The 57,671-nt window shown below is 61.4% G+C and carries 52 protein-coding genes (2 of these 52 running past the window's edge); 22 read left to right on the top strand and 30 right to left on the bottom strand.

Going from position 1 to position 57,671, the window contains the following annotated elements:
• The 3 genes in view from pilO to J5M57_RS21795 are tightly spaced (each overlapping or abutting the next) and all read right to left on the bottom strand, a layout consistent with a single transcriptional unit that may run on beyond the window.
• A protein-coding gene (gene pilO / locus J5M57_RS21785; protein ID WP_169842600.1) for a type 4a pilus biogenesis protein PilO crosses the window boundary here: on the bottom strand, positions 1-166 show its beginning. It extends 458 nt beyond the left edge of the window; 166 of the gene's 624 nt are visible here — the first part of the coding sequence; its start codon is at positions 164-166; its stop codon lies off the left edge, out of view.
• Positions 163-729 carry a PilN domain-containing protein gene (locus tag J5M57_RS21790; protein ID WP_064585597.1) on the bottom strand — a complete coding sequence of 189 codons (567 nt, stop codon included), beginning with the start codon at positions 727-729 and terminating at the stop codon, positions 163-165. The genes pilO and J5M57_RS21790 overlap by 4 nt, the downstream gene beginning before the upstream one ends.
• Complete coding sequence (locus J5M57_RS21795; RefSeq protein ID WP_064585596.1) at positions 729-1,793, bottom strand: pilus assembly protein PilM; 1,065 nt, start codon at positions 1,791-1,793, stop codon at positions 729-731. The genes J5M57_RS21790 and J5M57_RS21795 overlap by 1 nt, the downstream gene beginning before the upstream one ends.
• 216 nt (positions 1,794-2,009) lie before the next feature.
• On the opposite strand from J5M57_RS21795, the gene J5M57_RS21800 reads away from it, so the two are divergent.
• Entirely contained in the window at positions 2,010-4,457 is a 2,448-nt protein-coding gene (locus J5M57_RS21800; protein ID WP_064585595.1) for a penicillin-binding protein 1A, read from the top strand.
• A gap of 210 nt (positions 4,458-4,667) precedes the next feature.
• Here the strand turns inward: J5M57_RS21800 and J5M57_RS21805 are convergent, their stop codons facing one another.
• The 3 genes from J5M57_RS21805 to rpmE form a co-directional block, all read right to left on the bottom strand.
• Positions 4,668-5,936, bottom strand: coding sequence for a malic enzyme-like NAD(P)-binding protein (locus J5M57_RS21805; protein ID WP_003220889.1), 1,269 nt, complete (start codon positions 5,934-5,936; stop codon positions 4,668-4,670).
• 183 nt (positions 5,937-6,119) lie between these two features.
• On the bottom strand, positions 6,120-6,902 hold the full coding sequence (locus J5M57_RS21810) for a thermonuclease family protein (protein WP_207849205.1): 783 nt from the start codon (positions 6,900-6,902) through the stop codon (positions 6,120-6,122).
• A gap of 41 nt (positions 6,903-6,943) precedes the next feature.
• On the bottom strand, positions 6,944-7,165 hold the full coding sequence (rpmE, locus tag J5M57_RS21815; protein WP_064585593.1) for a 50S ribosomal protein L31: 222 nt from the start codon (positions 7,163-7,165) through the stop codon (positions 6,944-6,946).
• A gap of 291 nt (positions 7,166-7,456) precedes the next feature.
• On the opposite strand from rpmE, the gene J5M57_RS21820 reads away from it, so the two are divergent.
• From J5M57_RS21820 to J5M57_RS21865, 10 genes are all read left to right on the top strand, one after another.
• Positions 7,457-9,676: a primosomal protein N' gene (locus J5M57_RS21820; RefSeq protein ID WP_207849179.1), complete on the top strand. Its 2,220-nt coding sequence runs from the start codon at positions 7,457-7,459 to the stop codon at positions 9,674-9,676.
• Positions 9,677-9,938: 262 nt separating this feature from the next.
• On the top strand, positions 9,939-11,675 hold the full coding sequence (gene argS / locus J5M57_RS21825) for an arginine--tRNA ligase (protein ID WP_207849180.1): 1,737 nt from the start codon (positions 9,939-9,941) through the stop codon (positions 11,673-11,675).
• 1 nt (position 11,676) lies between these two features.
• Entirely contained in the window at positions 11,677-12,384 is a 708-nt protein-coding gene (locus J5M57_RS21830) for an SPOR domain-containing protein (protein ID WP_007968349.1), read from the top strand.
• Positions 12,385-12,688: 304 nt separating this feature from the next.
• On the top strand, positions 12,689-13,219 hold the full coding sequence (hslV, locus tag J5M57_RS21835) for an ATP-dependent protease subunit HslV (protein WP_007968352.1): 531 nt from the start codon (positions 12,689-12,691) through the stop codon (positions 13,217-13,219).
• Positions 13,220-13,274: 55 nt separating this feature from the next.
• The gene (gene hslU, locus J5M57_RS21840; protein WP_064585590.1) at positions 13,275-14,612 is read left to right on the top strand and encodes an ATP-dependent protease ATPase subunit HslU; all 1,338 of its coding nucleotides are present in this window, start codon (positions 13,275-13,277) and stop codon (positions 14,610-14,612) included.
• A gap of 114 nt (positions 14,613-14,726) precedes the next feature.
• Positions 14,727-15,104, top strand: a complete 378-nt coding sequence (locus J5M57_RS21845; RefSeq protein ID WP_083367251.1) for a DUF971 domain-containing protein — start codon at positions 14,727-14,729, stop codon at positions 15,102-15,104.
• A gap of 258 nt (positions 15,105-15,362) precedes the next feature.
• Positions 15,363-17,042: a class II poly(R)-hydroxyalkanoic acid synthase gene (gene phaC / locus J5M57_RS21850; RefSeq protein ID WP_169842604.1), complete on the top strand. Its 1,680-nt coding sequence runs from the start codon at positions 15,363-15,365 to the stop codon at positions 17,040-17,042.
• Between the two features lie 220 nt (positions 17,043-17,262).
• Positions 17,263-18,117, top strand: coding sequence for a poly(3-hydroxyalkanoate) depolymerase (phaZ, locus tag J5M57_RS21855; protein ID WP_207849181.1), 855 nt, complete (start codon positions 17,263-17,265; stop codon positions 18,115-18,117).
• A gap of 139 nt (positions 18,118-18,256) precedes the next feature.
• On the top strand, positions 18,257-19,939 hold the full coding sequence (phaC, locus tag J5M57_RS21860) for a class II poly(R)-hydroxyalkanoic acid synthase (protein ID WP_207849182.1): 1,683 nt from the start codon (positions 18,257-18,259) through the stop codon (positions 19,937-19,939).
• 30 nt (positions 19,940-19,969) lie between these two features.
• Entirely contained in the window at positions 19,970-20,587 is a 618-nt protein-coding gene (locus J5M57_RS21865) for a TetR/AcrR family transcriptional regulator (protein ID WP_083367254.1), read from the top strand.
• A 166-nt stretch (positions 20,588-20,753) separates the two neighbouring features.
• Here the strand turns inward: J5M57_RS21865 and J5M57_RS21870 are convergent, their stop codons facing one another.
• From J5M57_RS21870 to J5M57_RS21880, 3 genes are all read right to left on the bottom strand, one after another.
• Positions 20,754-21,665 (bottom strand): phasin family protein, encoded by a 912-nt coding sequence (locus tag J5M57_RS21870; RefSeq protein ID WP_207849183.1) that lies wholly within the window; start codon positions 21,663-21,665, stop codon positions 20,754-20,756.
• 10 nt (positions 21,666-21,675) lie between these two features.
• A complete protein-coding gene (locus J5M57_RS21875) occupies positions 21,676-22,098 on the bottom strand; it encodes a phasin family protein (RefSeq protein WP_064585583.1) in 423 nt (140 codons plus the stop codon).
• Between the two features lie 232 nt (positions 22,099-22,330).
• The gene (locus J5M57_RS21880) at positions 22,331-22,606 is read right to left on the bottom strand and encodes a polyhydroxyalkanoic acid system family protein (RefSeq protein ID WP_127648617.1); all 276 of its coding nucleotides are present in this window, start codon (positions 22,604-22,606) and stop codon (positions 22,331-22,333) included.
• Positions 22,607-22,760: 154 nt separating this feature from the next.
• On the opposite strand from J5M57_RS21880, the gene ubiE reads away from it, so the two are divergent.
• From ubiE to J5M57_RS21930, 10 genes are all read left to right on the top strand, one after another.
• Positions 22,761-23,531, top strand: a complete 771-nt coding sequence (gene ubiE, locus J5M57_RS21885; RefSeq protein WP_003220857.1) for a bifunctional demethylmenaquinone methyltransferase/2-methoxy-6-polyprenyl-1,4-benzoquinol methylase UbiE — start codon at positions 22,761-22,763, stop codon at positions 23,529-23,531.
• Positions 23,531-24,154 (top strand): SCP2 domain-containing protein, encoded by a 624-nt coding sequence (locus tag J5M57_RS21890; RefSeq protein WP_207849184.1) that lies wholly within the window; start codon positions 23,531-23,533, stop codon positions 24,152-24,154. The genes ubiE and J5M57_RS21890 overlap by 1 nt, the downstream gene beginning before the upstream one ends.
• Positions 24,151-25,755 carry a ubiquinone biosynthesis regulatory protein kinase UbiB gene (ubiB, locus tag J5M57_RS21895; protein WP_064585580.1) on the top strand — a complete coding sequence of 535 codons (1,605 nt, stop codon included), beginning with the start codon at positions 24,151-24,153 and terminating at the stop codon, positions 25,753-25,755. Before J5M57_RS21890 ends, ubiB begins: the two co-directional genes overlap by 4 nt.
• An 81-nt stretch (positions 25,756-25,836) precedes the next feature.
• Positions 25,837-26,238, top strand: coding sequence for a phosphoribosyl-AMP cyclohydrolase (hisI, locus tag J5M57_RS21900; protein ID WP_007909357.1), 402 nt, complete (start codon positions 25,837-25,839; stop codon positions 26,236-26,238).
• Entirely contained in the window at positions 26,231-26,563 is a 333-nt protein-coding gene (locus J5M57_RS21905; RefSeq protein WP_003220849.1) for a phosphoribosyl-ATP diphosphatase, read from the top strand. Before hisI ends, J5M57_RS21905 begins: the two co-directional genes overlap by 8 nt.
• 25 nt (positions 26,564-26,588) lie before the next feature.
• Entirely contained in the window at positions 26,589-26,870 is a 282-nt protein-coding gene (locus J5M57_RS21910; RefSeq protein WP_003220847.1) for a twin-arginine translocase TatA/TatE family subunit, read from the top strand.
• Between the two features lie 9 nt (positions 26,871-26,879).
• A complete protein-coding gene (tatB, locus tag J5M57_RS21915) occupies positions 26,880-27,332 on the top strand; it encodes a Sec-independent protein translocase protein TatB (protein WP_169842609.1) in 453 nt (150 codons plus the stop codon).
• Complete coding sequence (gene tatC, locus J5M57_RS21920; protein ID WP_083367258.1) at positions 27,329-28,120, top strand: twin-arginine translocase subunit TatC; 792 nt, start codon at positions 27,329-27,331, stop codon at positions 28,118-28,120. Before tatB ends, tatC begins: the two co-directional genes overlap by 4 nt.
• Positions 28,117-28,824, top strand: a complete 708-nt coding sequence (locus tag J5M57_RS21925; protein ID WP_207849185.1) for a 16S rRNA (uracil(1498)-N(3))-methyltransferase — start codon at positions 28,117-28,119, stop codon at positions 28,822-28,824. Before tatC ends, J5M57_RS21925 begins: the two co-directional genes overlap by 4 nt.
• Positions 28,825-29,063: 239 nt before the next feature.
• Entirely contained in the window at positions 29,064-30,980 is a 1,917-nt protein-coding gene (locus J5M57_RS21930; RefSeq protein ID WP_207849186.1) for a methyl-accepting chemotaxis protein, read from the top strand.
• 158 nt (positions 30,981-31,138) lie between these two features.
• Here the strand turns inward: J5M57_RS21930 and J5M57_RS21935 are convergent, their stop codons facing one another.
• The 21 genes from J5M57_RS21935 to hutC all read right to left on the bottom strand — a co-directional run bounded on the left by J5M57_RS21935 (position 31,139) and on the right by hutC (position 56,127).
• The gene (locus tag J5M57_RS21935; RefSeq protein ID WP_207849187.1) at positions 31,139-31,873 is read right to left on the bottom strand and encodes an amino acid ABC transporter ATP-binding protein; all 735 of its coding nucleotides are present in this window, start codon (positions 31,871-31,873) and stop codon (positions 31,139-31,141) included.
• A complete protein-coding gene (locus tag J5M57_RS21940; protein WP_064585575.1) occupies positions 31,866-32,825 on the bottom strand; it encodes an amino acid ABC transporter permease in 960 nt (319 codons plus the stop codon). Before J5M57_RS21940 ends, J5M57_RS21935 begins: the two co-directional genes overlap by 8 nt.
• Before the next feature lie 182 nt (positions 32,826-33,007).
• Positions 33,008-33,805 carry a transporter substrate-binding domain-containing protein gene (locus J5M57_RS21945; RefSeq protein ID WP_207849188.1) on the bottom strand — a complete coding sequence of 266 codons (798 nt, stop codon included), beginning with the start codon at positions 33,803-33,805 and terminating at the stop codon, positions 33,008-33,010.
• A gap of 236 nt (positions 33,806-34,041) precedes the next feature.
• Positions 34,042-36,612, bottom strand: a complete 2,571-nt coding sequence (gene mdoH / locus J5M57_RS21950) for a glucans biosynthesis glucosyltransferase MdoH (protein WP_169842612.1) — start codon at positions 36,610-36,612, stop codon at positions 34,042-34,044.
• The gene (locus tag J5M57_RS21955) at positions 36,605-38,389 is read right to left on the bottom strand and encodes a glucan biosynthesis protein G (RefSeq protein ID WP_243435219.1); all 1,785 of its coding nucleotides are present in this window, start codon (positions 38,387-38,389) and stop codon (positions 36,605-36,607) included. The genes mdoH and J5M57_RS21955 overlap by 8 nt, the downstream gene beginning before the upstream one ends.
• Positions 38,390-38,695: 306 nt before the next feature.
• Positions 38,696-39,133, bottom strand: a complete 438-nt coding sequence (gene dtd, locus J5M57_RS21960; protein WP_064585572.1) for a D-aminoacyl-tRNA deacylase — start codon at positions 39,131-39,133, stop codon at positions 38,696-38,698.
• Entirely contained in the window at positions 39,130-40,101 is a 972-nt protein-coding gene (gene pip / locus J5M57_RS21965) for a prolyl aminopeptidase (RefSeq protein WP_083367262.1), read from the bottom strand. The genes dtd and pip overlap by 4 nt, the downstream gene beginning before the upstream one ends.
• 104 nt (positions 40,102-40,205) lie before the next feature.
• Positions 40,206-41,111: an alpha/beta hydrolase gene (locus tag J5M57_RS21970; RefSeq protein ID WP_207849190.1), complete on the bottom strand. Its 906-nt coding sequence runs from the start codon at positions 41,109-41,111 to the stop codon at positions 40,206-40,208.
• Positions 41,111-42,058, bottom strand: a complete 948-nt coding sequence (locus J5M57_RS21975; RefSeq protein WP_207849191.1) for a choline ABC transporter substrate-binding protein — start codon at positions 42,056-42,058, stop codon at positions 41,111-41,113. The genes J5M57_RS21970 and J5M57_RS21975 overlap by 1 nt, the downstream gene beginning before the upstream one ends.
• A gap of 165 nt (positions 42,059-42,223) precedes the next feature.
• On the bottom strand, positions 42,224-42,691 hold the full coding sequence (locus tag J5M57_RS21980) for a DUF3757 domain-containing protein (protein WP_207849192.1): 468 nt from the start codon (positions 42,689-42,691) through the stop codon (positions 42,224-42,226).
• 169 nt (positions 42,692-42,860) lie between these two features.
• Positions 42,861-43,658: an N-formylglutamate deformylase gene (hutG, locus tag J5M57_RS21985; RefSeq protein WP_207849193.1), complete on the bottom strand. Its 798-nt coding sequence runs from the start codon at positions 43,656-43,658 to the stop codon at positions 42,861-42,863.
• Positions 43,659-43,668: 10 nt separating this feature from the next.
• A complete protein-coding gene (hutI, locus tag J5M57_RS21990) occupies positions 43,669-44,874 on the bottom strand; it encodes an imidazolonepropionase (RefSeq protein ID WP_207849194.1) in 1,206 nt (401 codons plus the stop codon).
• Between the two features lie 99 nt (positions 44,875-44,973).
• A complete protein-coding gene (gene hutH, locus J5M57_RS21995; protein ID WP_207849195.1) occupies positions 44,974-46,506 on the bottom strand; it encodes a histidine ammonia-lyase in 1,533 nt (510 codons plus the stop codon).
• Between the two features lie 128 nt (positions 46,507-46,634).
• Positions 46,635-48,158: a histidine ammonia-lyase gene (hutH, locus tag J5M57_RS22000; protein WP_207849196.1), complete on the bottom strand. Its 1,524-nt coding sequence runs from the start codon at positions 48,156-48,158 to the stop codon at positions 46,635-46,637.
• A gap of 152 nt (positions 48,159-48,310) precedes the next feature.
• A complete protein-coding gene (locus tag J5M57_RS22005; RefSeq protein WP_052178219.1) occupies positions 48,311-49,141 on the bottom strand; it encodes a glycine betaine/L-proline ABC transporter ATP-binding protein in 831 nt (276 codons plus the stop codon).
• A complete protein-coding gene (locus J5M57_RS22010) occupies positions 49,138-49,989 on the bottom strand; it encodes a proline/glycine betaine ABC transporter permease (RefSeq protein ID WP_007949591.1) in 852 nt (283 codons plus the stop codon). The genes J5M57_RS22005 and J5M57_RS22010 overlap by 4 nt, the downstream gene beginning before the upstream one ends.
• Before the next feature lie 83 nt (positions 49,990-50,072).
• Positions 50,073-51,041: an ABC transporter substrate-binding protein gene (locus J5M57_RS22015; RefSeq protein WP_064585562.1), complete on the bottom strand. Its 969-nt coding sequence runs from the start codon at positions 51,039-51,041 to the stop codon at positions 50,073-50,075.
• A gap of 69 nt (positions 51,042-51,110) precedes the next feature.
• Positions 51,111-52,583, bottom strand: a complete 1,473-nt coding sequence (locus J5M57_RS22020; protein ID WP_207849197.1) for a cytosine permease — start codon at positions 52,581-52,583, stop codon at positions 51,111-51,113.
• A 143-nt stretch (positions 52,584-52,726) separates the two neighbouring features.
• On the bottom strand, positions 52,727-54,394 hold the full coding sequence (gene hutU, locus J5M57_RS22025; RefSeq protein ID WP_099093345.1) for a urocanate hydratase: 1,668 nt from the start codon (positions 54,392-54,394) through the stop codon (positions 52,727-52,729).
• 495 nt (positions 54,395-54,889) lie between these two features.
• Complete coding sequence (locus tag J5M57_RS22030; protein ID WP_207849198.1) at positions 54,890-55,462, bottom strand: HutD family protein; 573 nt, start codon at positions 55,460-55,462, stop codon at positions 54,890-54,892.
• Positions 55,459-56,127 carry a histidine utilization repressor gene (gene hutC, locus J5M57_RS22035; protein WP_232519483.1) on the bottom strand — a complete coding sequence of 223 codons (669 nt, stop codon included), beginning with the start codon at positions 56,125-56,127 and terminating at the stop codon, positions 55,459-55,461. Before hutC ends, J5M57_RS22030 begins: the two co-directional genes overlap by 4 nt.
• Positions 56,128-56,314: 187 nt before the next feature.
• On the opposite strand from hutC, the gene J5M57_RS22040 reads away from it, so the two are divergent.
• Positions 56,315-57,671, top strand: the 5' portion of a protein-coding gene (locus J5M57_RS22040; protein WP_207849199.1) for a formimidoylglutamate deiminase. Its footprint extends 8 nt past the window's final position; the window shows 1,357 of its 1,365 coding nt (coding positions 1-1,357); it begins with the start codon at positions 56,315-56,317; its stop codon lies beyond the right edge, outside the window.

A 57,671-nucleotide genomic window follows, 5' to 3' on the forward strand; every position in this document is an offset into this window, starting at 1 on the left:
TTTCCATGTCGCTAATGAAGAAGTTGTAGCCGAGCGCCAACACCAGGACCGCCAGCAACGCCGCCGCGATGGTTTTCACTGCGGCCGGCCAGGAACCGATGTTGCTGGTGTCCAGATCGTTGAAGTCGATGTTGCGCAAACCCTGCAGCCATTCGGACGGTTTCATTTGTCGCCCTCCACGGCTGCTGGCTGTGTCTGACGGACGGTCAACTGGAAGACATTGGCCTGATCCACCTGACCGGCGGTCGTCGCCTTCACTTCGTTGAGGCTCGGCGCATCAAACCAGTCGGAGGCATCCAGGTTGCGCATCAGCTCCGAAACCCGGTTATTGGATTCGGCCGCACCACTGATGGACAGCGTCTTGCCGACCAGCTTCACGCTGGTGAAATACACACCGTCCGGCAGTGTGCGCGCCAGTTGGTCGAAGATCCGCCCGCTGATCTGCCGGTTGCCCTGCAAGTCCTGAATGATGCGCATGCGTTCGACCAGTTGCTGGCGCCGGGCCTTGAGTTCGCTGATCTGCTTGATCCGCTCGTCGACCACGGCAATCTGCTTGCCGATATAGGCGTTGCGCGCGGCCTGCTGCTCAATGGCGGTGCTGATGATCTGATCGGCAATAAACACCGCGCCCACCGAGCCGACGAAAACCCCGATCAGGATCAGCAGGAAGCGTTTGCGCCGTTCTTCGCGGCGCTCCTCACGCCAGGGGAGAAGGTTGATCCGCGCCATCAGTCGAAACTCCTGAGCGCGAGCCCGCAGGCAATCATCAGGGCCGGCGCGTCACTGGCCAGGGCCCCGGCGTTGACCTTGCTGCTTAAAGCCATGTCGGAAAACGGGTTGGCAACCTGGGTCGGAGTGCCCAGACGCTGCTCGATCAGGCGATCCAGCCCCGGCACCGACGCCGTGCCACCGGCGAGCAGAATATGATCGACCGCGTTGTACTGCCCGGAGGCAAAGAAGAACTGCAATGAGCGCGACACCTGCTGCACCAGCGCCTCCCGGAATGGCTGCAGCACCTCGCTGACGTAGTCGTCGGGCAGACCACCCTGCTTTTTCGCCAGCCCGGCCTGCTCGACGGTCAGGCCGTAGCGACGCTGGATTTCCTCGGTCAGTTGCCGCCCGCCGAACAGTTGCTCGCGGGTATAGATGATGCGGCCGTTGTGCAGGACGCTGAGGGTGGTCATGGTCGCGCCGATGTCCACCACCGCTACGGTCAGGCGCTCCTGCGAGGCCGCCAGCTGAGTGGCGAGCAGGCCGAACGAACGCTCCAGTGCGTAGGCCTCGACATCGACCACCCGCGCGGTAAGCCCGGCCAGCGCCAGCGCCGCCTCGCGGACTTCGACGTTTTCCTTGCGGCAGGCGGCCAGCAGCACATTGACCCGTTCGGGGTTACGCGGCGAAACGCCCTGGACTTCAAAATCGATGGCGACTTCGTCCAGCGGATAGGGAATGTACTGATCGGCTTCAATCTTCAGCTGGTTTTCCAGCTCGTCGTCGGTCAGCCCGGCGTCCATCTCGATGACCTTGGTGATCACCGCCGAACCGGCCACCGCCACCGCCACGCTCTTGAGCCCGGTACGCGCCTTGACCAACACTCGGGACAAGGCATGGCCCACGCCTTCGAGCTCGGCGATGTTCTTTTCGACCACGGCGTTGGGCGGCAGCGGTTCCACCGCGTAGGCCTCGACCCGGTAGCGGTCGCCCTGCCGGCTCAGCTCCAGCAGCTTCACCGAAGTGGAGCTGATGTCGATCCCCAGTAACGTATTGGTCTTTTTATTGAAGAGTCCCAGCACTACCAATTCCCTATGACTTTCCGTGAGTTACGGACTCTGTAATACGCATTGCGTTCCTTCACCCCGTCTTGACAGAAGCGCAAATGACGCCCCCAGCAGAAAAGTGCTTATAATGCCCAGCGTTTTTTTCCGCTTTTTACTGCCGGCCCAGGCTGTTCTGTGTGTTACCGGGACCCTGTCGCCACATTCATTCTTTGCCCTGGATGTCCAAAAGCCTTGATTCGTCTGCTGAAATTCTTCGGTTGGTCCATCGTCGCCGTTTTCTGCGGACTGCTTTTAGGTCTCAGCGGCGCGTTTCTTTACCTTAGTCCGGGTTTGCCGTCTGTGGAGGCGCTGAGAAGCATTCAGTTGCAGATTCCGCTGCGGGTCTACAGCAGCGATAACAAGTTGATCGCAGAATTTGGCGAAATGCGCCGTACTCCGATCCGTTTCGCCGACATTCCCCCCAATTTCATTAATGCGTTACTAAGTGCTGAAGACGACAACTTCGCCAACCACTATGGCGTCGATCCGAGCAGCCTGATGCGTGCCGCGACCCAACTGGTCAAAAGCGGCCACATCCAGTCCGGCGGCAGCACCATCACCATGCAGGTGGCGAAGAACTTCTTCCTGACCAGCGAACGCAGCTTCTCGCGCAAAACCACGGAAATCCTTCTGGCCCTGCAGATCGAGCGGCAGCTGACCAAGGACGAGATCCTCGAGCTGTACGTGAACAAGATCTATCTGGGCAACCGCGCCTACGGCATCGAGGCGGCGGCCCAGGTGTATTACGGCAAGTCGATCCGTGATATCAGCCTGGCGCAGATGGCGATGATCGCCGGCCTGCCGAAAGCCCCGTCACGCTTCAACCCGCTGGCCAACCCGGCGCGCAGTAAAGAACGTCGCGACTGGATCCTCGGGCGCATGTACAAGCTCGGCAAGATTTCCGAGGCCGACTACACCGCCGCGATCAACGAACCGCTGAACGCCAGCTATCACGTGCCGACCCCGGAAGTGAACGCGCCGTACATTGCTGAAATGGCCCGTGCCGAAATGGTCGGCCGCTACGGCAGCGACGCTTATACGGAAGGTTTCCGCGTCACCACCACGGTGCCGAGCAACCTGCAGGAAATGGCCAACACCGCCCTGCACGAAGGCTTGATGACTTACGACCAGCGCCATGGCTACCGTGGCCCCGAGTCACGCCTGCCGGGCAAGACCCATGAGGCCTGGGCCACCGAGCTGACCAAGCAGCGCACCATCAGCAGCCTTGAACCGGCCATCGTCACCCAGGTCGACAAGAACGGCTTGCAGGTGTTGACCCGTACCGGCGAAGAACACGTCGCCTGGGACACCATGAAGTGGGCGCGGCCGTTCCTCAATACCAACAGCATGGGCGCCGCACCGCGGCAGCCGTCGGACGTGGCGCAGGTCGGCGACCTGATTCGCGTGCAGCGCCAGCCGAACAACTCGCTGAAGTTCAGCCAGATCCCGCAGGCGCAAGGCGCGCTGGTGTCGCTGGATCCGCAGAACGGCGCGATCCGCTCGCTGGTCGGTGGTTTCGCTTTCGAGCAGAGCAACTACAACCGCGCCCTGCAGGCCAAGCGTCAGCCGGGTTCGAGCTTCAAGCCGTTCGTCTACAGCGCCGCGCTGGACAGCGGTTACACCGCCGCGACGCTGGTCAACGACGCCCCGATCGTGTTCGTCGACGAGTATCTGGACAAAGTCTGGCGGCCGAAGAACGACACCAACACCTTCCTCGGCCCGATCCGTCTGCGCGAGGCGCTGTACAAGTCGCGTAACCTGGTGTCGATCCGCCTGCTGCAGGCGATGGGTGTGGGCAAGACCATCGACTACATCACCCGCTTCGGCTTCAACAAACAGGATCTGCCGCCGAACCTGTCGCTGGCGCTGGGTACCGCGACGCTGACGCCGATGGAAATCGCCACCGGCTGGAGCACCTTCGCCAACGGCGGCTACAAGATCACCCCGTACATCATCGACAAGATCGAAAGTCGCAACGGTGACACGCTGTTCGTCGCCAACCCGCCGACCGTGCCTCAGGGCGGCTCGGCCACCGATGGCTTTGCCGCGCCGGCGTCTCAGCCGATCACCGTCAACGCCGCACCAGTACCGGGTGAAGCCCCGGGCGCTGCCGCCGCGCCACAAGCGCCGGCCGTGGCCGAGCGGATTGTCGATGGCCGTACCACCTACATCCTCAACAGCATGCTGCAGGACGTGATCAAGCTCGGCACCGGTCGCCGTGCCCTGGCCATGGGCCGCAGCGACATCGCAGGCAAGACCGGTACCACCAACGAATCGAAGGATGCGTGGTTCTCCGGTTATAACGCCGATTACGTGACCACGGTGTGGACTGGCTTCGACCAGCCGGAAAGCCTCGGTCGCCGCGAGTTCGGTGGCACCGTGGCGCTGCCGATCTGGATGAACTACATGTCAGCCGCACTGAAGGACAAGCCGCCTCACGTGCAGCCTGAGCCTGAAGGCATCCTCAGCCTGCGGGTGGATCCGGTCAGCGGCCGTGCGGCAACGCCAAGTACGCCTGGCGCCTACTTCGAACTGTTCAAGTCCGAAGACACGCCGCCATCGGTGAACGAACTGGGTAACGGTGCCGTACCGGGCAGCCCGCTGCCAGCGGACGAGCAGGCGCCAATCGATCTGTTCTGATCCAACCCAAGCAAAAAGCCCCGCCTTCGTGAGAAGTGCGGGGCTTTTTTGTGCTTCAAAGCAAGATCAAAAGATCGCAGCCTGCGGCAGCTCCTACAGAATCGGCCGTATTTCCCTGTAGGAGCCGCCGCAGGCTGCATCTTTTGATCCGCCAAACAAAAAGCCCCGACTCTCTCGAATCGGGGCTTCCAGTTGAAGCGCTATAACGGCTTAGCCGTTGAACACGTCATCCACGCTTTTCAGCGGGTAGTTCTTCGGATACGGCAGGGTTGCCACACCGGTCTCGATCGCGGCCTTGGCCACAGCGTCGGAGATCAGGGTGATCAGGCGCTTGTCCATTGGCTTCGGAATGATGTACTCACGACCGAATTCCAGCGGCGCACCACCGTAGGCATCGCACACGTCCTGTGGTACTGGCAGCTTGGCCAGTTCACGCAGGGCGTTGGCAGCGGCCACTTTCATTTCTTCGTTGATGCGCTTGGCGCGAACGTCCAGGGCACCACGGAAGATGAACGGGAAGCCCAGTACGTTGTTGACCTGGTTCGGGTAGTCGGAACGACCGGTGGCCATGATCACGTCGCTGCGGGTCGCATGCGCCAGTTCCGGGGAGATTTCCGGATCCGGGTTCGAGCAGGCGAAGACGATCGGGTTGGCCGCCATCGACAGCAGGCCTTCCGCGCTCAGAAGGTTAGGGCCGGATAGACCAACAAACACGTCAGCGCCTTTCAGAGCGTCAGCCAGGCTGCGCTTGTCGGTCGCGTGGGCGAATACGGCTTTGTACTGGTTCAGGTCGTCACGGCCGGAGTGGATCACGCCGGTACGGTCAACCATGAAGATGTTTTCGATCTTCGCGCCCATGCTCACCAGCAACTTCATGCAGGAGATGGCCGCAGCGCCGGCGCCGAGGCAGACGATCTTGGCTTCCGGCAGGGTTTTGCCGGCGATTTCCAGGGCGTTGATCATGCCCGCAGCGGTCACGATCGCAGTGCCGTGCTGGTCGTCGTGGAATACCGGAATGTCGCACTGCTCGATCAGAGCGCGCTCGATCTCAAAGCACTCAGGTGCCTTGATGTCTTCCAGGTTGATGCCGCCGAAAGTGATGGAGATGCGTTTTACGGTGTCGATGAAGGCTTGCGGGCTTTCGGAGTCGACTTCGATGTCGAATACGTCGATGCCGGCGAAGCGCTTGAACAGAACGCCTTTACCTTCCATCACTGGCTTGGAAGCCAGTGGGCCGAGGTTACCCAGGCCCAGAATCGCGGTGCCATCGGAAATGACTGCAACCAGGTTGCCCTTGCCGGTGTATTTGTAGGCCAGTTCAGGATCGCGGGCGATCTCACGCACTGGTTCAGCTACGCCGGGGCTGTAGGCCAGCGACAGGTCGCGGGCGGTAGCAGTGGCCTTGGTGAGCTCGACACTCAGCTTCCCTGGACGAGGATTGGCATGATATTCGAGAGCGGCAGTTTTCAGATCAGACATTTTGGCATTCCGCTTTTTACTGTTGGACAGACTGGTCAGCGAGGATACGCGCCTCGCAAAGTCCCCACAAGACTGAGCGGTCACCGCTGTCAAGCGCCCTGCCCTACGACTTTGGGCCAAGAGCCACGGCGCACAAGGGCTGGACTGTTCACAATCAGCAGAAAAAATGTCTACAATTTTTCTTCAGGGCAGCGCTTGCAACATTGAAGGATCCGTCAGCGGCAGCAGCCAACGCGACTGGCCGGATTGCAGCCCACCGCGCCGCGAACGATAGACGATCCAGCCGCGAGCCTCGATTCGCTTGCCTTTCAGCGCTGCTAAACCGGCATTGTCGAATTGTCCAACCAGATTGGGTGCAACGCGCAATACAAGCGCATCCTGCAACTCGATCCAGATTCCGCCACGATTGCGTTGAACCTTGCTCACACGCCCACTGATCACGGCGAAACCCGAACGCTGGATCTGCTCCGCTTTCAGTACAGGTGACTGCCGCCAGAGGCCCCGCCCGGCCTTGCGCGCACTGCGTTCGGCGGCTTGCTGGCAGGCGACAAGATCGACATTCGGCGCGACCGCGACCTGGAAACCGAGGCCATCGGCGAGCATTTGCGCCTCGAGATTGGCGCCGCTGGCGCTGTAAAGATGCGCGAGCGTACGCCCGAAATGGTCTTTGGCTTGCTTGCCGGGCAGCAACCCGACGCGCCCGCCGCTGGCATCGACCAACGCTTGCAGGCGTTTGCGTGCCGCCAACGCAAAAGGTTCGTCGCTGCGGCCGTGCTTACCCAGTTCAGGCGTGTTGAGGCCGATCATTCGTACGCTGCGACCATCGCTCAGGCGCAGCGTGTCGCCATCGACCACGCGCTGCACGGCGACACTGGTCAGTCCCGCAGGCGCCGGGCAAAAGGCTTGCGCGCCGGACAGCCAAATCGCGGACACAAAAAAGGCGCCCGCAAGGGACGCCTTTTTCATCAGTCTGGAGAAGTCGAAACGACCTTCCAAAATGATCAGCCTCAGGCTTTTTTGCCAACGCCGAAAGTAGCGAAACGGTCTGCGAACTTCTGCACACGGCCGCCGGTGTCCAGAGTCTTCTGCTTACCGGTGTAGAACGGGTGGCATTCGTTGCAAACGTCGATCGCCAGGGCTTTGCCGAAGGTCGAACGAGTTTCGAACTTGTTACCGCACGAGCAGGTAACAGCGATTTCTGGGTAATTCGGGTGGATATCGGCTTTCATGGTGTATTCCTCAGGCTAGCGTGCCGCCACCCAACACTATTGTTGAATACCGCACGTAATTAGGCCGCGGATTCTACCAGACCTTTTCAATCACGCAAGCTGTCACCGAGACCGACCGTCTGCTAGGCTCCCGGCCCAATACGCGATCCCCTGTAGGAGTGAGCCTGTTCGCGATAGCGGTGTATCAGACAATAAAAATGTCGAATCACAGACCGCTATCGCGAGCAGGCTCACGCCTACAGGGTTATGTGCCTAGTCCCTTTTATCGTCCGCTGATCGAGATCCCCCCGCGTGCCCGACGCCATTCTGCGCCTCGCCCTGCCTTCGCCCCTGCGCCGCCTGTTCGACTATCGGGCGCCGGCCGGTGTGCTGCGTGAGCAATTGCAGCCGGGCATGCGCCTGCGGGTGCCGTTCGGTCGGCGGGAGATGATCGGGATTCTGGTCGAGATCACCGACACTAGCGAAGTCCCGCTGGAAAAGCTCAAACCGGCGCTGGCCCTGCTCGATGCCGAGCCGCCGCTGCCGCCAGCGCTGTTCAAGCTGTGCCTGTGGACATCACAGTATTACCAGCACAGCCTCGGCGACACCTTGAGTTGGGCGCTGCCAGTGTTGCTGCGCCAGGGCGAACTGGCCGAGGCGCGGCAGGAACGCTTCTGGTCGGTTGTGCCCGGCGCCAGCCTTGATGACCCGCGCATCGCCCGCGCCCCGCGCCAGCGTGAAGCACTGACAACGCTCGCCCAACATCCGCACGGCGTCGCCCATCAGTTGCTGAGCAAACTGATGTTGAGCAAGGACAGCCTCGACCTGCTATTGGCCAAGCATCTGGTACAGGTGGAAATCCGCCGCCATGCCCCCGGGGTGCGCCATGAACACTGGTTGGCGCAACCGGAACTGCCGCTGAATGGTGAACAACGCGCCGCTTACGAGGCGATCCGCGCCGGGTTCGACAGTTATCACGCGTTTCTCCTGGCGGGCGTCACCGGCAGCGGCAAGACCGAAGTCTATTTGCAACTGATCCGCGAAACCCTCGAAGCCGGCAAACAGGCCTTGGTGCTGATCCCGGAGATCAACCTCGGCCCGCAGACCCTGGCGCGTTTCGAGCAGCGCTTCAATGCGCGCATCGCCCTGCTGCATTCGGCGGTCAACGACCGCGAGCGCCTCGACGCCTGGCTCGCTGCCCGCGATGGCGAGGCCGACATTATTATCGGCACCCGCTCGGCGCTGTTCACGCCGATGAAGAACCCGGGGCTGATCATCATCGACGAAGAGCACGACGGCTCTTATAAACAGCAGGAAGGCCTGCGCTACCACGCCCGCGATCTGGCGCTGGTGCGTGCGCGCCAGGAAAACATCCCGATTGTCCTCGGCTCCGCCACGCCTTCGCTGGAAAGCCTGCACAACGCTTACACCGGCCGCTATGGCCTGCTGCGTCTCAACGAGCGGGCCGGCGGCGCCAAACAACCCCGCTTCCTGCGCCTGGATGTGAAAAGCCGTCCGCTGGACAGCGGCATTTCCGGGCCGATGCAACAAGCCATCGGCCAGACCCTCGCGGCCGGCCAGCAGGTGCTGGTGTTCCTCAACCGGCGCGGCTTTGCGCCGACCTTGCTGTGCCACGATTGCGGCTGGATGTCCGAGTGCTCGCGCTGCGATGCGCGGATGACCGTGCACCAGCGCTACGGCGAACTACGCTGCCACCACTGCGGCAACGTCGAACGCACGCCGCGTCAGTGCCCGAAGTGCAACAAGGTCGATCTGCGCCCGGTGGGCGCCGGCACCGAACGCGCCGAGGAACGGCTGGCGATTCTGTTCCCGGACTACCCGGTGCTGCGCGTCGACCGCGACAGCACCTCGCGCAAGGACGCGATGAATCAGTTGTTCGCAACGATTCAGAAAGGCCAGCCGTGCATTCTGGTCGGCACCCAGATGTTGGCCAAGGGGCACCATTTCCCCCGGGTCACGCTGGTGTCGATTCTGGATGCCGACGGCGGACTGTTCTCCGGCGACTTCCGCGCCAGCGAGCGCATGGCGCAATTGATTGTGCAGGTGGCCGGGCGCGCCGGGCGGGCTGAAGAGCCGGGCAAGGTGATCATCCAGACGCACCTGGCCGACCATCCTTTATTGGTGCAGTTGACCGAGCAGGGTTACTTCGCCTTTGCCGAACAGGCCTTGAGTGAGCGCCGCGCGGCGGGATTGCCACCGTTTTCACACCTGGCCTTGTTGCGCGCCGAAGCACACAAACCGGGACAGGCTGAAGGCTTTCTCGATGAAGCGTGCAGCGCGGCCGAGCGCCTGCTCGCCGAGCAGCATCTGAACGGCATCGAATTGCTCGGACCGGTGCCGGCGCCCATGGAACGCCGCGCGGGACGCTATCGTGCGCAGCTGTTGGTGCAGGCGGCGGCGCGGGCACCGCTGCATCGGCTGCTCGCCAGTTGGCTGCTGGAACTGGAGCAGATGCCGAGCGGACGGGCGGTGCGCTGGTCGCTGGATATCGACCCCGTCGATTTGTATTGACGCTGACCTGTGGCGAGGGAGCTTGCTCCCGCCGGGGCGCGAAGCGGCCCCAAAACCGCAATGCCAGACAAACCGAGTCAGCCGGTTTTACGACTGCTGCGCAGCCGAGCGGGAGCAAGCTCCCTCGCCACAGGGTAATTTGTCGCCACATATCCATAAGCTGCCTGCTAAGGTTGGCAAGCCCGTCTTCGCAACGGATAATGCCCAGTTTTTCCACCCGCGCATCGATGCGCCGCCGCGCTTGCGGTCGAAAGAGAAGACCATGAAAGACACCATTCGCCAGCTGATCCAACAAGCCCTCACCCAACTCGTCAACGAAGGTGTGTTGCCTGAAGGCCTGTCGCCGGCGATTCAGGTGGAGAACGCCCGTGACAAGACCCACGGCGACTTCGCCAGCAACATCGCCATGATGCTGGCCAAGCCGGCGGGCATGAAGCCGCGCGATCTGGCGGAAAAAATCATCACCGCGCTGCCGGCCGACGAAAACGTCACCAAGGCCGAAATCGCCGGCCCAGGCTTCATCAACTTCTTCCAGAACACCCAGGCCCTGGCCTCGCGCCTCGACGCCGCACTGGCCGATGCACATGTAGGCGTGCGCAAGGCCGGCCCTGCGCAGCGCACCGTGGTTGACCTGTCGGCGCCGAACCTGGCCAAAGAGATGCACGTCGGCCACTTGCGTTCGACCATCATCGGCGACGGCGTGGCGCGGGTTCTTGAGTTCCTCGGCGACGAAGTGATCCGCCAGAACCACGTGGGCGACTGGGGCACCCAGTTCGGCATGTTGATGGCGTATCTGCAGGAAAACCCGATCACCAGCGACGAGCTGTCCGATCTGGAAAACTTCTACCGCGCCGCCAAGCAGCGTTTCGACGAGTCCGAAGAGTTCGCCGACCGCGCCCGTGGCCTGGTGGTCAAGCTGCAGGCCGGCGACGCCGAATGCCTGGCGCTGTGGACCAAGTTCAAGGACATCTCGCTGTCGCACTGCCAGAAGATCTACGAACTGCTCAACGTCAAACTGACCATGGCCGACGTGATGGGCGAAAGCGCCTACAACGACGACCTGATCAACGTGGTCAACGACCTGAAAGCCGCCGGCATGCTGGTCGAAAGCAACGGTGCCCAGTGCGTGTTCCTCGACGAATTCAAGAACGCCGAGGGCGACCCGCTGCCGGTGATCATCGTCAAGGCTGACGGCGGCTACCTCTACGCCACAACCGACCTGGCGGCCGTGCGCTACCGCAGCGGCAAGCTCAAGGCCGATCGCGCACTGTACTTCGTCGACCAGCGTCAGGCCCTGCACTTCCAGCAAGTGTTCGCCGTGGCGCGCAAGGCCGGTTTCGTGACCCATCCGATGGAGATGGAACACATGGGCTTCGGCACCATGAACGGCGCCGATGGCCGTCCGTTCAAGACCCGTGACGGCGGCACCGTGAAGCTGATCGACCTGCTGACCGAAGCGCAGGAGCGTGCCTACAACCTGGTGAAAGAGAAGAACCCGACGCTTGCCGAAGACGAACTGCGCAACATCGCCAAGGTCGTCGGTATCGGTGCGGTGAAATACGCCGATCTGTCCAAGCACCGCACCAGCGACTACAGCTTCAACTTCGACCTGATGCTCAACTTCGAAGGCAACACCGCGCCGTACCTGCTGTACGCCTACACCCGTGTGGCCGGTGTGTTCCGCAAACTGGGCAAGGATTTCAGCGAAGTCGACGGTCAGATCGTCCTCGAAGCCGCGCACGAGCAAGAGCTGGCGGCGAAGCTGGCGCAGTTCGGCGAAGTGCTGAACAACGTCGCGGAAAAAGGCACCCCGCACATCCTCTGCACCTACCTGTATGACGTCGCCGGTCTGTTCTCCAGCTTCTACGAGAACTGCCCGATCCTCGCCGCCGAAACGCCGGCCCAGATGCAGAGCCGTCTGCGTCTGGCCGCGCTGACCGGCCGTACTCTCAAGCAAGGCCTGGAACTGTTGGGCCTGGAAACTCTGGAGCGCATGTAAGTTGGCTGCCAAGAAAAAACCTGCACCCAAGCGTGGCGCCAGCCGTTACCAAGCTCCTGCAAAGCAACCGATCCCGGGTTGGTTGTGGATGGCCATCGGCCTGACGGTCGGTGCGTTCATCGTGTTCCTGATGAAACTGGAGCCGGGCAAGGGCAGCGACACGGTCAAGCGTGAGAAAGTCGAGCAGGCGCAACAGCAGAAAGCGTCGAAGATCGCCGAGGCCAACAAGACGCCGCCGAGCCCGACGCAACCGGTGAAGCCGAAGTACGACTTCTACACCCTGCTGCCGGAATCGGAAGTGATCGTGCCGCCGGACGCCGTGCCGGAGAAAACCCTGCCGACGCCGCAAGTGCCGACCACGCCAGTGACCCCGGCGGAAGCCGCGAAGATCGACACGGCTCGGGCTCAGGCTGCGCTGTCGGGCATTACCCCGCCACCCGCGCCGCCGGTGGCGAAAGCGGCGCCGGTGACCAAGTTCTTCCTCCAGGCCGGTTCGTTCCGCAAAGAGGCGGATGCCGACAAGGTGCGGGCGCAGATCATTCTGCTCGGCCAGGCCGTTGCGGTTGAGTCGGGCACGGTGAAGGACGAAACCTGGTACCGCGTATTGGTCGGCCCGTTCAGCAACCGCGAACAACTGACCACCGCGCAGAAACAACTGGCGGGCAGCGGCTTCAGCAATCTGTTGTTACAACAACGCCAGAGCCGCTGACCTCACGCCGAACGTAAATCGTTCGGCGGACTTTGTGGCGAGGGAGCTTGCTCCCGCTGGGGTGCGAAGCACCCCCAAAGCCTGTAAATCCGGTGCATCAGACAGTCCGGGATTGCAGATTTTGCGACTGCTGCGCAGCCGAGCGGGACGGTGCGACGATTCGACAAGCTCCCTCGCCACAGAGATTTTCACCCTCCCGCGACACCGCTCGTCCCCTCTCCTGCCCTACGGTTGAAATCCTCTCCAGCACCCCCATATGAATGGGCATAAGGCATTTTCGCCCCGCTGCGTGGAGACTCTTCCCTTGACCACCATCGTTTCAGTCCGCCGCCACGGCAAAGTCGTCATGGGCGGCGACGGCCAGGTTTCTCTCGGCAACACCGTGATGAAAGGCAACGCGAAGAAAGTTCGCCGCCTATACCACGGCCAGGTCATCGCCGGTTTCGCCGGTGCCACCGCCGACGCCTTCACCCTGTTCGAACGGTTCGAAGGCCAGCTGGAGAAACACCAGGGCCACCTGATCCGCGCCGCTGTCGAACTCGCCAAAGAATGGCGTACCGACCGCTCCCTGAGCCGCCTCGAAGCCATGCTCGCGGTCGCCAACAAGGACGCCTCGCTGATCATCACCGGTAACGGTGACGTGGTTGAGCCCGAAGACGGCCTGATTGCCATGGGTTCCGGCGGCGCCTACGCGCAAGCCGCAGCCAGCGCGCTGCTGAAAAAGACCGACCTGTCGGCCCGTGAGATCGTCGAAACCGCCCTCGGTATCGCCGGCGACATCTGTGTATTCACCAACCACACTCAGACCATTGAGGAGCAGGATCTCGCTGAATAAGCCTGACGCGGCCTGTGTGCCACGGCTTGTTTCTGCTTGAGGACCGTCAATTATTATGTCCATGACTCCCCGCGAAATCGTCCACGAACTCAACCGCCACATCATCGGCCAGGACGATGCCAAGCGCGCTGTCGCGATTGCCCTGCGCAACCGCTGGCGCCGCATGCAGCTGCCTGAAGAGCTGCGCGTTGAAGTGACCCCGAAGAACATCCTGATGATCGGCCCGACCGGCGTCGGTAAAACCGAGATCGCCCGTCGTCTGGCGAAACTGGCCAACGCGCCGTTCATCAAGGTCGAAGCGACCAAGTTCACCGAAGTCGGCTACGTTGGCCGTGACGTCGAATCGATCATCCGTGATCTGGCCGACGCTGCGATCAAGATGCTCCGCGAGCAGGAAATGACCCGCGTGCGTCACCGTGCCGAAGACGCCGCCGAGGACCGCATCCTCGACGCGCTGCTGCCACCGGCGCGCATGGGCTTCAGCAACGAAGAAGCACCCAGCAGCGACTCCAATACCCGACAGCTGTTCCGCAAGCGCCTGCGCGAAGGTCAGCTGGACGACAAGGAAATCGAGATCGAAGTGGCCGAAGTGTCCGGCATCGAGATCGCCACGCCGCCAGGCATGGAAGAGATGACCAGCCAGTTGCAGAACCTGTTCGCCAACATGGGCAAGGGCAAGAAGAAGGCACGCAAGCTCAAGGTCAAGGAAGCGCTGAAGCTGGTGCGCGACGAAGAAGCCGGGCGTCTGGTCAACGAAGAAGAGCTGAAAGCCAAAGCGCTGGAAGCCGTTGAACAGCACGGCATCGTGTTCATCGACGAAATCGACAAGGTCGCCAAGCGCGGCAACGTCGGCGGCGCCGATGTGTCCCGTGAAGGCGTCCAGCGCGACCTGCTGCCGCTGATCGAAGGCTGCACCGTCAACACCAAGCTGGGCATGGTCAAGACCGACCACATCCTGTTCATCGCCTCCGGTGCGTTCCACCTGAGCAAGCCGAGCGATCTGGTGCCTGAGCTGCAAGGTCGTCTGCCGATCCGCGTCGAACTCAAGGCCCTGAGCCCGGAAGACTTCGAACGCATCCTCAGCGAGCCGCACGCGTCGCTCACCGAGCAATACTGTGCGCTGCTGAAGACCGAAGGCCTGAACATCCAGTTCCAGCCGGAAGGCATCAAGCGTCTGGCGGAGATCGCCTGGCAGGTCAACGAGAAGACCGAGAACATCGGTGCCCGTCGCCTGCACACGCTGCTTGAGCGGCTGCTGGAAGAGGTGTCGTTCAGTGCCGGCGACCTGGCCAGCGCGCATGACGACAAGCCGATCCTGATCGACGCCGAGTACGTCAACAGCCACCTGGGCGAATTGGCGCAGAACGAAGACCTGTCCCGTTATATCCTGTAGGTCACCTTCTCTGTAGGAGCTGCCGCAGGCTGCGATCTTTTGATTTTGATTTATAAAAAGATCGCAGCGTTCGGCAGCTTCTACAGGGTGTTCCATCTAGTCGGATGACCTGCAATGACCAATATTCCCACCGACATCAAACTGCACAAAGCCTCGAAAACCCTGACGCTCACCTACGCGTCCGGCGAGGAATACACCTTGCCCGCCGAGTTTCTGCGCGTGCATTCTCCCTCCGCCGAGGTCCAGGGCCACGGCAAACCGATCCTGCAATTCGGCAAACTCAATGTCGGCCTCAGCGGCCTGGAACCGGCCGGTCACTACGCACTGAAACTGACCTTCGACGACGGTCACGACAGTGGCCTGTTCACCTGGGAATACCTCTACGAGCTGGGGCGACGTCATGACGCACTCTGGGCCGATTATCTGGCCGAGCTCAAAGCTGCCGGAAAAACCCGCGATCCCGACGAGTCGATCGTCAAGCTGATGCTCTAGCCCGACACTCTTGCTCTTTAGAGGGCATTTTCTAAATTCATCTGTTTGAATGCTGCGCTTGGCGGTCGAGGATCGGCCGCTTGCGAAAAAAATTAAACTCGGGTAACCAATGGAGCTGGCAAGTTCCCTGCAGTGCTCTATGAACTGTAAAGCAGCTATGCAGAATTAACGGTCACCCGAGCAGTAGTACCTGGCATTGGCTGTGGAACTGCACAGCAGAAAACCGGGTACTCGTCTCAGGACAATGGAGCGTCGTAGATGAGTAACAAGAATAACGATGACCTGAAGTACCAAGCCTCGGAAAACACCCTGGGGCTTAATCCCGTCGTTGGGCTGCGCGGAAAGGATCTGCTGGCCTCTGCTCGAATGGTGCTGACCCAGGCCATCAAACAACCGATCCATAGCGTCAAGCACGTGACCCATTTCGGCCTCGAACTGAAGAACGTGCTGTTCGGCAAATCCGAACTGCAACCGGCCAGCGATGACCGTCGCTTCGCTGATCCGGCCTGGAGCCAGAACCCGCTCTACAAACGTTATCTGCAAACTTACCTGGCGTGGCGCAAGGAGCTCCATTCCTGGATCGACGACAGCAGCCTGTCACCCAAAGACATTGCCCGCGGCCACTTCGTGATCAACCTGATGACCGAAGCCATGGCCCCGACCAACACGGCGGCCAACCCCGCGGCAGTCAAACGCTTCTTCGAGACCGGCGGCAAAAGCCTGCTCGACGGTCTCTCGCATCTGGCCAAGGATCTGGTGCACAACGGCGGCATGCCGAGCCAGGTCAACATGGGCGCGTTCGAGGTGGGCAAGAGCCTGGGCGTGACCGAAGGCGCGGTGGTGTTTCGCAACGACGTGCTGGAGCTGATCCAGTACAAGCCGATCACCGAACAAGTCCACGAGCGTCCACTGCTCGTCGTACCGCCGCAGATCAACAAGTTCTACGTCTTCGATCTGAGCCCGGACAAGAGCCTGGCGCGCTTCTGCCTGCGCAATAACGTGCAGACCTTCATCGTCAGCTGGCGCAACCCGACCAAGGCGCAGCGCGAGTGGGGCCTGTCGACTTACATCGATGCGCTGAAAGAAGCGGTCGACGTGGTCACCGCGATCACCGGCAGCAAAGACATCAACATGCTCGGCGCCTGCTCCGGCGGCATTACCTGCACCGCCCTGCTCGGCCATTACGCCGCCATCGGCGAGAACAAGGTCAACGCCCTGACCCTGCTGGTCAGCGTGCTCGACACCACCCTGGACAGCGACGTCGCCCTGTTCGTCGACGAGCAGACCCTGGAGACCGCCAAGCGCCACTCGTATCAGGCCGGCGTGCTCGAAGGCAAGGACATGGCCAAGGTCTTCGCGTGGATGCGGCCGAACGATCTGATCTGGAACTACTGGGTCAATAACTACCTGCTGGGCAACGAGCCGCCGGTGTTCGACATCCTGTTCTGGAACAACGACACCACAAGGTTGCCGGCGGCGTTCCACGGCGACCTGATCGAGATGTTCAAAAACAACCCACTGATCCGCGCCAATGCACTGGAAGTGTGCGGTACGCCGATCGACCTCAAGCAGGTCACGGCCGACATCTTCTCGCTGGCCGGTACCAACGACCACATCACCCCGTGGAAGTCTTGCTACAAGTCGGCGCAACTGTTCGGCGGCAAGGTCGAGTTCGTGCTGTCGAGCAGCGGCCATATCCAGAGCATTCTGAATCCGCCGGGCAACCCGAAATCGCGTTACATGACCAGCGAAGGCATGGCCGCCAACGCCGACGAATGGCAGGAGAACTCGACCAAGCACACCGACTCCTGGTGGCTGTACTGGCAGGCGTGGCAGGCCGAGCGCTCGGGCAATCTGAAAAAGGCGCCGCTGAAACTGGGTAACAAAGCGTATCCGGCCGGTGAAGCCTCGCCGGGCACTTACGTTCACGAGCGGTAACTGACGCACCTCGTTTCCCCGAACTTTGGGGGGAAACTGTGGTGAAGGGATTTATCCCCGATGGGCCGCGAAGCGGCCCCAAAATCAGCTGACGCGGTAGTTCTGAAAAACCGTGCGTGATGATTTTGCGACTGCTGCGCAGCCCATCGGGGATAAATTCCCTCGCCACAGGCTCATCCTACAGGGGAGCGGGGATGAATTAATCCACAGGGCCTGAAGCATGCCGCAACCGTTCATTTTTCGTACCGTCGATCTGGATGGGCAGACCCTCCGCACCGCGGTACGCCCCGGCAAGCCTCATTTGACGCCCTTGCTGATATTCAACGGCATCGGCGCCAACCTGGAGCTGGTGTTTCCGTTTGTCGCGGCGCTGGACCCGGATCTGGAAGTGATCGCCTTCGACGTGCCCGGTGTCGGCGGTTCGTCGACGCCGAGCCGGCCGTATCGCTTTCCCGGGCTGGCAAAGCTGACGGCGCGGATGCTCGATTACCTCGACTACGGTCAGGTCAACGTGATTGGCGTGTCCTGGGGCGGTGCGCTGGCGCAGCAGTTCGCCCACGACTACCCCGAGCGCTGCAAGAAACTGGTGCTGGCAGCGACGGCGGCCGGCGCCTTCATGGTGCCGGGCAAACCCAAGGTGCTGTGGATGATGGCCAGCCCACGGCGCTACATCCAGCCCTCGCACGTGATCCGGATCGCGCCGATGATCTACGGCGGCTCGTTCCGCCGCGATCCGACGCTGGCCGCCAGCCATGCAGCCAAGGTGCGCTCGGCGGGCAAGCTCGGTTACTACTGGCAACTGTTCGCCGGCCTTGGCTGGACCAGCATTCATTGGCTGCACAAGATCCATCAGCCGGCCCTGGTGCTGGCCGGCGACGACGATCCGCTGATCCCGCTGATCAACATGCGCATGCTCGCCTGGCGGATTCCCAACGCGCAGTTGCACATCATCGACGACGGCCATCTGTTCCTGATCACCCGCGCCGAAGCCGTGGCGCCGATCATCATGAAATTCCTTGAGGAGGAACGGCAGCGCGCCGTGATGCACCCGCACCCGACACCCTTGGGCGGCTGAACCGCTGCGGCAGGCTTTATGCAGGGTTTTCTACAACTCGCGTGGCAGGACGCCACGCAGGCAGTAACCCGTAACAGCGACTATGGTGTTCTGGTTCGGTGAGTTTGTTTTTGACCTGAAGACGAAGGAGTGTTGAGTCATGCGCGACAAACCTGCGACGGGCGTAGTGCCCAGCCCCGCCGTGTTCATCAATGCACAAAGTGCAATGACCGGCCTGCGTGGTCGGGACTTGATCTCGACGTTACGCAGTGTCGCGGCCCACGGTCTGCGCAACCCGCTGCACAGTGCGCGACACGCCTTGAAACTCGGCGGTCAGCTCGGGCGCGTGCTGCTTGGTGAAACCCTGCACCCGACCAACCCGCAAGACGCGCGGTTCGCCGATCCGGCGTGGAGCCTCAACCCGTTCTACCGGCGCAGCCTGCAGGCGTATCTGGCCTGGCAGAAGCAGGTCAAGAGCTGGATCGATGAAAGCAGCATGAGCGACGACGACCGCGCTCGCGCGCACTTCGCGTTCACCCTGATCAACGACGCCGTCGCGCCCTCCAACACCCTGCTCAACCCGCTGGCGATCAAGGAGCTGTTCAACTCTGGCGGCCAGAGCCTGGTACGTGGCCTGAGCCATCTGTTCGATGATCTGCTGCACAACGACGGCCTGCCGCGTCAAGTCACCAAACAGGCTTTCGAGGTCGGCAAGACCGTCGCCACCACCACCGGCGCCGTGGTGTTTCGCAACGAGATGCTGGAGCTGATCCAGTACAAACCGATGAGCGAAAAACAGTACGCCAAGCCGCTGCTGGTGGTGCCGCCGCAAATCAACAAGTACTACATTTTCGACCTCAGCCCGCAGAACAGCTTCGTCCAGTACGCGCTGAAAAATGGCCTGCAGACCTTCATGATCAGTTGGCGCAACCCGGATGTGCGCCACCGCGAATGGGGCCTGTCGACCTACGTCGAAGCCGTGGAAGAAGCGATGAACATCTGCCGCGCGATCACCGGCGCCCGCGACGTCAACCTGATGGGTGCCTGCGCCGGCGGCCTGACCATCGCCGCCCTGCAAGGTCATCTGCAAGCCAAGCGGCAACTGCGGCGGATCTCCAGCGCGACCTATCTGGTCAGCCTGCTCGACAGCGAAATCGAAACCCCGACCACCCTGTTCGCCGATGAACAGACCATCGAAGCCGCCAAGCGCCGCTCCTATCAGAAAGGCGTGCTCGAAGGCCGCGACATGGCCAAGGTGTTCGCCTGGATGCGGCCCAACGACTTGATCTGGAGCTACTTCGTCAACAACTACCTGCTGGGCAAAGAGCCGCCGGCGTTCGACATCCTCTACTGGAACAACGACAACACCCGCCTGCCCGCAGCGTTCCATGGCGACCTGCTGGACTTCTTCAAGCACAACCCGCTGACCCATCCGGGTGGGCTGGAAGTCTGCGGTACGCCGATCGATCTGCAGAAAGTCACGGTCGACAGCTTCAGCGTGGCCGGCATGAACGACCACATCACGCCGTGGGATGCGGTGTATCGCTCGACCCTGCTGCTCGGTGGCGAGCGGCGCTTCGTGCTGTCCAACAGCGGCCACGTGCAAAGCATCCTCAACCCGCCAAGCAACCCAAAAGCCAATTACGTCGAGAACGGCAAGCTCAGCAGCGACCCGCGCGCCTGGTACTACGACGCCAAACGCGTCGACGGCAGTTGGTGGCCGCAGTGGCTGGAATGGATTCAGCAGCGCTCCGGCACACAGCACGAAACCACGTTTACCCTCGGCAACCCGAACTATCCACCGATGGAGGCAGCACCCGGCACCTACGTGCATGTGCGCTGACGCTTAACCGAACTTTTCTAAGAAGACTGGATGAAAACCCGCGACCGGATTCTCGAATGTGCCCTGCAACTGTTCAACGAAAAGGGTGAGCCCAACGTCTCCACCATGGAAGTTGCCAACGAAATGGGGATCAGCCCCGGCAACCTCTACTACCACTTCCACGGCAAGGAGCCGCTGATTCTCGGCCTGTTCGAGCGCTTCCAGAATGAACTGGCGCCGCTGCTAGATCCGCCCTCGGATGTCGAGTTGGCGCCAGAGGATTACTGGCTGTTTCTGCACCTGATCGTCGAGCGCCTGGCGCAGTACCGTTTTCTGTTCCAGGACCTGTCGAACCTCGCCGGACGCCTGCCGAAACTGGCCAAAGGCATTCGTCATCTGCTCAATGCGCTCAAGCGCACGCTGGCGTCATTGCTGGCGCGGTTGAAAGCGGGCGGGCAGTTGGTCAGTGATACCCAGGCGTTGGGGCAACTGGTGGAGCAGATCACCATGACCCTGCTGTTCTCGCTGGACTATCAGCGGATTCTTGATCGCGAGGGTGAGGTCAGACTCGTCGTGTACCAGATCATGATGCTGGTGGCGCCGCATCTGCTGCCGCCGGTGAAGGTGGCGACGGAACGGATGGCTTTGCAATACCTCGAAGACCATTAACGTCAAAAGATCGCAGCCTGCGGCAGCTCCTACACGGGCCATGTTCGCCGCCCATTTTTCGGTTTGGCAACGATCCTGTAGGAGCCGCCGCAGGCTGCGATCTTTTGATCTTCAAACAAAAACGCCCGACCTTCACAGGCCGGGCGTTTTGTTTTGCCCTGAGGAATCAGGACTGACTGGTTGGCGTCGACGGGGTCGATGCAGCAGTCGGGGTGGCTACCGGAGTCGGTGCAGCGGCGGAGTTCGACGCGCTGGCCGGGGTTGCCGGGGTGGCAGGCTTGGCTGCTGCTGGTGCAGTTGGCTTCGGCGCAGCCGCTTTCGGTGCGGCCGGTTTTTTCACTGCCGGTTTTTTCGCCGCAGCCGGTTTGGCCGCAGGCTTGGCAGCCGGTTTGGCGGCAGCGGTTTTCGCTGCTGGCTTGGCGGCTGGTTTTGCTGCCGGTTTCGCGGCGGCTTTGGCGGCTACCGGTTTGGCTGCCGCTTTTGCGGCGGGCTTGGCGGCGGCGGTTTTCGCGGCAGGTTTTGCTGCAGTTTTGGCAGCAGGCTTGGCTGCCGCTTTCGCAGGCGCTTTAGCCAGTGGCTTGGCTGCTGTTTTTGCAGCGGGTTTAGCCGCCGCAGTTTTCGCTGCCGGTTTCGCCGCAGCGGTTTTCGCCGCCACAGGCTGGGTTTTCAGACCGGTGAGTTTCTCGATCTGCTTGGTCAGGGTTTCAACCTTGCTGTGCAGCGCTTTGACTTCATTGCGGCTTGGCACACCCAAGCGCGAAATCGCACTGTTCAGGCGCTTGTCGAAAGCCCCTTCCAGTTCGTCCCACTTGCCCAGTGCACGATCTTTCACGCCGCTGATGCGCGACTTGGCCGAGGAAGCAGAGTCCTTGGCGGCATCGACTTTTTTGCCGACTGCCGACTTGGTGAGCTTCTCGGCTTTCTCGCCGTCTTTGACCAATGTATCGAAGAGCTTGCTGCCGTCAGTGTCGATCTTCGAGTACACGCCTAAACCAGCCAGCCAGATTTTGCGGGAGTAGTCTTCGACTTTCCCAATCCACGAGCTGCCTTCTTTATCGGTGTTCTTTTTACCAGCCATCCCGTTCTCCTTAAGATTTACGCGCGACGCGTTCGAGCAATGCCGTCAGCTCATCGAGCTTAGCAGAGAGTGTCTCAACGTCATGTTTAGACGGAATGCCGATACGATTCAAGGCGCTTGCCACACGGGAGTCGAATGCCTTCTCGACCTTGTCGAGCTGGACTTCGACGCGACCTTTGAACGAGCTGACTTCGCCTTTGGCTTCATCGATCTCGGCGTTGGCCGCTTCGAGTTTTTCGGTGACGACTTTTTTGCCTTTCTTTTCAACAGTTTGACCAGCCTTGATCAACTCTTGAAAGTACTCGCTGCCCTCTTGGCCAACCTTGGCGTAGGCACCCAGGCCTGCCAGCCAGATCTTGCGGGCATAGGATTTGACGTCGCTCAGAGTAGAAGTCGAAGCGTCGATTTTTTTCTTCAAAATGACTTTGGCCATGGTGCACCTCACGCGCAGAAGGTTTGAGGAACTGCCCGCGAAAGTGTCGGGCTCAGGCACAAAGTAGGGAGAAAAATTAGAAACGGCACCCTAACAACTGACATAAACAGGTGGGCACACCGCAAAACAAATGTAGGAGTGAGCCTGCTCGCGATAGCGGTATTTCAATCGCATTCCTGGTGACCGACAGACCGCTATCGCGAGCAGGCTCACTCCTACAGGGGATGGTGTTTCAGACCAGCGCTTTATCGAGGGCCTTCTCGATCTCGGCTTTGATCATGCCGCTCATGGCCGACATCATCAGCCCCAGCTCGACATCGACGCGGATCGAATCGTCGGCCACATGCACCGCACCTTTCACGCCCGAGCGCTTGAGGTTCAGCGTGTCGCCCGACCACTGCGGCTCCAGGCCATATTGATCCGAGAGCTTCTGCGCCAGCTTGTCGGCCTTCTCGCGGGCGGCTTCCTTGCCCAGGTTGTGGGCACGCTCAACACTGATTTTGGCCATTGGATGACTCCTGATTGATGAATAAGTCTCGGTAAATTTTGACCACGTCTGCGGCAAATCGTCCCGAAGGTTGCCCATCTTACCTTTCGCCATTCCAAGACAAAGCATGGCTTGGGGATTAGAATGTCGCGCATTCTCTTTTGGTGACAGCGATATGACTGATCAGCGCAAAGGCAGCGATGCCGAACCCACCACTCACTTCGGCTTCAAAAACGTTCCGGAAAGCCAGAAAGCGGAAAAAGTCGCTGAGGTTTTCCACTCGGTAGCCGCCAAGTACGACCTGATGAACGACCTTCTGTCGGGCGGCATGCACCGTCTGTGGAAGCGTTTTGCGATCGAACTGTCGGGCGTGCGCAGCGGTAACCGCGTGCTGGACATCGCCGGCGGCACTGGCGACCTGACCAAAAAGTTCTCGCACCTCGTTGGCCCGACTGGCCAAGTGGTGCTGGCCGACATCAACGAATCCATGCTCAAGGTCGGTCGCGACCGCCTGCTGGACCTGGGTGTGTCGGGCAACGTCGAATTTGTTCAGGCGGACGCCGAAAAGCTGCCGTTCCCGGACAATCACTTCGACTGCGTGACCATCGCCTTCGGCCTGCGCAACGTGACGCACAAAGAAGACGCCCTGCGCTCGATGCTGCGCGTGCTCAAGCCCGGCGGTCGTCTGCTGGTGCTGGAATTCTCCAAGCCGACCAACGCACTGATGTCCAAAGCCTACGACGCCTACTCGTTCGCCTTCATGCCGCTGATGGGCAAGCTGATCACCAATGACTCGGAAAGCTATCGCTACCTGGCCGAATCGATCCGCATGCACCCGAATCAGGAAACCCTGAAGTCGATGATGGTCGACGCCGGTTTCGACCGCGTGACCTATCACAACATGACCGCAGGCATCGTCGCCCTGCACCGCGGCATCAAGCCCTGATGTTGCTCACCGGGCTGCTCGCCAGCGTCGAACTCGGTCTGAACCGGGTGCTGCGTCTCGACAGCACGGCGCTGCCGCGGCTGGCGCATTTGACCGGCAAGGTGATTGCCGTCGACTGCCGCAGCCCGGCGCTGCAACTGTTCTTCCTGCCGAGCGACGAAGGTCTGATGCTGGCCTCGCATTGGGAAACCGACGTCGACTGCACCCTGCGTGCGCCGGCCTCGAGCCTGATCAAACTGGCCGTGAGCAAAGACAAGACCGCGGTGCTGCACGCCCCGGAAGTCGAGCTCGACGGTGACAGCGGCGTGCTGCTGGAGCTGGCCGGCGTGCTGCAGGACCTCGAGCTGGACTGGGAGTACGAACTCTCGCGCTGGCTGGGCCCGGTCGCCACGCAACTGGTCGGCGGTCATCTGCGCAGCCGCGCACGCTGGTATCAACAAGGATTTGCCAGCCTCAACCAGAACCTCGCCGAATACCTCGCCGAAGAATCGCGCACCCTCGTCGGGCAGCGCGAAGCCGAAGCACGATTCAGTGAACTGGACCGGATCAAACTTGATCTGGAACGTCTCGAGGCGCGTTTCGAGCGCCTTTCCCGATCCCTCGACCCAAGCGATAACGCATGAAGCTGCTTGCCGTCCGCCGTCTGTTGCGCATCCAGCGCGTCGTGATCCGCTACCGCCTCGATGACCTGCTGTTCGAGCTGCCGCTGCCCTGGTTCCTCCTGGCGCTGCGCTATGCGCTGCCGTGGCGCTGGTTCCCACGCAAGCCGCTGGACCTGAGCCGTGGCGCGCGCCTGCGTCTGGCGTTGCAGGATCTGGGGCCGATCTTCATCAAGTTCGGGCAGATTCTCTCGACCCGCCGCGACCTGCTGCCGGAAGACATCGCCGATGAGCTGATGCTGCTGCAGGACCGCGTGCCGCCGTTCGATTCGCAGCTGTCGATCAAGTTGATCGAAGAGCAGTTGGGCAAGAAGATCAGCGAAGTGTTCAGCCGTTTCGACGTCGAACCGCTGGCCTCGGCCTCGGTAGCGCAGGTGCATGCCGCGCAACTGAAAACCGGCGAAGAAGTGGTGGTCAAGGTGATCCGCCCGGGCCTGAAACCGGTGATCGCGCAGGACCTCGCGTGGCTGTTCATCCTCGCCCGCGCTGCCGAGAAAGTCTCCGCCGACGCCCGCCTGCTGCACCCGGTGGACGTGGTGCAGGACTACGAAAAAACCATCTACGACGAACTCGATCTGCTGCGCGAGGCGGCCAACGCCAGCCAGTTGAAGCGCAACTTCGAAGGCTCGCCGCTGCTATACGTGCCCCAGGTCTACTGGGACTGGTGCCGGCCGAAGGTGCTGGTGATGGAGCGCATCTACGGGATTCAAGTGACGGATCTGGCGACCCTCGCCGACCAGCGCACCGACATGAAGATGCTGGCCGAGCGCGGCGTGGAGATCTTCTTCACCCAAGTGTTCCGCGACAGTTTCTTCCACGCCGACATGCACCCGGGCAACATCTTCGTCAGCACCGTCAACCCGTGGAGCCCGCAGTACATCGCAATCGACTGCGGCATCGTCGGCAGCCTGACCCCGGAAGACCAGGATTATCTGGCGCGCAACCTGTTCGCCTTCTTCAAGCGCGATTACCGCCGCGTGGCACAGTTGCACATCGATTCGGGCTGGGTGCCGGCGGAAACCAAGCTCAACGAATTCGAAGCGGCGATCCGCACCGTCTGCGAGCCGATCTTCGAAAAACCGTTAAAAGATATTTCATTTGGCCAGGTGCTGATGCGCCTGTTCCAGACCGCGCGCCGCTTCAACATGGAAGTCCAGCCGCAACTGGTGCTGCTGCAAAAGACCCTGCTGAACATCGAAGGCCTCGGCCGTCAGCTGTACCCGGATCTGGATCTGTGGAACACCGCGCAGCCGTTCCTCGAGCGCTGGATGCGTGAGCGTGTCAGCCCGAAAACCTTGATTGGCAACGTGCAGAGCCAGTTCGAACAGCTGCCGCACCTGGCCAACATGGCCCGTGACCTGCTCGAGCGCATGTCCCAGCCGCACGCCAACGACCCGCCGCCACCGTGGCACAAACGCAAGGACGACTGGTTCCTGCGTCTGCTTGGCAGCGCGCATCTGGCGGGCGGCACCATCCTCGCCGCCGGTGGCCCGCTGAACGAACTGGGGCATTGGCCGGCCGGCATCATGGTGGCAGTCGGCTTGTATCTGGTCGTTCGCCGATAGCCAGTTTGCTGATCGGCTGGCACACTGTTTCAACGCCTGAACCCGACTATTCGAAGTACGGGTTCGCTGTCGGAGTCGAAGATGAAAAACTGGCTGGACGAGATCAAGTGGGACGCTGATGGCCTGGTGCCAGCGATTGCCCAGGATCACAAGACCGGACGCGTGCTGATGATGGCCTGGATGAACCGCGAAGCGCTGGAACTGACAGCCGCGGAAAACCGTGCCATCTACTGGTCACGTTCCCGTGGCAAGCTGTGGCGCAAGGGCGAAGAGTCCGGCCATGTACAGACCCTGCATGAAATGCGTCTGGACTGTGATGCCGACGTGATCATCCTGATGGTCGAGCAGATCGGCGACATCGCTTGCCATACCGGCCGTCAAAGCTGCTTTTACCGTGTCTTCGAAAACGGCGACTGGAAGACAGTCGACCCGGTTCTGAAAGACCCGCACGCAATCTATTCCGCAGGACACAAACATGAGTGACACCCTGACCCGCCTCGCTCAGGTGCTTGAAGAGCGCAAGGGCGCCGCTGCCGACAGCTCATATGTAGCTAGTCTGTATCACAAGGGCCTGAACAAGATTCTGGAGAAAGTCGGCGAAGAGTCGGTCGAAACCATTATTGCCGCCAAGGACGCTGCCATCAGCGGTGATTGCAGCGATGTGATCTACGAAACCGCCGACCTGTGGTTCCACAGCATGGTCATGCTCGCCCAACTGGGGCAGCATCCGCAGGCCGTGCTGGATGAACTGGATCGCCGCTTCGGTCTGTCCGGACACGTCGAGAAAGCCTCGCGTCCGTCCGCCTGAACAATTTTTAGAGAGGAACAGCAACATGGGCATTTTTGACTGGAAACACTGGATCGTCATTCTGGTTGTCGTGGTGCTGGTGTTCGGCACCAAGAAACTGAAAAACCTCGGCACCGATGTCGGTGAGTCGATCAAGGGCTTCCGCAAAGCCATGAACGACGACGAAAAACCGGCCGCTGATCCGACGGTAACGCCTGCGCAGCCGGTACCGCCGGTGCAGCCGCAAGCCACCGCTCAGGCCAACCCGCCGCACACCATCGACGTGCAGGCGCAAAAAGTCGAAGAGCCGATCCGCAAAGACGTGTGAGACTGACTAATGTTTGGTATCAGCTTCTCTGAACTGCTGCTCGTCGGCCTCGTTGCCCTGCTGGTGCTGGGCCCCGAGCGTCTGCCGGGCGCTGCGCGCACCGCCGGCCTGTGGGTCGGTCGGCTGAAGCGCAGCTTCAACGCGATCAAACAGGAAGTTGAACGTGAAATCGGTGCCGACGAAATCCGTCGGCAACTGCACAACGAGCACATTCTGTCGCTGGAACAAGAGGCGCGGAAGATCTTCAATCCGGTTCAGCAAGAGCCAACGCCGGTTGAGCATGTGGGCGAGCAGACGATTCACTCCCCTGCCGCAGTCGCTCCGGTGACACCTGCACCCGTGGCCACACAGGCAGAAGCGGTGCCCGCTGCAGCAGAAACCTCGGTTGAACACGTAGCCCCAACCGCCGCGCCGATCACACCTGCGCCTCACGACACCACTTTGCCGCCGCGAGCCCCATGAGCGATCTCCCCGAAAACGACCAGCACATGCCGCTGGTTTCGCACCTCACCGAGTTGCGCACCCGTCTGCTGCGTTGTGTGGCGGCGATCTTCATCATCTTCGCCGGGTTGTTTGCCTTCACCCAGCAGATCTACACCTTCGTCTCGACGCCGCTGCGCCAGTACCTGCCGGTCGGTGCGACGATGATTGCCACCGACGTTTCGTCGCCGTTCCTGACGCCGCTGAAGCTGACGATGATGGTCTCGCTGTTTCTCGCGATCCCGGTGATCCTGCATCAGATCTGGGGCTTCATCGCACCGGGCCTGTACAAACATGAAAAGCGCATTGCGGTGCCGTTGCTGGTTTCCAGCATCCTGCTGTTCTACACCGGCATGGCATTCGCCTACTACTTCGTGTTCCCGCTGATCTTCAAATTCTTCGCCGCTGCCACCCCGGCCGGGGTGGAAATGATGACCGACATCGCCAGCTACCTCGATTTCGTGATGACGCTGTTCTTCGCCTTCGGCGTCGCGTTCGAGATCCCGGTGGCCGTGGTGCTGCTGGTGTGGATCGGCGTGGTCGACGTCAAATACCTGAAGAAGATCCGCCCGTACGTGATCATCGGCTGCTTCGTGGTCGGCATGATCCTGACCCCGCCGGACATCTTCTCGCAGACCCTGCTGGCCGTGCCGATGTGGATGCTGTTTGAAATCGGCATTCTGTTCGGTGGTTTGATCAGCAAGCGCGAACGTCCGGACGAGACGCCGGCCGACGATCACAACGACCAGCCGCCAGCGACCCAGGCATGAACCTGCTGTTGCTCGAAGAGGCCGACTTCATCGCGGCCGACCGCGTCGTGCTGCGTGATCGGCGCCTGACCCACATGCAGGAAGTGCATCGCTCGGAAGTCGGTGACAGCCTGCGGGTCGGGCGCATCAATGGCTTGATGGGCTCGGCCGAACTGCTGCGCCTTGAGGCCGGGGAAGCGGAACTGCGCGTCAGCCTCGATCAGTCACCACCGGCCAAGCTGCCGCTGACCCTGGTGCTGGCCCTGCTGCGCCCGAAGATGCTGCGGCGGGTGTTCCAGACCGTGGCGACCATGGGCGTGTCGAAGGTGATTCTGGTCAACAGCTACCGAGTCGAGAAGAGCTTTTGGCAGACGCCGTTTCTGGAGCCGGAAGCGATTCGCGAGAATCTGATCCTCGGCCTCGAACAGGCTCGCGATACCGTACTGCCGGAAATCATCATCGAGAAGCGCTTCAAGCCGTTCGTCGAAGACCGCCTGCCAGCGATCACCGAAGGCACCCTCGGCCTGGTCGGCCATCCCGGCAACTACCCGCCGTGCCCGCGCGCGCTGAGCGAACCGGTGACGCTGGCGATCGGCCCTGAAGGCGGCTGGATCCCCTACGAAATCGACCTGCTGGGCAAATCCGGCCTGCAACCGGTGCAACTGGGCGAACGCATCCTGCGCGTCGAAACCGCCGTCACAGCCCTCCTCGCCCGACTGTTCTAAAAGTACACACGCACCACTGTGGCGAGGGAGCTTGCTCCCGCTTGGGCGCGAAGCGACCATTGCTCTTCCTTCAGATGAAAATGTGTTTGCCAGTTGTGCGACGGCTGCGCCGCCGGGCGGGAGCAAGCTCCCTCGCCAATGTCGCTGCGTTCCAGACAAATCGGGTTACAGATTGCCATGAGCCCGCCGATACAGTCCCCATAAGTCCAATTAGTGAGTGGTCCGAGGGGAGTCGTCGCATGTACCATTGGTTAGCCGAGAATCTTGGAAACGTCAGCGTCAAACGCAAGCTGGGAATCGGTTTCGGCCTGGTGCTGTTGCTCACCCTGCTGATCACCTTCACCGGGTGGACCGGCATGGGCGGCATCATCAGCCGTGGCGACAAGCTGGGTTTCATCTCCAGCCTCAACGAGCTGACCAAGGACCTGCGCCTGGCACGCCTGGACTATGAAATGCGTCGCGGCGAACAAGGCCCGGGCGCGGTCAACGAGCTGCTGAGCAAACTCGACAGCGGCCTGCAAACCGCGCGCGGCCTGATCGAACAACCAGCCGACGCCGCCAGGGTCGAGCAACAGTTGGCCGCCGTCGCCGAATACAAGCGCGCCTTCGCCGACATGGTGCAGGCCGGGGCCAATCGCGAAGACGCCCGCAGCAAACTCGGCGCCACCGCCGACAACGCCGTGGCCAAAGTCGCCGAGGTGGAGAAATCCATGCTCCAGAGCGACAGCGTGGCGCAGTTCAACGCGGTGATCGACCTCAGCAAACTGATCCAGCAAGCGCGCTTCCAGGTGCGTGGCTACACCTACAGCGGCAAGACTGAAGCCGAGCAGCCAGCGCTCGACGCCATCGACAATGCCCTGAAGAACCTCGAAACCCTGCCGGCCAAACTGCCTGAGCAACACATCGCCAACCTGCAACAGGCCACCGATTCGCTCAAGGCTTATCGCGCGGCGGTCAGCCAGTTCCGCGACTCGCAGGTCGCCAGTGGAAAAGCCCTGGCCCGCATGTCGACCCAGGGCGACATCCTGCTCGACGTCAGCAAGCAGCTCACCGAATCGCAGACCGTGGTGCGCGACACCGATGCCGCGCATGCCAAGAACATGCTGATCATCGCCACCCTGCTGGCCGTGGCCTTCGGCTTGCTGGCCGCCTGGGCGATCACCCGGCAGATCATCATTCCGCTGAACCAGACCCTGAAAGTCGCCGAACGCGTGGCTGCCGGCGACCTGACCCACAATCTGGTCTCGCAACGCCGCGACGAACTCGGCCAGTTGCAGCGCTCGATGCAGAGCATGACTCAAGGCCTGCGCGACCTGATCGGCGGCATCAGCGACGGCGTGACGCAGATCGCCAGCGCCGCCGAAGAGCTGTCGGCGGTCACCGAGCAGACCAGCGCCGGGGTCAACAACCAAAAGATCGAGACCGATCAAGTCGCCACCGCCATGAACGAAATGGCCGCCACCGTGCAGGAAGTGGCGCGCAACGCCGAAGAGGCTTCCGAAGCCGCCGTGGCTGCCGATCAACAGGCCCGCGAGGGCGACAAGGTGGTCGGTGAAGCGATCGCGCAGATCGAGCGTCTGGCGGTCGAAGTCGGCCACTCCACCGAAGCCATGGGCGAGCTCAAGCGCGAAAGCGACAAGATCGGCAGCGTGCTCGACGTGATCAAGTCGGTGGCCCAGCAAACCAACCTGCTGGCCCTCAACGCCGCCATCGAAGCGGCCCGTGCCGGTGAAGCCGGCCGTGGTTTCGCGGTGGTCGCCGACGAAGTCCGCAGCCTCGCCCAGCGCACGCAGAAGTCCACCGAAGAGATCGAAGAGCTGATCGTCGGCCTGCAGAACGGCACCCAGCAAGTGGCGACGATCATGGATAACAGCCGCAGCTTGACCGACAGCAGTGTGGAACTGACCCGCCGTGCCGGTGGCTCACTGGAAAGCATCACCCGCACCGTGTCGGCGATTCAGGCGATGAACCAGCAGATTGCGGCGGCTGCCGAGCAGCAGAGCGCGGTGGCGGAAGAGATTAACCGTAGCGTGTTGAACGTGCGCGATGTGTCGGATCAGACGTCGGCGGCGAGTGAAGAAACGTCAGCGTCGAGTGTTGAGCTAGCGCGGCTGGGCACGCATCTGCAGATGCTGGTGGGACGCTTCAAGGTCTAAGCAGCATTGAAAAACTACTGTGGCGAGGGAGCTTGCTCCCGCTCGGCGGCGAAGCCTTCCTAAATCCAGGCAATCGGAGTCCGTCTGACGCAATTCGATTGAATGGTTCGGGGGCTGCTTCGCAGCCCAGCGGGAGCAAGCTCCCTCGCCACATGGGATTACAGAACCTGACGCAGGAAAGCCTGAGCCCGCGGATCCTTCGGTGCATCAAAGAACTCCGCCGGCGACGCATCTTCCAGCAATTTACCGTGATCGAAGAACAACACCCGATCCGCCACTTCCCGGGCGAAGCCCATCTCGTGGGTCACGCAGACCATGGTCATGCCTTCCACGGCCAGGTTCTTCATCACGTCCAGCACCTCACCGACCATTTCCGGGTCGAGGGCCGAAGTCGGCTCGTCGAACAGCATCACTTTCGGGTCCATTGCCAGCGCCCGGGCAATCGCCACGCGCTGTTGCTGACCGCCGGACAGGCGTGACGGATATTCCCGGGCCTTCTGCGCAATACCAACTTTCTCCAGCAACGCCAAGGCCTTGGCCTCGCTTTCCTTCTGCCCGCGTTTGCGCACGACTTTCTGCGCCAGACAGAGGTTTTCCAGCACGGTCATGTGCGGGAACAGGTTGAAGTGCTGGAACACCATGCCGACTTCGCGGCGGTAGGCGTTGACGTCGGTTTTCGGGTAGGCCAGTTGCAGACCGTCGATGCTCACCGAGCCCGAGTCGAATTCCTCCAGACCATTGAGGCAGCGCAGGAAGGTCGATTTACCGGAACCCGACGGGCCAATGACCACCAGCACTTCGCCCTTGGCGACGGAAGTGGTGACGTTATCCACAGCCCGTACTACCTGGCCACGGGTGTCGAAGACTTTAACCAGATCGCGGACTTCAATCACTTTGCGCGAGCCTCCGCTCAAGCCGGCTGGCGATTTTCGACAGCGGCAGGTTGATCAACAGGTACAGGCCGGCAACGCAGAACAGGATTTCGAACGGCGAGAACGAGGTGGTGATGACTTCACGACCGCTTTTCAGCAGCTCGGTAATCGCAATCACCGACACCAGCGAGGTGTCCTTGACCAGACTGATGAACTGCCCGGCCAACGGCGGCAGCACGCGCTTGAACGCTTGCGGCAGCACCACGTGGCGCATCGACTGGCCGGCGCTCAGGCCGAGCGAGCGCGCCGCTTCGTTCTGCCCACGGGCAATCGACTGCACGCCGGACCGAATGATTTCCGCCACATAGGCGCCAGTGAACAGCGACAGCGCGGCGATCCCGGCGAACTCGCGGGACAGGTTCATCACCGTGCCGATGAAGAAGTAGAAAATGAAAATCTGCACCAGCAGCGGCGTGCCGCGCACCAGTTCGACGTAGATGCTCGACAGGTCGCGCAGGGTCGGGTTGTTCGACAGCCGGCACAGTCCGGTGACCAGACCGATTAACAGACCGAGCACACCGGACACCACCGACAACCACAACGTGGTCCACAGCCCCCACAACAGCGGCCCTGCCGCCCAATGCCGGGTCACGCCCACTACGTCGCCTTCAGCCACATCGTCGCCCTGAGCGAATTGCAGGCTGTTCTCGTCGACGGTCAGGTGCTGCTCGTCACCGGCGTCGTTGCGCAGGGTGACCTGCGCGCTGCCGCCCTTGCGCACCAGTTCGGTGACCGTGGAAATGTCGGTGGCGCGCTGGGATTCTTCGGCTTGATAGGCGAAGTATTGCGGCACGCGGTTCCAGCGCCATTCGTAGGACATCAGCGACGTGGCGTAATACAACGCGCCCGCCAGGCCGATCAGCACCAGCACGGTCAGGACGTGCCAGGGCCATTGGGCTTTTTTCTGTTTCATCTAAGAGCAAATCCATATCGATCAGGATGCTCGCTCCCTCTGTGGCGAGGGAGCTTGCTCCCGCTGGGGTGCGGAGCAGCCCTGAAATCAGCCACAGCGCAACGTCGGGTAGAACGAGTCAACCGGTTTACGACTGCTTCGCAGCCGAGCGGGAGCAAGCTCCCTTGCCACAACGAACGGCGTTATTCCATGTCCTTGAGCCACTCGGTGCTCTTGAACCACTTGTCATGGATGCGATCGTAGGTGCCGTCTTCGTGGATCTGGTGCAGGAAGTTGTTGATGAAGTTGAGGCTGTCGTAGTCCCCCTTCTTCAGGCCGAAGGCCAGCGGCTCGTAGGTGAACGGCTTGTCGAGGAACACCAGCTTGCCGGCACCGACCTTGTTCACCGCCACCACGTTGTACGGCGCGTCGTAGATGAAAGCGTCGGCCTTGCCGTTGACCACGTCGAGCACGGCTTCCTGCTCGTTGTCGTAGCCGTGGTACTTGGCTTTGGCGATCAGCTTCTTGGCGACCATCTCACCGGTGGTGCCGAGCTTGGAGGTGATGCGGTAGTCGGCGGTGTTCAGGTCTTTATAGGACTTGATGGTGCCTTCCAGTTCCTTGCGGATCAGCAGGGTCTGGCCGACGACGATGAACGGTTCGCTGAAGTTCAGGCGCAGGTTGCGCTCCTGGGTCAGGGTCATGCCGCTGCCGATCATGTCGAACTTGTCGGTCATCAGGGCCGGGATGATCCCGTCGTAACCGGTGGAAACCAGCTCCAGCTTGACGCCCATGGCCTTGGACATGGCTTTGAGGAGGTCGACTTCGAAGCCGATGATCTCGCCGCGCTTGTTGGTCATTTCGAACGGCATGTAGGTCGGATCCATCCCGACTTTCAACGTGCCGCGCTTGACCGCGTCATCGATTGCACCGGCGTGCGCCGCATTGACTGCAACCAGTGCCGTGACGCCGACCAGCAGCATCGACAGATACTTCTTCATCTTCAAGTCCCCAAAACCATTGCAATTGCGGCGCGAAAACCAGCCGTGATGGGCAAAAATGCCCGGGTGCGCCAATTCGGGGACGGATGCTAACGCACTCGTCCGTTTGCACAAGGTTTTTTGCCGGGAATTGTTGTTACGGGGAGGGATTAAAAAACAAAAGATCGCAGCCTCCGGCAGCTCCTACAGGTGTTCACATAACCCTGTAGGAGCTGCCGGAGGCTGCGATCTTTTTATCAGGCCGGTTGAGCCTGCATGCTCAGCGGTCGCAACGGCAACAGCGGTGCATGCGGATCGGCTTTCACCGAAGCCCGCCAGGCATCCAGCCACTCGGCGTGGCCTTCAGACCAGACCAACTCGTGCAGACGTGCCAGCGCTACCGGATCGCTCAACAGTTGCAGGCGATCATGGTTGCTCAGCGCTGCCGGACCCGCCTTCAGGGCGTGACGTACACGCTCCTGACGCAGCCACTCGATCGGCTCGGCCTGACCGTGACGGGCCGTCGCCAGCGAGCACGCCAGGGCGTTCTGCTGCGGATCGACCACGGCGCGGACGAAGCCGTCGTTCAGCGCGTGCCAACGGTTCTCGTGGGTGTACTGGTCGGTCGCCAGCAGCGCCTGTGGCGGATTGTATTCCTCAGGGATGAGGAACAGGCTCTCGTCACGGGACTTCAGGCCCAGCCCGACACGGCTGGAAATCACCGACACCGGGATCGACAGCATCAGCGAACCGACAATCGGCACCAGCCACCACAGGAAGCTCGGGTTCAGCCAGATCACCAGCAGCGCCCAGAAGAAGCCCAGCAGGGTCTGTGGACCGTGGCGCTTGACCGCCTCGCTCCATGGCGTGGAGTCGTCGTCACGCTGCGGCGAGTTCCAGGTCGCGGCCCAGCCGAGGAACGCGGCGAGGACGAAACGGGTGTGGAAAATCATCCGCACCGGCGCCAGCAACATGGAGAACAGCATCTCCAGCAGCATCGACAGGGTCACCTTGAACTTGCCGCCGAACTCTTTCGCGCCCTTGGCCCAGATCAGGATGATGCTCAGCAGTTTCGGCAGGAACAGCAGCACGATAGTCGTCGAGAACAGCGCAATGGCTTTGTCCGGGTGCCATTGTGGCCACAGCGGATAAAGCTGACGCGGTTCGAGGAAGTACTGCGGCTCCATCAGCGTGTTCACCGCCAGCAGCGCGGTCGACAGCACCAGGAAGAAGAACCACAACGGCGCCGACAGGTACGACATCACGCCGGTGAGGAACACCGCGCGGTGCACCGGGTGCATGCCTTTGACCAGGAACAGGCGGAAGTTCATCAGGTTGCCGTGGCACCAGCGACGGTCACGCTTGAGTTCGTCGAGCAGGTTCGGCGGCAGTTCTTCGTAGCTGCCCGGCAGGTCGTAGGCAATCCACACGCCCCAACCGGCACGGCGCATCAGCGCGGCTTCAACGAAGTCGTGAGACAGGATCGCTCCGGAGAACGCGCCCTTGCCCGGCAACGGCGCCAGGGCGCAGTGGTCGATGAACGGCTTCATGCGGATGATCGCGTTGTGACCCCAGTAGTGGGATTCACCCAGCTGCCAGAAGTGCAGACCGGCGGTGAACAGCGGACCGTACACGCGGGTGGCGAACTGCTGCATGCGCGCATACAGGGTGTCCATGCCCGACGCACGCGGCGCGGTCTGGATGATCCCGGCGTCCGGCGTGGCTTCCATCAGGCGTACCAGACTGGTCAGGCACTCGCCGCTCATCACCGAGTCGGCATCGAGCACGACCATGTACTTGTAGTCACCGCCCCAGCGACGGCAGAAGTCGTCGAGGTTGCCACTCTTGCGTTTCACACGACGGCGACGGCGGCGATAGAAGATCTTGCCGAAGCCCTTGGCTTCGCGGCAGACGTCCAGCCAGGCCTGTTGCTCGGCGACACAGATATCGGTGTCGTTACTGTCGCTGAGGACGAAGAAGTCGAAGCGATCCAGATCCCCGGTCGCCGCAACCGACTCGAACGTGGCGCGCAGACCGGCGAATACCCGAGGCACGTCTTCGTTGCAGATCGGCATCACCAGTGCGGTGCGCGCGTCTTTCGGAATCGGCTCGTTGCCCGCGCTTTTGCCGGAAATACGGTATTTATCGTGACCGGTGAGCAACTCGAGGAAGCCCATCAGCGCCGTCCAGAAACCGGCCGAGACCCAGCAAAACAGAATCCCGAACAGAATCAGGATGCTGGTTTGCAGCGCATACGGCAGCACTTGCGTGGCGGTTTGCAGCAGCGGTTGATGCAGCACTTCGTCCAGGTCGACGAACGACCAGCCCTGGTACGGCATGATGCCTTTCATGTACCAGCCGGCGACGATGGTCTGGCCGAGCATCAGCAGCAACAGGATGTAGCGGCGGATCGAACCGACGGTGCGCCAGCGCGCGGCCGGCAACACGTTCTCGTCCTTCGGCGGTTGTGGGGGGTTGGTACGCCCGGTCAGGCGGCGCCAGCCACGCACCAGAATGTTAGTGCGCCACGGTTCCGGCACGACTTTGGTCCGACGGATTGGCGGCGTCGCCTTCATGGCGACCCGGCCGCTGGCGTCGAGCACCAGCATTTCCGCGTCTTCCAGCTCCTCGGCGGTGCTCAGGGTCAGGCGCTTGCCCACCGACGCCTGGGCGGCTTCGGCAGGGGCGTCGAACGTCGGCGACGACAGGCGCTGGTGCAGTTCGCTGAAGGACTGGCAGCCCGCGAGTTCCGCGCGCTGCTCGTCGGTCATCGGCAGATGCGCCAGATACTCGGACAGAGTCTCTGGCTGTACTTGAGAGTTACTCATCGGCAGGCAACTGATAGCTCCAGGTCTCGGTCAGGACTTCTTCAGTCGGTGCCGATTCCGGTGTGGCTGGGGCCGCGTTCGCAGCCGATGGCTGCTTGGCGTCTTTGTTGGCCTTGTCCTTGGCATCGGCTGCTGGCTTGGCGTCGGCCTGTTTGGCTTCGGCGGCCTTGGCTTCCTTCTCTTCCTTCTCTTGTTGCTTGGCGGCGACCTTGTCAGCCTTGGCCACCGACGAATTCGACGCCGGTACCGAAGACTTGGCCAGATCAGCAGTGACTACCGGCTGAACCAGCGCAGCACGCATCTCGGTCGACTTGCTCGCATCCTTGATCTTCATCCGCAGGGTCAGGCGCCAGCCTTTGGTTTCCGGGTTGTAGCGCACGCTGTTCTCGACCAGTTCGGCGTTATCGCCAACGCTGACCTGACTGCGCACGTCGGCATCCGGGGCCAGAGCGGCCAGCGATGGACCTTCGAAGTCGACCAGGTAAGCAACGCTGCCGTCCGGCTGACGGATCAGGTTCGACTGTTTGACGTCACCGGTCGAACGCAGGGTCTGCTTGACCCAGGCGCTGTCCGGGGCGTGAATCGCCGCTTCGTCCATGGTCCAGTGCAGGCGGTAGGCGAAGTCCAGAGGCTTGCCCGGCTCCGGCATGGTTTCCGGGCTCCAGAACGCAACGATGTTGTCGTTGGTTTCGTCAGCGGTCGGAATCTCTACCAGATCAACGGTGCCCTTGCCCCACTCGCCCTTCGGCTCGATCCAGGCGCTTGGGCGCTTGTCGTAGCGATCGTCGAGGTCTTCGTAGTGGCTGAAGTCACGGCCACGCTGCAGCAGACCAAAACCACGCGGGTTCTCGACGCTGAAGTTGCTCACGGCCAGGTGTTTCGGGTTGTTCAGTGGACGCCAGATCCACTCGCCGTTGCCGGCATGGATCGACAGACCGCTGGAGTCGTGCAGTTCGCGACGGTAGTTGAGGACTTTCGACGGCTGGTTGGCGCCGAACAGGAACATGCTGGTCAACGGCGCGATGCCCAGTTTGCCGACCTTGTCACGCAGGAACATCTGCGCCTTGACGTCGACAATGGTATCGCTGCCCGGACGCAGGATCAGACGGTAGGCGCCGGTGGCACGTGGCGAATCGAGCAGGGCGAAGATCACCAGGTGCTTGTCGCCCGGCTTCGGCTGTTGAATCCAGAATTCGCGGAAACGCGGGAATTCCTCGCCCGACGGCAGCGCGGTATCGATCGCCAGACCACGGGCCGACAGGCCGTAGGTGTGGCCCTTGCCGACGACGCGGAAGTAGCTCGCGCCGAGCATGGTCATGATTTCGTCTTGCTTGTCGGCCTTGTTGATCGGGTACAGCACACGGAAACCGGCATAGCCCAGTTGCTCAGTGGCCTTCGGATCGAACTTGAGGTCGCCGAAATCGAAGCGGGTCGGATCGTATTTGATCTCTTCGACGGTGTTCGCCGTGATTTCGTTGATTTTCACTGGTGTATCGAAGTGCATACCCTGGTGATAGAAGGACAGTTTGAACGGGGTCTTCTGATCAGCCCACTCAGCCTTTTCGGTGAGGAAGCGGATTTTCTGATAATCCGCGAACTTCATGTCGCGGAATTCGTTCGGCAGGTTGCTGCGCGGGGCTTCGAACTTCTGCCCGGCCAGCTCTTTAGCCTTGGCGGATACATCGTCAAGATTGAACGCCCAAAGCTGACCGGCGCTGAGCAGGCACAGGAGCGCCGAACCCGCTACCAGGGCACTTCGCATGCGTTTGGCAGACATTTTTGCTGCATTACAGGGACTAACAATCACGAGCAACCCTCGCCGAAAACAGATCAAAAAACCAACGGCCAGCTATCTATATGCCAGGTTGGCGAGCATTGTTCCGACTCCGCTGGGGCAAAATGATTCCCCAATCGGATCCAGACAAGTCTCTACCTAAGTCAATAATGGACCAACGAACGCTGATCCCCATAGCGCGCGATTATCTAGTAGCCCGCGTGACAACGCATCAGGGGTAACAAAGTATTTATCGCGAAAACAGCCTAAAAACAGTCGAAATTTCCTAAAAAGGTGTTTCAGACGCTTTCAGGTCTGTAACAAAAAGGTAACCGGGCCATCGTTGACCAGGTGCACCTGCATATCCGCGCCGAATCTACCTGATGCCACAGTGCCATGCATCTGTTTCGCTTTGCTTAATAGATAGTCGAACAATTCCTCGCCAAGGGCCGGTGGCGCCGCGGTGGAAAAGCTTGGGCGCAACCCGCTCTTGGTGTCGGCAGCGAGGGTGAACTGAGAGACCAGCAGCAACCCGCCGCCCACATCCGCCAGGGACAGATTCATCTTGCCCTCGGCGTCACTGAATACCCGATAGTTAAGCAGCTTATGCAGAAGTTTGTCGGCGCTGGTACGCGTGTCGTCGGGTTCGACCGCCACCAGCACCAGCAAACCTTGATCTACCGCACCCACGACTTCTCCCGCGACTTCGACTCGTGCACCGCGCACGCGCTGTAGAAGCCCCTTCATGCTTCTTCAGGCGGCAGGTCGAGCAGGCGGCGCGCCATGTTGCTCGCGGCGCGCACCAGCGCGTCGGTGATACCCGGCTCGGAAGCGGCGTGGCCGGCGTCGCGAATCACCTGCAGCTCGCTGTTCGGCCAGGCCTGATGCAATTCCCAGGCGTTGTCCAGCGGGCAGATCACGTCGTAGCGACCATGAATGATCACCCCCGGCAGGTGCGCGATCTTGCCCATGTCGCGGATCAATTGATTCGGTTCCAGGAACGCGTTGTTGGTGAAGTAGTGGCATTCGATCCGCGCGATCGACAGTGCGCGCTGCGGCTCGGAGAAACGATCGACCACCAGCGGGTTCGGCCGCAGGGTCGCGGTGCGCCCTTCCCATGTCGACCACGCCTTGGCCGCGTGCATCTGGGCGATCTGATCGTTACCGATCAGGCGCTTGTGGAAGGCGCTGAGCAGATCGTCGCGCTCATCCAGCGGGATCGGCGCGATGTAGTCCTGCCAGTAGTCGGGGAACAGACGGCTGGCACCGGCCTGATAGAACCACTCGATTTCCTGCGGACGGCAGAGAAAGATCCCGCGCAGGATCAGCCCGTGAACACGCTCCGGATGGGTTTGCGCATAGGCCAGCGCCAGGGTCGAGCCCCAGGAGCCACCGAACAGCACCCATTTGTCGATGCCCAGGTGCTTGCGGATACGCTCGAGGTCGGCGACCAGATCCCAGGTGGTGTTGTTTTCCAGGCTGGCGTGCGGTGTGGAACGGCCGCAGCCGCGCTGGTCGAAGGTGACAATGCGATACAGGTTCGGATCGAAGTAGCGACGGCTCTGCGCGTCGCAACCGGCGCCAGGACCACCGTGGATGAACACCACCGGCAAGCCTTCCGGCGAACCGCTTTCGTCGACGTACAGCGTGTGGGTGTCATCGACAGCCAGATCGTGCCGGGCGTAGGGTTTGATCTGCGGAAACAATGTCTGCATTGCGCGCTCCGTAAGGGGTCGAGGTCATCCCTGGGGGGACTTCTATTATTCTGCCGTCCGGCATCATAAACCCGATTTACGTCAATGAGCATGCCCGTGCGCTGTCACAATTTGTCAGCCATGAACTCCAGCAGGTTTTCGTAGAGGCGATCGACTTCGGCGACCTGATACCGCGCCCGCAGACATCCGTGAACCAGCCCCTCGCCGTAATACAGCACGGTCTCGCCCCCGGCGGCGGACAGTCGTTCGGCGTAGCGCACACCGTCGTCGCGCAACGGATCGAACTGCGCCACGCCGATCCAGGCCGGGGGCAATCCTCTGAAGTCGTCGGCGAGCAACGGCATGGCCCAGGCATTCGGTTGTGGCGTGCCACGCAAGTACAACGCGTGGTAACAGTCCACATCACTGCTGGTGAGCAACGGCGCATCGGCGCATTCGCTGCGTGACGGCAAATGCTCGTCGCCGCCCAGTCCGGGATAGATCAGCACCTGAGCGTTGGGCAGCGTCTCGCCGGCATCGCGCAAGGCCAGGCACAACGCGGCGGCGAGATTGCCACCGGCGCTGTCGCCGGCTACCAGCATCCGCTCGCGGTCGAAACCGAACGACCCGCTACGCAGGGCACGCCAGACACTGAGGCAATCGTCGAACCCGGCGGGAAACGGATACTCCGGCGCCAGCCGATAATCCACCGCCACCACCACGACCCCCAGCGCCATGGCCAGTTCGCAGCAGATGAAATCGTGGGAATCAAGCCCGCCGAACACCCAGCCGCCGCCGTGCAGGTACACCACACAGGGCGGTGACGCCCCGAATGGGCGAAAGACGCGAACCGGCACCGCGCCCAGCTTGAAGTCCTCTACTTCAAGCCCTGCCGGTCGCGGCGGGGTAAATGCCCGGCACATGTCGTCATAGGATTCGCGCAATCCGGCGAGGCTGCTGTCGTCGCTGGCGAAACCTTCGGTTTTGGCGACAAACGCCGCCATCGCCGGCGACAGTGGATACGTGTTCATCAGTTTTTCAGGCTGGCCTGAACCGTGGCCACGCCATCCTTGCCATCGAAACTGCTGACACCCGCCAGCCAGCGCTGCAAATCTTCCGGGTGCTCACGCAGCCAGGTCTTCGCCACTTCCTGCGGTGTCTTGCGCTCCATGATCGGCACCATCAACTGGCTTTCCTGAGCGGCGGTGAAGGTCAGGTTTTCCAGCAGTCGATGGACGTTCGGGCAGCGTTCGGCGTAGTCCGGCGCGGTGACGGTGGAAACGGTGGCGGCGCCTTCGTTGGGGCCGTAAACGTCTTCGCTGCCGGTCAGGTAGGTGATTTTCATGTTGATGTTCATCGGGTGCGGGGTCCAGCCGACGAACACCACGAACTCCTTGCGATTCACCGCCCGCTGCACGGCGGCGAGCATGCCGGCCTCACCGGACTCGATGATCTTGAAATCCTTCAGACCGAAACGGTTGGTTTCGATCATGGTCTTGATCGTGGTGTTAGCCCCGCTGCCGGGCTCGATACCGTAGATTTTTCCGCCGAGTTGAGCCTTGAATGTCGCGATATCACCAAAGGTTTTCAGCCCTGCCGCCGCCACGTAATCCGGAACTGCCAGCGTCGCCTGGGCATCCGCCAGACTCGGCCTGTCCATCACTTTGACTTGGTTAGCGGCAAGGAACGGCGCGATGTTCTTATCCATCGCCGGTTTCCAGTAGCCGAGGAAGATGTCCAGACGCTTGTCTCGGATGCCGGCGAAGATGATTTGCTGCACGGCGCTGGTCTGCTTGCTTTCATAGCCGAGGCCGTTGAGCAGCACATCGGCCATGCCGCTGGTGGCGATCACGTCGGTCCAGTTGACCACCCCCATGCGCACCGCTTTGCAGGAAGCATCGTCGGAAGCCATGGCGCCAGCGCTGAGCAGCGTAGTGCCGGTGAGGATTAACGCACAACGAGTGAACAGTTTTTTCATGTGGAATCGTCTCGTGCGGCAGCGGGTTATTGTTCGGATCGGTGTCTTCTCGCACCGTGGCCGAAACATTACGCAGCAGACGAGGCCGAAAAGCGACCTGAGGCGACCGGGATTTGCACGGTGGCGACTGTCGGCCCCTCCCCGTCGATCGCAGACCTGACGTCACTAGTCAATAACGGCGAACACACAGCCGCCCTGCTGTTTGCTCTTGCAAATGTAGGTTTGCAAACCCGCTCTGGACTCCGGCTGGAGTTTCCAGTTTTTAAGATCCAGCAGTCGTACCGCCAGTTCCGGGCGAACATCCGGGCGGTAATACAAATCCATTTTTTCTCCCTTGTGGGTTGAATACATGCATCGACTCAAGATGCCACGACTGACCCCGCCTGCATTCGCCGAATAGAAAATGGCTCCATTGAACGATTTCACGGGCTCGGCGGAAAAACCGTCACCGTCCTTCGTCCGGACCGACGAAACAGTCCCTACCCATTGGCCCTCGCGGCTGACCGTATTGGCCGTGAAAACACCTCGAGTGTTCTTGATGTTTTCAGGCAAAGGGCAATGGTCTACTTCAAGTGCCTGGACGCTCATCGTTAGTAGACTTAACGACAGGACTACAGCTGCTTCTACTTTCATTTAACGGGTCTCCCGAAAATTCATCTGCCGAAAAAACAGATTTCGCGCAGACGGTAACGCTTCCGAGACTGAAAAACGGTAGCAAGCATCTGTGTATTACGTAGTCCGATTCCTCATTTTCCAGAGGAACAATGATCACGCCCATTCACGCGATCATTGAACACTTGAATCAATAGTTTGCCTGGCCCCAGGCGAGCAGCTCTTGCAGCAGCTCCTTCAGCACCACCCGTGTCGGCTCCGCCAGATCGGCGCGGTAGCGGAACGGTTCGAACTCTTCCATGTAGGTGCTCTGGCACAGCTCCAGTTGCACGGCGTGGATGTTCTCGGCCGGGTCGCCGTAATGGCGGGTGATGTGGCCGCCCTTGAAGCGTCCGTTGAGCACGTGGCTGTAATGGTCGTGGCGCGCGCAGATGGCTTCCAGTTGCGTCGCCAGCTGCGGATCGCAACTGGCGCCGTTGAAGGTGCCAAGGTTGAAGTCCGGCAGTTTGCCGTCGAACAGGTGCGGGATGATCGAGCGGATCGAATGCGCGTCGAACAGCAGTGCATAGCCAAACTCAGCCTTCAGCCGCGCCAGCTCTTGTTGCAGGGTGCGGTGATACGGCGTCCAGATCTGCTCCAGGTAAGTCGCGCGCTCTGCTTTCGTGGGCTCGTGCCCTTCGCGGAACAACGGGATACCGTCAAACAGCGTCGCCGGGTACAGCCCGGTGGTGGCGCCGGCATACAGTGGTTTATCGTCGGACGGACGGTTCAGGTCGATGACGAACCGCGAGTACTCGGCGGCCAAAGTGCTGGCGCCCAGCGCCTCGGCAAAATCGTAGAGCTGCGGAATGTGCCAGTCGGTGTCCGGCAGGCTTTTCGCGTCCGCGATCAACCCGGCCTCGACCGCAGGCGTCAGGCGCACGCCGGCATGCGGCATGCTGATCAGCAGCGGTACGCGACCTTGTTTGAAACTCAGAACCTTATCCACAACCGCTCTCCTACAAACTTGATTCAACGCCGTGACGCACGACGCGTTTGTCCAGATCGCCACCGAGCCAATAGGCCAGGTCCGCCGGACGATCGATGTGCCAGGCGACAAAATCCGCGACCTTGCCGACTTCCAGCGAGCCATGCGTATCGGCCATGCCCAGCGCTTGCGCGGCATGAATGGTCGCGCCGGCCAGGGCTTCTTCCGGGGTCATGCGGAAACAGGTGCACGCCATGTTCAGCATCAGGCGCAGCGACAGTGTCGGCGACGTGCCGGGGTTGAGGTCACTGGCGATGGCGATTTTCACCTTGTGCTTGCGCAAGGCGTCCATCGGCGGCAACTGGGTTTCGCGCAGGAAATAAAACGCCCCCGGCAGCAGCACCGCGACGGTGTCGGATTTGGCCATGGCGATGGCGTCGTCTTCATCCATGAACTCCAGATGATCGGCGGACAACGCGTGATAGCGCGCCGCCAGGCTGGAGCCATGCAGCGAGGATAATTGTTCAGCGTGCAGCTTCACCGGCAGACCGAGTTTCTGTGCGGTGATGAACACCCGCTCGACCTGCTCCGGCGAGAACGCCAGGTATTCGCAGAACGCATCCACGGCGTCGACCAGCCCTTCGGCGGCCAGCGCCGGAAGCATCTCGGCACAGATGTGCTCGATGTAGTCGTCAGCGCGATCCTTGTACTCCGGCGGCAACGCGTGGGCGGCCAGACAGGTGCTGCGCACGCTGATCGGCAGCTCTTTCTGCAGACGCCGGATGACCCGCAGGATCTTGCGTTCGCTGGCCAGATCCAGACCGTAGCCGGACTTCATCTCGACCGTGGTCACGCCATCGCGCATCAGGCTTTTCAGGCGTTTGGCGGCGCTGGCGAACAACTCGTCTTCGCTCGCTTCACGGGTGGCGCGCACGGTGCTGGCGATGCCACCGCCCTGCGCTGCAATTTCCGCGTAGCTGACGCCTTGCAGACGCTTTTCGAATTCGCCGCTGCGGTTACCGCCAAACACGGTGTGAGTGTGGCAATCGATCAGGCCGGGGGTGACCCACGCGCCTAGCAGGTCGTTGACCGCCGGGTATTCGCCGGAGGGCAATTGAGTGCGCGGGCCGATCCACTCGATGTGCGCACCGAACGTCACGATGGCCGCATCCTCGATGATCGAGTAAACGCCTTGCGCCATGGTTGCGACGTGGCAGTGTTGCCAGAGGGTTTTCATCCCAAGTCCTCGTCTTGTTCAAAATCGTATCGCTGGCAAGCCAGCTCCCACAGGTATTGCGTTGTCCCTGTGGGAGCTGGCTTGCCAGCGAAAGGGCCCTTACAGGCTAGGCAAAAGCTTCACTGGAACCAGTTCGGTCAGGCACCGCGAAGCCAGAAGTTCAGTCGCGGCATTGATGTCCGGCGCAAAGAAACGGTCCTTCTCATAGAACGGCACTTCCTTACGCAGAATCGCCCGCGCCTGTTCCAGTTTGGCCGAGGTCTTCAGACCGTTGCGCAGGTCCAGGCCCTGCACCGCCGCCAGCCATTCCACCGCGAGAATCCCGCGAGTATTCTCGGCCATTTCCCACAGGCGCTTGCCGGCGGCCGGGGCCATGGACACGTGGTCTTCCTGGTTGGCCGAGGTCGGCAGGCTGTCGACCGAATGCGGATGGGACAGCGCCTTGTTCTCGCTGGCCAGTGCAGCAGCCGTCACCTGGGCGATCATGAAACCGGAGTTGACCCCGCCGTTGGCCACCAGGAACGGCGGCAGTTGCGACATGTGCTTGTCCATCATCAGCGAGATGCGGCGCTCGCTCAGCGAGCCGATTTCAGCGATGGCCAAGGCCATGTTGTCGGCGGCCATGGCCACCGGTTCAGCGTGGAAGTTGCCGCCGGAAATCACGTCGCCTTCAGCGGCGAATACCAGCGGGTTATCCGACACGGCGTTGGCTTCGACGACCAGCACTTCGGCGGCCTGGCGGAACTGGGTCAGGCAGGCGCCCATGACTTGCGGCTGGCAACGCAGCGAATAGGGGTCTTGAACCTTCTCGCAGTTCTGGTGCGAGTCGGAGACTTCGCTGCGCTCACCCAGCAGGTCACGGTAAGCCGCAGCGGCGTCGATCTGGCCCTTCTGGCCACGGGCAGCGTGGATGCGCGCGTCGAACGGCGAGCGCGAGCCGAGGACCGCTTCAACGGTCAGACCGCCCAAGGCGATGGCACCGGCAAACAGATCCTCACCTTCAAACAGGCCGCGCAGGGCAAATGCGGTGGACACCTGAGTGCCGTTGAGCAGCGCCAGACCTTCTTTTGCGGCCAGGGTCAGCGGGCTCAGACCAGCGACTTTCAGCGCTTCGGTCGCTTCCATCCACTCGCCCTTGTAACGTGCCTTGCCCTCGCCCAGCAGCACCAGCGACATGTGCGCCAATGGCGCGAGGTCACCCGAGGCACCGACCGAACCTTTCAGCGGAATGTGCGGATAAACCTCAGCATTGATCAGTGCAATCAGCGCATCGATCACCACGCGGCGGATGCCGGAGAAACCACGGCTGAGGCTGTTGACCTTGAGCACCATGATCAGGCGCACCAGCTCATCACTGATCGGCTGGCCGACACCGGCGGCGTGGGACAGCACCAGCGAACGCTGCAGGTTTTCCAGGTCTTCGCTGGCGATGCGGGTCGAGGCCAGCAGGCCGAAACCGGTGTTGATGCCGTAGGCGGTGCGGTTCTCGGCGAGGATCTGTTCAACGCAAGCGACGCTGGCCTCGATCTGCGCGGAGGCGCTGTGGTCGAGGGTCAGCTTGACCGGGTTCTGATAAACGTCACGCAGTTGGGCCAGGCTCAGTTGGCCGGGGATCAGGTTCAGCGCAGTCATTTATGTGCTCCTTTTGTGAGTTCGTCTCTTGAATAAAGAGAAACTACCAGTCGCTCCGGAGCATTCCGTTATCCGTCGCCTCTCGCCTTCTGAGCGATCCGCGCCTTGGCACGCTGGTATGGGTATTGTCAGTGCAGATTCGGTAATACGTTGTGCAGCGAATTCGGGTCTTTCAACACGCTTGCGGCGGCAGCGATATCAGGCGCCAGCCAGCGGTCCTGATCGTAGGCCGGGACCGTTTCGCGCAGCAGTCGCCACGCCCGGTCAGTGCCCGCGCCAAAGCGCTGTTCCTTGAGGAATTCAAAGGCCTGCGCCGCCAACAGATATTCGATGGCGAGGATCTGCGTGCAGTTTTCCAGGGCACGGTGAAGTTTGAGCGCGGCGCTGGTGCCCATGCTCAGGTGGTCTTCCTGCAGGCCCGAGGTGACATAGTTGTCGAGCACCGCCGGCTGCGCCAACTGGCGGTTTTCCGCGCACAGCGAGGCGGCGACGTATTGCACGATCATCATCCCGGAGTTCACCCCCGGATTGGCCACCAGAAACGCCGGCAAACCGCTGACGTGCGGATTCACCAAGCGATCGAGACGGCGCTCGGCAATCGAGCCGATTTCGGCCATGGCAATCGCCAGCAAGTCCGCCGCCATCGCCACCGACTGGCCGTGTGGGTTGGCTTGCGACATCACCCGGAAATTCTCCGGCGTGCCCAACAGCAGCGGATTGTCAGTGCAGCCGTTGAGTTCGGCTTCCACTTGCTTGATCGCGTGCTCCAACTGATCACGCGCCGCGCCGTGGACCTGCGGGATCGAACGGATGCTCAGCGCATCCTGAGTGCGAATGCCTTGGCTGGCCGCGATCACTTCACTGCCATCGAGCAACGCGCGCAGATTGATCCCGACCTGCTGCATGCCCGGGTGCGGCTTGAGCGCGATGATCTCGGCGTCGAACGCCGCAATCTGGCCGCGCTGGGCTTCGAAGCTCATGGCACCGATGACATCGGCCCATTGCACCAGCCGCGTGGCATCGGCAATCGCCAGACAGCTGAGGCCGGTCATGCACGGTGTGCCATTGACCAGGCACAAGCCGTCCTTCGCACCGAGCTGCACCGGTTGCAGCCCTGATTCGGCCAGCGCCTGTTGCGCCGAGGTGATTTGCCCGCGATAGCTGACATTGCCCACGCCGAGCAGCGCGATGCCGATGTGCGCCATGTGCGTCAGGTAGCCCACCGAACCTTGCGCAGGAACCTGGGGGGTGATGCCGCGATTGAGCAGCGCCAGCAGCGCTTCGACTACGCGGCGATGAATGCCGGATTTGCCGTGGCTGTAGTTGTGGATCGCGGCGCAGAGGATCGCGCGGGTCTGCTCGTCCGCCAGCACCGGGCCGACGCCGCAGGCGTGGCTGAGCAAGGTATTGCGCGAGAGCTGGCTGAGTTGTTCGTCTTTCAGCGAGACGTTGGACAAACCGCCCAGACCGGTGTTGACGCCATAGGCGCGCTCGCCGCTTTCGACAATGCGCTGGACGATGGCCTGAGCATTTTCGATGCGCGCCCAGGTCTCGCTCGACAGTTCCAGTTGCGCGCCGTGACGGGCGACGGCGACCACGTCCTGCCAACGCAGGGGGCCGCCGGTGATGATGATTTTTTCAGTCTGGGACATCTAAAAACCTCATACCAATTCTGTTGATACACCCTGTGGCGAGGGAGCTTGCTCCCGCTGGACTGCGAAGCAGGCCCAACGTTTTTGCGACCGCTGCGCGCTCGAGCGGGAGCAAGCTCCCTCGCCACAACAGCAGTCTCCCTCCATATCTCTCAAACCACCGCCGCCCGCCGCTGCACGAACCGGTCGACGTACTCATCCGCCGGCGAATGCAGGATCTCGCGCGGGGTGCCGACCTGAATCAGGCGACCATCCTTGAGGATCGCGATGCGGTTGCCGATGCGCACAGCCTCGTCGAGGTCGTGGGTGATGAACACGATGGTTTTGTGCAGGGTCTTTTGCAGCTCCAGCAACTGGTCCTGCATCTCGGCGCGGATCAGCGGATCGAGCGCACTGAACGCTTCGTCCATCAGGATGATGTCGGTGTCCGCCGCCAATGCACGGGCCAGGCCGACGCGCTGACGCATGCCACCGGAGAGCTGATGCGGGTATTTGTTTTCGTAGCCCTTGAGGCCCACGGTGTTGATCCAGTGCAGCGCGCGTTCGGAGCACATCTGCTTGCTCTCGCCACGCACTTTCAGACCGTAGGCAACGTTGTCGAGTACGGTCTTGTGCGGCAGCAGGCCGAAGCTCTGGAACACCATGCTGATCTTGTGCCGGCGAAATTCGCGCAGGGCGTCCATGTCGTATTGCAGGATGTCCACACCATCGACAAGGATCGCGCCGCTGGTCGGGTCGATCAGCCGATTGAAGTGGCGCACCAGGGTCGACTTCCCGGAACCGGACAGGCCCATGATTACGAAGATCTCACCGGTGCCGATGCTCAGCGACAGGTCATTGACCCCAACCACGCAACCGGTCTCGTTCAGCACTTGATCCTTGGTCTTGCCTTGGCCGACCATCGCCAGTGCATCCTTGGCGCGGTTGCCAAAAATCTTGAAGACGTTTTTGACTTCGATCTTGCTCACGGTTGCGTTGCTCATTTGCTCACCTCATGCCGTGGCCGACCGTACGCCTGAGTAATGCGGTCGATGACCACTGCGAGAATCACGATCGCCAGACCGGCTTCGAGGCCGCGTCCGACGTTGAGGGTCTGAATCCCCACCAGCACATCTTCACCCAGACCACGGGCGCCGATCATCGAGGCGATCACCACCATCGACAGGGCCATCATGGTGGTCTGGTTGATCCCGGCCATGATGCTCGGCAGGGCCAGCGGCAGTTGCACGCCGAACAGTTGCTGCCAGCGGTTGGCACCAAAGGCGTTGATCGCTTCCATCACTTCGCCGTCGACCTGGCGAATGCCCAGATCGGTCAGGCGAATCAGCGGCGGTGCGGCGTAGATCACCGTGGCGAAAATCGCCGGGACCTTGCCCAGGCCGAACAGCATCAGCACCGGGATCAGGTACACGAAACTCGGCATGGTCTGCATGATGTCGAGCAGCGGCATCAGCACCGAACGCAGGCGATTGCTGCGCGCCGAGAGAATCCCCAGCGGAATGCCGATCAGCACCGAAATGATCGTCGCGACCATCATCAGCGCCAGGGTCTGCATGAGTTTGTCCCACAGGCCGACGGCGCCCACCAGGAACAGCAGACCGACGATGACGGCGGTGGTCACCACTTTACGCGTGGCGTGCCAGGCGACGACGCCGACGATCGCCAGCATCAACCACCATGGCGCCGCGCGCAGCAGGCCTTCGAGGTTGACGATGGCCCACAGCAGGGTGTCCGAGATGTGGCGGAACACATCACCGTAATTGGTGACCAGCGAATCGACCCAACCGTTGACCCAGTCGGCGATGGAAAAGGTAAAGCTTTCGGGAAACATAAGCGGCTCTCAATCAGAAATCTCAATCAAGCGATTACGGCATATCTCCCGGCCAGCCTCACGGTTAGCCGGGAGGTATCGACCTACAGCGCCGCGTCGATTTTCTTGGCTGCGTCGTCACTGACCCACGCATGCCAGACCTCAGGATGTTCCTTGAGGAAGATTTTCGCCAGTTTTGGCGACTCGATACGTTCCTTCGCCATGCGTCCCAGGTTCTGGTTCAGCAGGTCGATCGGCAGGTTGACCTTTTCCAGCACGGCCACCAGTTCCGGGGCTTGCTCGTGGAAGGTTTTCGACAGGCCGACCTTGATGCTCACGGTCTTGTCGACGCCCGGTTTCTCGTCGAGTTTGACCGCGTCGATCTGGCCCATCAGCGGGGTTGGCGACCAGTAGTAGAACAGGATCGGCTCGCCACGCTTGTAGCTCGACAGCACCGCCGCATCCAGCGCCGGGCCGGTGCCCGGACGGAAGTTGGTATAGGTGCTTTCCAGACCGTAGCTTTTGAGCATTTCGCTGTTGTCCAGCTCGCAGGTCCAGCCCGCCGGGCAGTTGTAGAAACGGCCCTTGGACGGCTCTTCGGCGTCTTTGAAGATGGCGGCGTATTTGCCCAGATCGGCAATGTTTTTCAGGTCCGGGGCTTTCGGCTCAAGCTTGCGCTTGGCGTCGCCTTCGATCACGTAGCGCGGCACGTACCAGCCTTCGACGGCGCCGACGATCGGCGCACCGACACCGACGACCTTGCCGGCCTTCTCGGCCTTGTTCCAGACCTCGCTGCGGCCGACCCATTCTTCGGCGAACACTTGAATATCGTTGCTGCTCAGGGCGTTCTCCATGGTGATGGAGTTGCCCGGCAGGCTGTCGGTCTTGCAGTCGTAACCTTTCTCCAGCACCACTTGCAGCACGTCGGTCAGCAGCATGCCGCTTTCCCAGTTCAGGCCGGCGAATTTCACCGGTTTGCCGGATTCGCACCAACCGGCGGCCTGGGTGGCGCCGGCACTGGCCAGCAGGCCCATGGACAGCAATGTGGTGAGCAGGGTCTTGTTCGATTTCATTGTTGCGACGCTCCTAATCATGAATTGGCTTACGGCAGTCAAGAGGCATCCAGCCCTGTCCACGTCCAATCAGGCCTGCGCCGCAGCGCGACCGGCCCCACTTTTTTCAGGTGGTACAACGCTGTTCTGCTCGACCGGCAGAATCAGATGATCAGGCACCGAGCCGTGCCATTTTATGGCGCACACGTAATACAGGGCGGCAGGCAGCACCAGACCGATGATCCAGGAGATGTCCACATCGCCGAGGGCGGCCACCAGCGGGCCGGTGTAGAACTTGGTGGAGATGAACGGCAGCTGCACCAGCACACCGAACACGTAGATGCTGATCCCGAGCAGGTTCCAGCGCCCGTAGCGACCGTTCGGATCGGCCAGCGCCGGTACGTCGTAGCGCTCGCGGGTAATGCAGTAGTAGTCGACCAGGTTGATCGCGCTCCAGGGCGTGAAAAATGCCAGCAGGAACAGGATGAACGACTTGAATGCACCGAGGAACGAGTGCTGGCCGAGCAAGGCGATCAGGGTCGCCGCACCGACGATCACCAGCACGAACACCAGACGCTGCATGCGCGAGACCGTCAAGTTCCCGCGGAAACCACTGATGATGGTGGCTATGCACATGAAGCTGCCGTAGGAGTTCAGCGTCGAGATGGTTACCTTGCCGAACGCGATGCTGAAGTACAGCAGCGCCGCGGTGGCACCGGTGCCGCCCAGCCCGACGATGTACGCCACTTCGTGACCGGCAAACTGGCCGTTGGCCGAAGCGGCGGCGAACACGCCAAGAACCATCGCCACTTGCGCCCCGATCACCGAACCAGCACCCGCGGCGAAGAAGGTTTTCACCGAGGAAACCTTGCTCGGCAGGTAGCGCGAATAGTCCGCCACATACGGGCCGAACGCGATCTGCCAGGACGCCGCGAGCGACACCGCCAGCAGGAAGCTGCTCCAGCTGAAGTGGCGGATCTGCAACAGAGCCCCGACATCCACCTGACTCAGCAGACGGCTGAACAGGTACACGAAGGCGATCACGCCAATCACGCTGGCGACCCGGCCGATCCAGTGGATCACCCGATAACCGAGCACCGTGACCAGTACAATGACGCTGGCGAACAGCAGGATGCCAACGGTGTCGCTGACGCCGAACAGCTGGCCCAGCGCCTGACCGGACAACACGGTGCCGGTAGCGGTGAAGCCCAGGTACATCAGGCACACCAGAACAATCGGGATCGCCGCGCCATAAACCCCGAACTGCACGCGGCTGGAAATCATCTGCGGCAGGCCCAGTTTCGGCCCTTGCGCGGCGTGCAGCGCCATCACGCCGCCGCCCAGCAGTTGACCGATCAACAGACCGATCAACGACCAGAACACATCACCGCCCAGCACCACGGCCAAGGCCCCGGTGACAATCGCGGTGATTTGCAGGTTCGCCCCCATCCACAGGGTGAACTGGCTCAACAGACGACCGTGTCTTTCCGCTTCGGGGATGTAGTCGATCGAACGCCTTTCGATCAACGGTTTGTTGCCTGCACGATCGGGGGTTACAGCCATGATTCAACCTCTGTGGATTGTTATTCTGGGTTGGTTCGTACCCCTGTAGGAGCTGTCGAGTGAAACGAGGCTGCGATCTCTTGATCTTAAAAAATCAACATCAAAAGATCGCAGCCTTCGGCAGCTCCTACAGGGTTGAGCGTTTATTTGCCGGTAATCATCGGCAGGTTCAGACCCTGCTCCTTGGCGCAGTCGATGGCGATCTGGTAACCGGCATCGGCGTGACGCATGACCCCAGTGGCCGGGTCGTTGTGCAGCACGCGGGCAATGCGCTCGGCCGCTTCATCGGTACCGTCGCAGACAATCACCATGCCCGAGTGCTGCGAGAAGCCCATGCCCACGCCACCGCCGTGGTGCAGGGAAACCCAGGTCGCGCCGCTCGCGGTGTTCAGCAAAGCGTTGAGCAGTGGCCAGTCGGACACGGCGTCGGAACCGTCCTGCATCGATTCGGTTTCGCGGTTCGGGCTGGCCACCGAGCCGGAGTCGAGGTGGTCGCGACCGATCACGATCGGTGCCGACAACTCGCCGCTGCGCACCATTTCATTGAACGCCAGACCGAGCTTGGCGCGCAGGCCCAGACCGACCCAGCAGATACGCGCCGGCAGACCCTGGAAGCTGATGCGCTCGCGGGCCATGTCCAGCCAGTTGTGCAGGTGCGCGTCGTCCGGGATCAGTTCTTTGACCTTGGCGTCGGTTTTGTAGATGTCTTGCGGATCGCCCGACAGCGCCGCCCAGCGGAACGGGCCGATGCCACGGCAGAACAGCGGACGAATATAGGCCGGTACGAAGCCCGGGAAGTCGAACGCGTTTTCCACGCCTTCTTCCTGCGCCATCTGACGGATGTTGTTGCCGTAGTCGAAGGTCGGAATGCCTTGCTTCTGGAATTCCAGCATCGCTTTGACGTGTACGGCCATCGATTGCTTGGCGGCTTTGATCACAGCGGCCGGCTCGGTCTTGGCGCGGGCGCGGTACTCGTCCCAGGTCCAGCCGGCTGGCAAGTAACCGTTGAGCGGGTCGTGGGCGCTGGTCTGGTCGGTGACCATGTCCGGGCGTACGCCGCGCTTGACCAGTTCCGGGAGAATTTCTGCGGCGTTACCCAGCAGCGCGATAGAGATCGCTTTGCCTTCGGCGGTGTATTTGGCGATGCGCGCCAGCGCGTCGTCGAGGTCTTTGGCTTGCTCGTCGACGTAGCGGCTTTTCAGGCGGAAATCGATGCTCACCTGCTGGCATTCGATGTTCAGCGAGCAAGCGCCGGCCAGGGTTGCCGCCAGCGGTTGTGCGCCGCCCATGCCGCCGAGGCCTGCGGTCAGCACCCACTTGCCTTTGAGGTTGTCGTTGTAATGCTGGCGACCGGCTTCAACGAAGGTTTCGTAGGTGCCTTGGACGATGCCCTGGCTGCCGATGTAGATCCAGCTGCCGGCGGTCATCTGGCCGTACATGGCCAGGCCTTTGGCGTCGAGTTCGTTGAAGTGCTCCCAGCTCGCCCAGTGCGGTACGAGGTTGGAGTTGGCGATCAGCACGCGCGGGGCATTGCTGTGGGTCTTGAACACGCCGACCGGCTTGCCGGATTGCACCAGCAGGGTCTCGTCGTCGTTCAGGTTGGTCAGGCTCTCGACGATCTTGTCGTAGCACTCCCAGTTGCGCGCAGCGCGACCGATACCACCGTAGACCACCAGCTCTTTAGGGTTCTCGGCCACTTCCGGGTCGAGGTTGTTCATCAGCATGCGCAGCGGCGCTTCGGTCAGCCAGCTCTTGGCGGTCAGCTTGTTGCCGCGCGATGCACGGATTTCGACGTCGCGAAACTTAGTCATTTTGTTGTCAGTCACGAAAGAGACTCCTCAGCGATCAATTCAAACCAACCCTGGCAGTGGGCAAGCAGCCTGCGCGCCTCAATGCGCGACAAGCGAATCAGTGGACGCTGCGGACTTATACGCATACGTCTTTACTTGTACATACAAGCATATGCAATCAAGCGGCCAACTTGCTGGAGGGGCGTTCAGGAAAAATCGCGGACAGGGCTACAGAGCGCCTGAAACAAGGCTTTCGGCGCTGATGAAAATTTTCGCGGATGTGTTCGGGGGGAATGGACGGCTGTTACGAAGGCGGGGTTTTGCGCCACGCTGGGGCGTTCGGTAACAAGTTGGTGCGTGAAGGGAAACAGAGCTTGTGAATGCAATTGTGGCGAGGGAGCTTGCTCCCGCTGGGCTGCGAAGCGGCCCAAAATCGGTGTTGACCGGAATGGGGAGTCCTTCGGCCTCCAGCGGGAGCAAGCTCCCTCGCCACAGGGGATTTGCAGAATACAGGGATCAGCGTGCGGTCAGTTCGATCACGCAGCAACCGCCATTGACCGCGACCTCAACCAGCCCGGTGTTACCGTCCAGTTGCAGGCAATCATGCCGTCCAAGCTGCGCGGTCTTTTCACCGACCGTTACTTCGAGCAACTCACTGACACTGAACACCAGCACCGTCGATGCCGAGCTGAAAAACCGCTGCTCACCGTCCAGCCACTGCAGTCGTGCGCTGTAGCGCTGCGGTGCGTAGATCAGGTTGAAGTCGCGAATGGCGCCGCCGAGCAGCGTGCACGACACCTGGCTCTCACCACTGAAAGCGAACGGGTCGAGCGGTAACAGCGGGCGTGTGTCATCGCCGTCGACACACAGGGTCATGCCATCGCCCTGCAACACCGTGATGACTCGCTGGTAACCGATAAAGGTCGAAAAACCGCCCGACTCGGCAATGTCGGCAATCGACAGGCGCCAGCCGAAACCCTCAAGGCCTGCGCCGGCGTCGCGGGTGATTTCTTCAGTGCTGCCGCCGCCGTTTTTCCACGGCATGCGCGGGTAACCCTCGGCGCGTAAAACTTTCACTTCACTGCTCATTTATGAAAGCGTCCTTCCAGACGATGACGGGAACCTGGGTGGATCAGGCGCGCCGCCGTCACCGGCTGGCGCCCCGACCACGTGCGGCGGCGGATCAACAGGCACGGCTCGCCTTTTTCGATCTGCAGCAACTTGCACTCGGACGGCTCGGCGAGGATCGCTTCGACCACGTGCTCGCCCTCGGTCAGCGGCGCCACCTGGTTGAGATAGGCGTAAGGGGTTTGCAGGGTGAAGTCCTGCTTGAGGTATTCCGGAGCGACCAGCGCGTTGACGAAACGGTCTTCGATTTGCACCGGAATGTCGTTTTCGTAATGCACGATCAGCGAATGGAAGACCTTCTGCCCTTCGCGCATGTCCAGCGCCAGTGCGCGCTCGGAACCGGCGGCCTCTTCTTCTAGGGTGATCACCTGGCAGGTGTGGCGATGGCCACGGGAGGCGATTTCGTCGGCGATGTTGTGCACTTCGAACAGCGCAGACTGGCTCTTCGGTTCGGCGACGAACGTGCCGACGCCTTGCATGCGCACCAGCAGGCCGTCGGCAGTCATCTCGCGCAGCGCGCGGTTGATGGTCATGCGACTGAAGCCGAGCTGGTTGACCAGCTCGCTTTCCGACGGCACGCGGTAGTGCGGCGGCCAGTTACCGCTGTCGATCTGCTGGGTGATCATCTGTTTGACGCGGGCGTACAAGGGCGCCGGACTGTCGCCCAGGTTCGCGGCCAACGGGGAGACTGGAGGCGGAGTCGGCACGGTTGATCCCTGTTCATTGATGAAAGTGACTAGCTTGCCGGAGTTTACCGGGCAGGCAAACGTCTGTATATGTATATACAAATAACACACGATGGGGTGCTGAACCATGTCCGCCTTCTTTGCCGAACGCGCGCTGCTGCCTAACGGATGGGCCAACAATGTACGTCTTGAGGTCAGCGCCGAAGGCGTGTTGACCCAAATCCTGGCCGATTCCACCGCAGATGGCGCCGAACGGCTGAGCGGTCCGCTGTTGCCGGGCATGCCCAATCTGCACTCCCACGCTTTCCAGCGCGCGATGGCCGGCCTGGCCGAAGTGGCCGGCAATCCCAATGACAGTTTCTGGACCTGGCGCGACCTGATGTATCGGCTGGTCGGAAAAATCAGCCCGGAGCAACTCGGCGTCATCGCCCGTCAGCTGTACATTGAGATGCTCAAGGCCGGTTATACCTCGGTCGCCGAATTCCATTACGTGCATCACGACAATAACGGCCAGCCTTACGCCGACCCGGCTGAACTGGCGCTACGCATCAGCCAGGCCGCGAGTGAAAGTGGCATCGGCCTGACCCTGCTGCCGGTGCTCTACAGCCACGCAGGTTTTGGCGGGCAGACGCCGAACGACGGCCAGCGCCGCTTCATCAACAGCACCGAAAACTACCTGAATCTGCAGTCGCGCCTGCAGCCACTGCTGGCGCAGCAAAAGGCACAATCGCTGGGGTTGTGCTTCCACTCGTTACGCGCGGTCACCCCGCAGCAGATCAGCGAAGTGCTGGCGGCCAGCGACAAACAGTGCCCGGTGCACATTCACATCGCCGAACAGCAGAAGGAAGTCGATGACTGCCTGAGCTGGAGCGGTCGCCGTCCGTTGCAATGGCTCTACGAAAACACCGAGGTCGATCAGCGCTGGTGCCTGGTCCACGCGACCCACGCCAACCTGGAAGAAGTCACGCTGATGGCCAAGAGTCGCGCCATTGCCGGCCTGTGCCTGACCACGGAAGCCAACCTCGGCGACGGGATCTTCCCGGCGGTGGATTTCCTCGCCCAGGGCGGGCGCATGGGCATCGGTTCGGACAGCCATGTCTCGCTCAGCGTGGTCGAAGAACTGCGTTGGCTGGAATACGGCCAGCGCCTGCGCGATCAACGCCGCAACCGCTTGTATGGCGCGGATCAGCCGATGGTCGGGCGCACCCTGTATGACGCCGCGCTGGAGGGCGGCGCCCAGGCGCTGGGGCAACCGATTGGCGCACTGAAGGTTGGCAAGCGTGCGGACTGGATCGTGCTGGATGGCAATGATCCGTATCTGGCCACGGCCCAAGGTGACGGGATCCTGAATCGCTGGTTGTTCGCCGGCGGCGATCGCCAGGTGCGCGATGTGCTGGTCAACGGCCAGTGGGTGGTGCGTGACGGGCGGCATGCTGGCGAAGAAGACAGTGCTCGCGCGTTCACCCAGGTTCTGCGCGAACTTT

Origin of the sequence: Pseudomonas sp. 86_A (genome assembly GCF_017491705.1) — a bacterium.
GTDB classification, from domain to species: Bacteria; Pseudomonadota; Gammaproteobacteria; order Pseudomonadales; family Pseudomonadaceae; genus Aquipseudomonas; species Aquipseudomonas koreensis.

Bases quoted from the DNA above. Each gene is read 5' to 3' on its own strand.
- J5M57_RS21790 (WP_064585597.1), bottom strand. From the start codon at position 729: ATGGCGCGGATCAACCTTCTCCCCTGGCGTGAGGAGCGCCGCGAAGAA.
- J5M57_RS21805 (WP_003220889.1), bottom strand. From the start codon at position 5,936: ATGTCTGATCTGAAAACTGCCGCTCTCGAATATCATGCCAATCCTCGT.
- J5M57_RS21810 (WP_207849205.1), bottom strand. From the start codon at position 6,902: ATGAAAAAGGCGTCCCTTGCGGGCGCCTTTTTTGTGTCCGCGATTTGG.
- rpmE (WP_064585593.1), bottom strand. From the start codon at position 7,165: ATGAAAGCCGATATCCACCCGAATTACCCAGAAATCGCTGTTACCTGC.
- argS (WP_207849180.1), top strand. From the start codon at position 9,939: ATGAAAGACACCATTCGCCAGCTGATCCAACAAGCCCTCACCCAACTC.
- hslU (WP_064585590.1), top strand. From the start codon at position 13,275: ATGTCCATGACTCCCCGCGAAATCGTCCACGAACTCAACCGCCACATC.
- J5M57_RS21845 (WP_083367251.1), top strand. From the start codon at position 14,727: ATGACCAATATTCCCACCGACATCAAACTGCACAAAGCCTCGAAAACC.
- phaC (WP_169842604.1), top strand. From the start codon at position 15,363: ATGAGTAACAAGAATAACGATGACCTGAAGTACCAAGCCTCGGAAAAC.
- phaZ (WP_207849181.1), top strand. From the start codon at position 17,263: ATGCCGCAACCGTTCATTTTTCGTACCGTCGATCTGGATGGGCAGACC.
- phaC (WP_207849182.1), top strand. From the start codon at position 18,257: ATGCGCGACAAACCTGCGACGGGCGTAGTGCCCAGCCCCGCCGTGTTC.
- J5M57_RS21865 (WP_083367254.1), top strand. From the start codon at position 19,970: ATGAAAACCCGCGACCGGATTCTCGAATGTGCCCTGCAACTGTTCAAC.
- J5M57_RS21870 (WP_207849183.1), bottom strand. From the start codon at position 21,665: ATGGCTGGTAAAAAGAACACCGATAAAGAAGGCAGCTCGTGGATTGGG.
- J5M57_RS21875 (WP_064585583.1), bottom strand. From the start codon at position 22,098: ATGGCCAAAGTCATTTTGAAGAAAAAAATCGACGCTTCGACTTCTACT.
- J5M57_RS21880 (WP_127648617.1), bottom strand. From the start codon at position 22,606: ATGGCCAAAATCAGTGTTGAGCGTGCCCACAACCTGGGCAAGGAAGCC.
- ubiE (WP_003220857.1), top strand. From the start codon at position 22,761: ATGACTGATCAGCGCAAAGGCAGCGATGCCGAACCCACCACTCACTTC.
- J5M57_RS21890 (WP_207849184.1), top strand. From the start codon at position 23,531: ATGTTGCTCACCGGGCTGCTCGCCAGCGTCGAACTCGGTCTGAACCGG.
- ubiB (WP_064585580.1), top strand. From the start codon at position 24,151: ATGAAGCTGCTTGCCGTCCGCCGTCTGTTGCGCATCCAGCGCGTCGTG.
- hisI (WP_007909357.1), top strand. From the start codon at position 25,837: ATGAAAAACTGGCTGGACGAGATCAAGTGGGACGCTGATGGCCTGGTG.
- J5M57_RS21905 (WP_003220849.1), top strand. From the start codon at position 26,231: ATGAGTGACACCCTGACCCGCCTCGCTCAGGTGCTTGAAGAGCGCAAG.
- J5M57_RS21910 (WP_003220847.1), top strand. From the start codon at position 26,589: ATGGGCATTTTTGACTGGAAACACTGGATCGTCATTCTGGTTGTCGTG.
- tatB (WP_169842609.1), top strand. From the start codon at position 26,880: ATGTTTGGTATCAGCTTCTCTGAACTGCTGCTCGTCGGCCTCGTTGCC.
- tatC (WP_083367258.1), top strand. From the start codon at position 27,329: ATGAGCGATCTCCCCGAAAACGACCAGCACATGCCGCTGGTTTCGCAC.
- J5M57_RS21925 (WP_207849185.1), top strand. From the start codon at position 28,117: ATGAACCTGCTGTTGCTCGAAGAGGCCGACTTCATCGCGGCCGACCGC.
- J5M57_RS21930 (WP_207849186.1), top strand. From the start codon at position 29,064: ATGTACCATTGGTTAGCCGAGAATCTTGGAAACGTCAGCGTCAAACGC.
- J5M57_RS21940 (WP_064585575.1), bottom strand. From the start codon at position 32,825: ATGAAACAGAAAAAAGCCCAATGGCCCTGGCACGTCCTGACCGTGCTG.
- J5M57_RS21945 (WP_207849188.1), bottom strand. From the start codon at position 33,805: ATGAAGAAGTATCTGTCGATGCTGCTGGTCGGCGTCACGGCACTGGTT.
- mdoH (WP_169842612.1), bottom strand. From the start codon at position 36,612: ATGAGTAACTCTCAAGTACAGCCAGAGACTCTGTCCGAGTATCTGGCG.
- J5M57_RS21955 (WP_243435219.1), bottom strand. From the start codon at position 38,389: ATGTCTGCCAAACGCATGCGAAGTGCCCTGGTAGCGGGTTCGGCGCTC.
- dtd (WP_064585572.1), bottom strand. From the start codon at position 39,133: ATGAAGGGGCTTCTACAGCGCGTGCGCGGTGCACGAGTCGAAGTCGCG.
- pip (WP_083367262.1), bottom strand. From the start codon at position 40,101: ATGCAGACATTGTTTCCGCAGATCAAACCCTACGCCCGGCACGATCTG.
- J5M57_RS21970 (WP_207849190.1), bottom strand. From the start codon at position 41,111: ATGAACACGTATCCACTGTCGCCGGCGATGGCGGCGTTTGTCGCCAAA.
- J5M57_RS21975 (WP_207849191.1), bottom strand. From the start codon at position 42,058: ATGAAAAAACTGTTCACTCGTTGTGCGTTAATCCTCACCGGCACTACG.
- J5M57_RS21980 (WP_207849192.1), bottom strand. From the start codon at position 42,691: ATGAAAGTAGAAGCAGCTGTAGTCCTGTCGTTAAGTCTACTAACGATG.
- hutI (WP_207849194.1), bottom strand. From the start codon at position 44,874: ATGAAAACCCTCTGGCAACACTGCCACGTCGCAACCATGGCGCAAGGC.
- hutH (WP_207849195.1), bottom strand. From the start codon at position 46,506: ATGACTGCGCTGAACCTGATCCCCGGCCAACTGAGCCTGGCCCAACTG.
- hutH (WP_207849196.1), bottom strand. From the start codon at position 48,158: ATGTCCCAGACTGAAAAAATCATCATCACCGGCGGCCCCCTGCGTTGG.
- J5M57_RS22005 (WP_052178219.1), bottom strand. From the start codon at position 49,141: ATGAGCAACGCAACCGTGAGCAAGATCGAAGTCAAAAACGTCTTCAAG.
- J5M57_RS22010 (WP_007949591.1), bottom strand. From the start codon at position 49,989: ATGTTTCCCGAAAGCTTTACCTTTTCCATCGCCGACTGGGTCAACGGT.
- J5M57_RS22015 (WP_064585562.1), bottom strand. From the start codon at position 51,041: ATGAAATCGAACAAGACCCTGCTCACCACATTGCTGTCCATGGGCCTG.
- J5M57_RS22020 (WP_207849197.1), bottom strand. From the start codon at position 52,583: ATGGCTGTAACCCCCGATCGTGCAGGCAACAAACCGTTGATCGAAAGG.
- hutU (WP_099093345.1), bottom strand. From the start codon at position 54,394: ATGACTAAGTTTCGCGACGTCGAAATCCGTGCATCGCGCGGCAACAAG.
- J5M57_RS22030 (WP_207849198.1), bottom strand. From the start codon at position 55,462: ATGAGCAGTGAAGTGAAAGTTTTACGCGCCGAGGGTTACCCGCGCATG.
- hutC (WP_232519483.1), bottom strand. From the start codon at position 56,127: ATGATCACCCAGCAGATCGACAGCGGTAACTGGCCGCCGCACTACCGC.